This is a genomic window from Dickeya chrysanthemi NCPPB 402, from assembly GCF_000406105.1.
GTDB classification, from domain to species: domain Bacteria; phylum Pseudomonadota; class Gammaproteobacteria; order Enterobacterales; family Enterobacteriaceae; genus Dickeya; species Dickeya chrysanthemi.
This window is the reverse complement of sequence record NZ_CM001974.1, coordinates 325453-380948: the sequence shown is the minus strand read 5'-3', so window position 1 is coordinate 380948 and position 55496 is coordinate 325453. Positions and strand designations below refer to the sequence as shown.

55 protein-coding genes are annotated in these 55496 nt (G+C 54.5%); 17 read left to right on the top strand and 38 right to left on the bottom strand.

The annotated features are described in order from the left end of the window. Positions 1-90 precede the first annotated feature (90 nt). From fusA to DCH402_RS01770, 7 genes are all read right to left on the bottom strand, one after another. Positions 91-2205, bottom strand: coding sequence for an elongation factor G (fusA, locus tag DCH402_RS01800; RefSeq protein WP_039999316.1), 2115 nt, complete (start codon positions 2203-2205; stop codon positions 91-93). A gap of 91 nt (positions 2206-2296) precedes the next feature. Further along, positions 2297-2767, bottom strand: a complete 471-nt coding sequence (rpsG, locus tag DCH402_RS01795) for a 30S ribosomal protein S7 (protein WP_013319707.1) — start codon at positions 2765-2767, stop codon at positions 2297-2299. Positions 2768-2863: 96 nt separating this feature from the next. Continuing rightward, complete coding sequence (gene rpsL / locus DCH402_RS01790; protein WP_012768095.1) at positions 2864-3238, bottom strand: 30S ribosomal protein S12; 375 nt, start codon at positions 3236-3238, stop codon at positions 2864-2866. A gap of 132 nt (positions 3239-3370) precedes the next feature. After that, positions 3371-3658: a sulfurtransferase complex subunit TusB gene (gene tusB / locus DCH402_RS01785; RefSeq protein ID WP_039999315.1), complete on the bottom strand. Its 288-nt coding sequence runs from the start codon at positions 3656-3658 to the stop codon at positions 3371-3373. An 11-nt stretch (positions 3659-3669) separates the two neighbouring features. Then, entirely contained in the window at positions 3670-4029 is a 360-nt protein-coding gene (gene tusC / locus DCH402_RS01780; protein WP_039999313.1) for a sulfurtransferase complex subunit TusC, read from the bottom strand. A 16-nt stretch (positions 4030-4045) separates the two neighbouring features. After that, positions 4046-4435, bottom strand: a complete 390-nt coding sequence (gene tusD / locus DCH402_RS01775; protein WP_039999312.1) for a sulfurtransferase complex subunit TusD — start codon at positions 4433-4435, stop codon at positions 4046-4048. Beyond that, the gene (locus DCH402_RS01770; RefSeq protein ID WP_012768091.1) at positions 4435-5157 is read right to left on the bottom strand and encodes a helix-turn-helix transcriptional regulator; all 723 of its coding nucleotides are present in this window, start codon (positions 5155-5157) and stop codon (positions 4435-4437) included. The genes tusD and DCH402_RS01770 overlap by 1 nt, the downstream gene beginning before the upstream one ends. Positions 5158-5340: 183 nt before the next feature. Between DCH402_RS01770 and eptA the strand changes: the two genes are divergently transcribed. Genes eptA through pmrB form a run of 3 tightly spaced genes read left to right on the top strand, consistent with a single transcriptional unit; the run spans position 5341 to position 8773 of the window. Continuing rightward, entirely contained in the window at positions 5341-6981 is a 1641-nt protein-coding gene (eptA, locus tag DCH402_RS01765) for a phosphoethanolamine transferase EptA (protein ID WP_039999311.1), read from the top strand. Continuing rightward, positions 6981-7679, top strand: a complete 699-nt coding sequence (pmrA, locus tag DCH402_RS01760; RefSeq protein ID WP_039999309.1) for a two-component system response regulator PmrA — start codon at positions 6981-6983, stop codon at positions 7677-7679. The genes eptA and pmrA overlap by 1 nt, the downstream gene beginning before the upstream one ends. Further along, positions 7676-8773, top strand: coding sequence for a two-component system sensor histidine kinase PmrB (gene pmrB / locus DCH402_RS01755; protein WP_039999307.1), 1098 nt, complete (start codon positions 7676-7678; stop codon positions 8771-8773). The genes pmrA and pmrB overlap by 4 nt, the downstream gene beginning before the upstream one ends. Positions 8774-8923: 150 nt before the next feature. Here the strand turns inward: pmrB and DCH402_RS01750 are convergent, their stop codons facing one another. Genes DCH402_RS01750 through DCH402_RS01730 form a run of 5 tightly spaced genes read right to left on the bottom strand, consistent with a single transcriptional unit; the run spans position 8924 to position 13335 of the window. Next, the gene (locus DCH402_RS01750; RefSeq protein WP_039999305.1) at positions 8924-9694 is read right to left on the bottom strand and encodes an amino acid ABC transporter ATP-binding protein; all 771 of its coding nucleotides are present in this window, start codon (positions 9692-9694) and stop codon (positions 8924-8926) included. Next, complete coding sequence (locus DCH402_RS01745) at positions 9691-10671, bottom strand: amino acid ABC transporter permease (protein ID WP_039999303.1); 981 nt, start codon at positions 10669-10671, stop codon at positions 9691-9693. The genes DCH402_RS01750 and DCH402_RS01745 overlap by 4 nt, the downstream gene beginning before the upstream one ends. Continuing rightward, positions 10668-11555 (bottom strand): ABC transporter substrate-binding protein, encoded by an 888-nt coding sequence (locus DCH402_RS01740; RefSeq protein ID WP_040003300.1) that lies wholly within the window; start codon positions 11553-11555, stop codon positions 10668-10670. The genes DCH402_RS01745 and DCH402_RS01740 overlap by 4 nt, the downstream gene beginning before the upstream one ends. A 19-nt stretch (positions 11556-11574) precedes the next feature. Further along, on the bottom strand, positions 11575-12369 hold the full coding sequence (locus DCH402_RS01735; RefSeq protein ID WP_039999301.1) for a deaminated glutathione amidase: 795 nt from the start codon (positions 12367-12369) through the stop codon (positions 11575-11577). Between the two features lie 3 nt (positions 12370-12372). After that, on the bottom strand, positions 12373-13335 hold the full coding sequence (locus tag DCH402_RS01730; protein ID WP_039999300.1) for a substrate-binding domain-containing protein: 963 nt from the start codon (positions 13333-13335) through the stop codon (positions 12373-12375). A 146-nt stretch (positions 13336-13481) separates the two neighbouring features. Between DCH402_RS01730 and DCH402_RS01725 the strand changes: the two genes are divergently transcribed. Further along, the gene (locus tag DCH402_RS01725) at positions 13482-14840 is read left to right on the top strand and encodes an aminotransferase-like domain-containing protein (RefSeq protein WP_039999298.1); all 1359 of its coding nucleotides are present in this window, start codon (positions 13482-13484) and stop codon (positions 14838-14840) included. Positions 14841-14974: 134 nt separating this feature from the next. Here DCH402_RS01725 and fkpA read toward each other — a convergent pair whose 3' ends face one another. Then, a complete protein-coding gene (gene fkpA, locus DCH402_RS01720) occupies positions 14975-15826 on the bottom strand; it encodes an FKBP-type peptidyl-prolyl cis-trans isomerase (RefSeq protein ID WP_039999296.1) in 852 nt (283 codons plus the stop codon). A gap of 212 nt (positions 15827-16038) precedes the next feature. Here fkpA and DCH402_RS01715 point away from each other — a divergent pair, with 212 nt between their 5' ends. Next, entirely contained in the window at positions 16039-16257 is a 219-nt protein-coding gene (locus DCH402_RS01715; protein WP_039999295.1) for a protein SlyX, read from the top strand. Positions 16258-16275: 18 nt separating this feature from the next. On the opposite strand, the gene qhpR is transcribed toward DCH402_RS01715, so the two are convergent. After that, on the bottom strand, positions 16276-17319 hold the full coding sequence (gene qhpR / locus DCH402_RS01710) for an AraC-like transcriptional regulator QhpR (RefSeq protein ID WP_039999293.1): 1044 nt from the start codon (positions 17317-17319) through the stop codon (positions 16276-16278). Positions 17320-17469: 150 nt separating this feature from the next. Continuing rightward, the gene (locus DCH402_RS01705; RefSeq protein ID WP_039999291.1) at positions 17470-18486 is read right to left on the bottom strand and encodes a phosphotransferase enzyme family protein; all 1017 of its coding nucleotides are present in this window, start codon (positions 18484-18486) and stop codon (positions 17470-17472) included. 415 nt (positions 18487-18901) lie between these two features. Between DCH402_RS01705 and eat the strand changes: the two genes are divergently transcribed. Beyond that, positions 18902-20284, top strand: a complete 1383-nt coding sequence (gene eat / locus DCH402_RS01695; RefSeq protein ID WP_039999288.1) for an ethanolamine permease — start codon at positions 18902-18904, stop codon at positions 20282-20284. A gap of 91 nt (positions 20285-20375) precedes the next feature. Here the strand turns inward: eat and slyD are convergent, their stop codons facing one another. From slyD to kefG, 4 genes are all read right to left on the bottom strand, one after another. Beyond that, positions 20376-20954, bottom strand: coding sequence for a peptidylprolyl isomerase (slyD, locus tag DCH402_RS01690; RefSeq protein WP_012768082.1), 579 nt, complete (start codon positions 20952-20954; stop codon positions 20376-20378). Between the two features lie 149 nt (positions 20955-21103). After that, positions 21104-21298 carry a YheV family putative zinc ribbon protein gene (locus DCH402_RS01685; RefSeq protein ID WP_039999287.1) on the bottom strand — a complete coding sequence of 65 codons (195 nt, stop codon included), beginning with the start codon at positions 21296-21298 and terminating at the stop codon, positions 21104-21106. Positions 21299-21356: 58 nt separating this feature from the next. After that, positions 21357-23171, bottom strand: a complete 1815-nt coding sequence (kefB, locus tag DCH402_RS01680; protein ID WP_039999285.1) for a glutathione-regulated potassium-efflux system protein KefB — start codon at positions 23169-23171, stop codon at positions 21357-21359. Between the two features lie 2 nt (positions 23172-23173). Continuing rightward, entirely contained in the window at positions 23174-23725 is a 552-nt protein-coding gene (gene kefG / locus DCH402_RS01675) for a glutathione-regulated potassium-efflux system ancillary protein KefG (protein ID WP_039999284.1), read from the bottom strand. 123 nt (positions 23726-23848) lie between these two features. Here kefG and DCH402_RS01670 point away from each other — a divergent pair, with 123 nt between their 5' ends. Then, complete coding sequence (locus tag DCH402_RS01670; RefSeq protein WP_039999283.1) at positions 23849-25768, top strand: ABC transporter ATP-binding protein; 1920 nt, start codon at positions 23849-23851, stop codon at positions 25766-25768. Positions 25769-25833: 65 nt separating this feature from the next. Here the strand turns inward: DCH402_RS01670 and DCH402_RS01665 are convergent, their stop codons facing one another. After that, entirely contained in the window at positions 25834-26439 is a 606-nt protein-coding gene (locus DCH402_RS01665; RefSeq protein WP_039999282.1) for a LysE family translocator, read from the bottom strand. Positions 26440-26558: 119 nt separating this feature from the next. Here DCH402_RS01665 and DCH402_RS22710 point away from each other — a divergent pair, with 119 nt between their 5' ends. The 3 genes from DCH402_RS22710 (at position 26559) to DCH402_RS01655 (ending at position 27970) form a co-directional block, all read left to right on the top strand. Continuing rightward, positions 26559-26732, top strand: a complete 174-nt coding sequence (locus DCH402_RS22710) for a hypothetical protein (RefSeq protein WP_162531366.1) — start codon at positions 26559-26561, stop codon at positions 26730-26732. Then, positions 26729-26959: a YheU family protein gene (locus DCH402_RS01660; RefSeq protein ID WP_039999281.1), complete on the top strand. Its 231-nt coding sequence runs from the start codon at positions 26729-26731 to the stop codon at positions 26957-26959. Before DCH402_RS22710 ends, DCH402_RS01660 begins: the two co-directional genes overlap by 4 nt. Positions 26960-27100: 141 nt before the next feature. Then, entirely contained in the window at positions 27101-27970 is an 870-nt protein-coding gene (locus tag DCH402_RS01655) for a phosphoribulokinase (protein WP_039999280.1), read from the top strand. Positions 27971-28035: 65 nt separating this feature from the next. On the opposite strand, the gene DCH402_RS01650 is transcribed toward DCH402_RS01655, so the two are convergent. Continuing rightward, positions 28036-28443: an OsmC family protein gene (locus DCH402_RS01650; RefSeq protein WP_027710739.1), complete on the bottom strand. Its 408-nt coding sequence runs from the start codon at positions 28441-28443 to the stop codon at positions 28036-28038. Positions 28444-28819: 376 nt separating this feature from the next. Here DCH402_RS01650 and crp point away from each other — a divergent pair, with 376 nt between their 5' ends. Continuing rightward, positions 28820-29452 carry a cAMP-activated global transcriptional regulator CRP gene (gene crp / locus DCH402_RS01645; protein ID WP_012768072.1) on the top strand — a complete coding sequence of 211 codons (633 nt, stop codon included), beginning with the start codon at positions 28820-28822 and terminating at the stop codon, positions 29450-29452. A gap of 99 nt (positions 29453-29551) precedes the next feature. On the opposite strand, the gene DCH402_RS01640 is transcribed toward crp, so the two are convergent. The 4 genes from DCH402_RS01640 to DCH402_RS01625 all read right to left on the bottom strand — a co-directional run bounded on the left by DCH402_RS01640 (position 29552) and on the right by DCH402_RS01625 (position 33333). Then, positions 29552-30196, bottom strand: coding sequence for a 3-keto-L-gulonate-6-phosphate decarboxylase UlaD (locus DCH402_RS01640; RefSeq protein ID WP_012768071.1), 645 nt, complete (start codon positions 30194-30196; stop codon positions 29552-29554). 130 nt (positions 30197-30326) lie between these two features. Further along, positions 30327-31019 (bottom strand): L-ribulose-5-phosphate 4-epimerase, encoded by a 693-nt coding sequence (locus tag DCH402_RS01635; protein ID WP_039999278.1) that lies wholly within the window; start codon positions 31017-31019, stop codon positions 30327-30329. Between the two features lie 42 nt (positions 31020-31061). Next, positions 31062-31538, bottom strand: coding sequence for a PTS sugar transporter subunit IIA (locus DCH402_RS01630; protein ID WP_039999276.1), 477 nt, complete (start codon positions 31536-31538; stop codon positions 31062-31064). Positions 31539-31584: 46 nt separating this feature from the next. Next, positions 31585-33333, bottom strand: coding sequence for a PTS ascorbate-specific subunit IIBC (locus DCH402_RS01625; protein ID WP_039999274.1), 1749 nt, complete (start codon positions 33331-33333; stop codon positions 31585-31587). A gap of 542 nt (positions 33334-33875) precedes the next feature. Between DCH402_RS01625 and ulaG the strand changes: the two genes are divergently transcribed. The 3 genes from ulaG (at position 33876) to ulaR (ending at position 36769) form a co-directional block, all read left to right on the top strand. Beyond that, a complete protein-coding gene (gene ulaG, locus DCH402_RS01620) occupies positions 33876-34943 on the top strand; it encodes an L-ascorbate 6-phosphate lactonase (RefSeq protein ID WP_039999272.1) in 1068 nt (355 codons plus the stop codon). Between the two features lie 82 nt (positions 34944-35025). After that, on the top strand, positions 35026-35898 hold the full coding sequence (locus DCH402_RS01615) for an L-ribulose-5-phosphate 3-epimerase (RefSeq protein WP_039999265.1): 873 nt from the start codon (positions 35026-35028) through the stop codon (positions 35896-35898). Between the two features lie 97 nt (positions 35899-35995). Further along, a complete protein-coding gene (ulaR, locus tag DCH402_RS01610; protein WP_012768065.1) occupies positions 35996-36769 on the top strand; it encodes an HTH-type transcriptional regulator UlaR in 774 nt (257 codons plus the stop codon). 111 nt (positions 36770-36880) lie between these two features. Here ulaR and argD read toward each other — a convergent pair whose 3' ends face one another. The 11 genes from argD to DCH402_RS01565 all read right to left on the bottom strand — a co-directional run bounded on the left by argD (position 36881) and on the right by DCH402_RS01565 (position 49835). After that, positions 36881-38104: a bifunctional acetylornithine/succinyldiaminopimelate transaminase gene (argD, locus tag DCH402_RS01605; RefSeq protein WP_039999264.1), complete on the bottom strand. Its 1224-nt coding sequence runs from the start codon at positions 38102-38104 to the stop codon at positions 36881-36883. Between the two features lie 120 nt (positions 38105-38224). Next, the gene (locus tag DCH402_RS01600; protein ID WP_040003297.1) at positions 38225-38800 is read right to left on the bottom strand and encodes an aminodeoxychorismate synthase component II; all 576 of its coding nucleotides are present in this window, start codon (positions 38798-38800) and stop codon (positions 38225-38227) included. A gap of 222 nt (positions 38801-39022) precedes the next feature. Next, entirely contained in the window at positions 39023-40228 is a 1206-nt protein-coding gene (locus DCH402_RS01595) for a helix-turn-helix domain-containing protein (protein WP_039999263.1), read from the bottom strand. A 448-nt stretch (positions 40229-40676) separates the two neighbouring features. Continuing rightward, the gene (locus DCH402_RS20945; RefSeq protein WP_152486950.1) at positions 40677-40994 is read right to left on the bottom strand and encodes a helix-turn-helix domain-containing protein; all 318 of its coding nucleotides are present in this window, start codon (positions 40992-40994) and stop codon (positions 40677-40679) included. 342 nt (positions 40995-41336) lie between these two features. Then, positions 41337-41486 carry a hypothetical protein gene (locus tag DCH402_RS22750; protein ID WP_012768059.1) on the bottom strand — a complete coding sequence of 50 codons (150 nt, stop codon included), beginning with the start codon at positions 41484-41486 and terminating at the stop codon, positions 41337-41339. Positions 41487-41593: 107 nt separating this feature from the next. Further along, positions 41594-43558 carry a PatA/PatG family cyanobactin maturation protease gene (locus DCH402_RS01590; RefSeq protein WP_039999262.1) on the bottom strand — a complete coding sequence of 655 codons (1965 nt, stop codon included), beginning with the start codon at positions 43556-43558 and terminating at the stop codon, positions 41594-41596. 598 nt (positions 43559-44156) lie between these two features. Next, on the bottom strand, positions 44157-44783 hold the full coding sequence (locus DCH402_RS01585) for a glycoside hydrolase family 19 protein (RefSeq protein WP_039999260.1): 627 nt from the start codon (positions 44781-44783) through the stop codon (positions 44157-44159). A 223-nt stretch (positions 44784-45006) separates the two neighbouring features. Continuing rightward, entirely contained in the window at positions 45007-46149 is a 1143-nt protein-coding gene (locus DCH402_RS01580) for an MFS transporter (protein WP_039999258.1), read from the bottom strand. Then, positions 46146-47435: a PDC sensor domain-containing protein gene (locus DCH402_RS01575; RefSeq protein ID WP_039999256.1), complete on the bottom strand. Its 1290-nt coding sequence runs from the start codon at positions 47433-47435 to the stop codon at positions 46146-46148. Before DCH402_RS01575 ends, DCH402_RS01580 begins: the two co-directional genes overlap by 4 nt. Further along, positions 47432-48463: a ligand-gated ion channel gene (locus DCH402_RS01570; protein WP_039999254.1), complete on the bottom strand. Its 1032-nt coding sequence runs from the start codon at positions 48461-48463 to the stop codon at positions 47432-47434. Before DCH402_RS01570 ends, DCH402_RS01575 begins: the two co-directional genes overlap by 4 nt. Before the next feature lies 1 nt (position 48464). Beyond that, complete coding sequence (locus tag DCH402_RS01565) at positions 48465-49835, bottom strand: pyridoxal-dependent decarboxylase (protein WP_039999252.1); 1371 nt, start codon at positions 49833-49835, stop codon at positions 48465-48467. A gap of 458 nt (positions 49836-50293) precedes the next feature. Between DCH402_RS01565 and pelC the strand changes: the two genes are divergently transcribed. The 3 genes from pelC (at position 50294) to pelZ (ending at position 54453) form a co-directional block, all read left to right on the top strand. Beyond that, the gene (pelC, locus tag DCH402_RS01560; protein ID WP_039999250.1) at positions 50294-51421 is read left to right on the top strand and encodes a pectate lyase PelC; all 1128 of its coding nucleotides are present in this window, start codon (positions 50294-50296) and stop codon (positions 51419-51421) included. A 469-nt stretch (positions 51422-51890) separates the two neighbouring features. Beyond that, positions 51891-53018, top strand: a complete 1128-nt coding sequence (pelB, locus tag DCH402_RS01555; protein ID WP_039999247.1) for a pectate lyase PelB — start codon at positions 51891-51893, stop codon at positions 53016-53018. Between the two features lie 172 nt (positions 53019-53190). Next, a complete protein-coding gene (pelZ, locus tag DCH402_RS01550) occupies positions 53191-54453 on the top strand; it encodes a pectate lyase PelZ (RefSeq protein ID WP_040003296.1) in 1263 nt (420 codons plus the stop codon). A 207-nt stretch (positions 54454-54660) separates the two neighbouring features. Here the strand turns inward: pelZ and ppiA are convergent, their stop codons facing one another. Next, entirely contained in the window at positions 54661-55236 is a 576-nt protein-coding gene (gene ppiA / locus DCH402_RS01545) for a peptidylprolyl isomerase A (protein ID WP_039999244.1), read from the bottom strand. 43 nt (positions 55237-55279) lie between these two features. Then, positions 55280-55496, bottom strand: a 217-nt coding sequence (locus DCH402_RS22945) for a hypothetical protein (RefSeq protein WP_233276310.1), incomplete at its 5' end; no start/stop codon positions are given.

The window sequence follows — 55496 nt, the reverse complement described above, 5'->3', positions numbered from 1 at the left end:
CGGCTATATTCCTTACTCAAATGCTCTCCCCTGATGGAGAGAGCACGGGATCAATGTTTTGTTAAACCTAAGTGACTTACTATAGGTTTATTACTTACGACGGGCTTCGATAACGGCCTGGGCAACGTTGTTCGGCGCATCATCGTACTTCAGGAACTCCATGGAGTAAGAAGCACGACCTTTGGTCAGAGAGCGCAGCTGAGTTGCATATCCGAACATTTCAGACAGCGGAACTTCAGCGTGAATCACAACGCCAGTCACGTTGGATTCTTGACCACGCAGCATACCACGACGACGGCTTAAGTCACCGATGACGTCACCGGTGTTCTCTTCCGGCGTTTCTACTTCAACCTTCATGATCGGCTCAAGCAGAACAGGGTTCGCTTTACCGAACGCGGCTTTAAAGGCAATAGAAGCAGCCAGTTTAAACGCCAGCTCGGAGGAGTCAACGTCATGGTAAGAACCGAAGTGCAGACGCACGCCGAGATCAACGACCGGGAAGCCAGCCAGCGGACCCGCTTTCAGCTGTTCCTGGATGCCTTTATCAACAGCCGGGATGTATTCACCAGGAATCACGCCGCCTTTAATATCGTTGACGAACTCGTAACCTTTCGGATTTGAGCCCGGCTCCAGCGGGTACATGTCGATAACAACATGACCGTACTGACCACGACCACCAGACTGCTTGGCGTGTTTACCTTCAACGTCGGTAACTTTAGAACGAATCGCTTCACGGTAAGCAACCTGCGGTTTACCCACATTTGCTTCTACGTTGAATTCGCGCTTCATACGGTCAACGATGATGTCCAGGTGCAGTTCACCCATACCTGCAATGATGGTCTGGTTGGATTCTTCGTCAGTCCATACGCGGAAAGACGGGTCTTCTTTAGCCAGACGGCCCAGAGCCAGACCCATTTTTTCCTGGTCGGCTTTGGTTTTCGGTTCCACAGCGATGGAGATAACCGGTTCCGGGAATTCCATACGCTCCAGAATGATCGGATGATCCGGGTTACACAGGGTATCACCGGTGATCACGTCTTTCAGACCGATCGCAGCCGCGATATCGCCGGCGCGAACTTCTTTAATTTCTTCACGTTTGTTCGCGTGCATCTGAACGATACGGCCAAAACGCTCGCGCTCAGATTTTACTGAGTTCAGTACGGTGTCGCCGGAGTTAACTACGCCGGAATACACGCGGAAGAACGTCAGGTTGCCCACAAACGGGTCGGTTGCGATTTTGAACGCCAGAGCAGAGAACGGCTCGTCGTCGCTGGCATGACGCTCAGCAGGCGTATCTTTACCGTCATCCAGCATACCTTTGATTGCCGGAACATCGGTCGGCGCAGGCAGGTAATCGATAACGGCATCCAACATTGCCTGAACACCTTTGTTCTTGAACGCAGAACCACAGGTAACCAGAATAATTTCGTTGTTCAGTACACGCTGACGCAGCGCTTTTTTGATCTCTTCCTCGGTCAGATCTTCACCGCCCAGGTATTTTTCCATCAGCTCTTCAGAGGCTTCAGCTGCGGATTCGATCAGATTCTGGTGCCATTCAGCGGCCAGATCCTGCATGTCAGCCGGGATATCTTCATAAGTGAAGGTAACGCCCTGGTCTGCTTCATTCCAGTTGATGGCTTTCATTTTCACCAGGTCAACGACACCGGTGAATGCTTCTTCAGCACCGATAGCCAGTTGCAACGGAACCGGGTTCGCGCCCAGACGTGCTTTGATCTGATCAACGACTTTCAGGAAGTTCGCGCCCATACGGTCCATTTTGTTAACGAACGCAATACGCGGAACTTTATATTTGTTTGCCTGACGCCATACGGTTTCAGACTGCGGCTGAACACCACCTACCGCACAGTAAACCATGACTGCGCCATCCAGAACACGCATGGAACGTTCTACTTCGATGGTGAAGTCAACGTGTCCCGGGGTGTCGATGATGTTGATGCGATGCGGTTCATACTGCTTAGCCATACCAGACCAAAATGCAGTGGTCGCAGCGGAGGTAATAGTAATACCACGCTCCTGCTCCTGCTCCATCCAGTCCATAGTAGCGGCGCCATCATGAACTTCACCGATTTTGTGGTTCACACCGGTGTAGAACAGAATACGTTCAGTAGTGGTGGTCTTACCGGCGTCGATGTGTGCGCTGATACCGATATTACGATAGCGCGCAATGGGTGTTGTACGAGCCATTTGTTTCCTCTATTCCTAGGGCGTTCAAAGTAGTAAACCCGGGCGGGTCAGCCGTTGGGCGCCCGCCTGGGTATTAACGTCTACGCAGGGATTACCAGCGGTAGTGAGCGAACGCCTTGTTGGCTTCAGCCATACGGTGAACGTCTTCACGTTTCTTCACAGCAGTACCTTTGTTGTCTGCTGCATCAGAAAGTTCGTTCGCCAGGCGCAAAGCCATGGATTTATCACCGCGTTTACGAGCAGCTTCAACGATCCAACGCATAGCCAGAGCATTGCGACGAACCGGACGAACTTCAACTGGAACCTGATAAGTAGAACCACCAACACGACGCGACTTAACTTCGACAGTCGGGCGCACGTTGTCCAGTGCTGCTTCAAAGGCTTCCAGGTGGTCTTTACCAGAACGCTGAGCCAGGGTCTCCAGCGCGGTATAGACGATTGCTTCTGCAGTAGATTTTTTACCATCTACCATCAGGATATTGACGAATTTAGCCAGCAGTTCTGATCCGAACTTCGGATCCGGCAGAATTTTACGCTGACCAATGACGCGACGACGTGGCATGGAAATACTCCGTTGTTAATTCAGGATTGTCCAAAACTCTACGAGTTTAGTTTGACATTAAAGTTAAAACGTTTGGCCTTACTTAACGGAGAACCATTAAGCCTTCGGCTTCTTCACGCCGTATTTGGAGCGGGATTGCTTACGGTCTTTAACACCAGAGCAGTCCAGCGCGCCGCGGACGGTGTGGTAACGCACACCTGGCAGGTCTTTAACACGACCGCCACGGATCAGGATCACGGAGTGTTCCTGCAGGTTATGACCTTCACCGCCGATATAGGAGGTAACTTCAAAACCGTTGGTTAAACGAACACGGCAAACTTTACGCAGTGCGGAGTTCGGTTTTTTCGGGGTGGTGGTATATACACGGGTACATACGCCACGTTTCTGCGGGCAGGCTTCCAGCGCCGGAACGTTGCTTTTAGCAACCTTCAGGGAGCGCGGCTTGCGTACCAGCTGGTTAATTGTTGCCATTCAAAAAGCTCCTGGTTTTTGCTTCGTAAACACGTAATAAATCACCCCATACCAACACAGAGGCAAAGTATGAGGACGCAGAATTTTAGGGCTGGCCGGGTAAGGAGTCAAGAAATATACAAAAAGGCGAAATTACCAAGCCAGTTGCCGGGAATGCAGGGCAGTTAATTGCACAAATTCAGTATAGCCAATCAATACAATTGTGGTGGAAATTTGGTCAGCCAGCCCCCGCGCCGCAACATCCTCTTGCAAGGCATAAACCGGCACGCCGGAAGTCAGTATGCGTTCGTTGATGGAGGCACCGCTCAACGCAGCAATCACGCCATCCTGTAATAATAAAATGACGTCGCCCTCGCCGATATTACGCAGCAACGCATCCAGGTCGGTATGATAAGGCGAATGCGCCAGAGTATGCAGCATAGGGTCACCGGTCAAAAGGTCAGCACAGTATCGTAAGTATTGAGCATTGTGCGCAGCGCATCGGCCGCCAGCGGCTCTACATCCAGTACCCAGCAAGTTTCCACAGGCAATCCACGCTGGCGCAGCGACGCTTCGCAGACATAACAGCGCTCGATGTCGTACAACGGCAGCACCCCGAACGTCGCAATATAATTGCGCATCAGAATCAGGTCTGGTTGTTGGTTGGGGAGAAGCTGAAATACGCCGTCAGAGATAAAGAAAACCCCGATATCCTCGGTCAGTGCCGACATGGCCAGCAGCGCATCCAGCCCTTCCCGGCCAGAGGCCGAGCCATGAGGCGCCTGGGTAAATACAAAAGCAACGCGCTTCATCTTATTTTTCCCGCGACTAAAACTGGACGACGCGATCACAGCGCAGTATCGACTGCGACAGCTCGCCTAATCCACTCAAAGTAAACCCTGGCTGGAGGTTCGCCCCCGGCAGATGCAGTTGCTCCGCTTGCTGCGCATCCGTCACGCCGCGACGCAACGCGGCCGCCACACACACGTTCAGTGCTACCTGATGCGTCTGCGCCAGTTGCTGCCAGGCGCGCACCAGATCAAACTCGTCGTTGGCCGGCGCAGTGAACTGATTGGCGTTCAGCACCCCTTCACGGTAGAAGAAAACGCTCTGCAGGCGATGCCCTTGCGCCACTAAAGCCTGCGCAAACTGAAACGCGCTGCTGGCTTGCTGTGTCCCGTAGGCGGGGCCGGTCACCAACAGGCAATAACTCAGCATTAACGATCGTGCCCGCTGAAATCGCCGCTTTTAAACTGGCGGATATATAAATAGACGGTGTGCTTGGAAATATTCAGCCGATCGGCCACCTGATTGATGGCATCCTTGATATCAAAGATGCCTTTTTCATAAAGATTAAGCACTATCTGGCGGTTCTTGGCATTGTTGGAGACATTGCGATCGGCATTCACTTCTTCAATAGTGAACTCCAGCGTCTGCGCCACCAGCTCATCCACCGACGAGGCAAAGTTGACGGAAGACGCCACTTCCTTGATTTCAGGCGGCAGGAAGGTTTGCATGATCTGCGAGAAGGGGACGTCGAGATTCATATTGATACACAAGAGTCCGATAACGCGCTGCTCGCGATTACGAATGGCAATGGTTACCGACTTCATCAATACGCCGCTTTTGGCGCGGGTGAAATACGCTCGGGAAACACTGCTGTCTTCGCCTGCCATATCATGTAGCATGCGTAATGCCAGATCGGTAATGGGTGAGCCGATTTTGCGTCCGGTGTGCTCGCCGTTGGCGATGCGGACCGCTGAACATTTCAGGTCGTCCAGCGAGTGCAAGACTATCTCGCAATGATCGCCAATCAGCATCGCCAGGCCATCAACCACGGCTTCATACGATTTCAGGATTTCATAATCCGTCTGCATGAACGGACGTTGGTCCAGCAAATCAAGGTCATTGGATTCGCCATTAACAAGCGAAGTAGACATGGCAGGCACCACCCTCAACGTCATTTATCATCGTATTGACAAGATTGTCAGTTTACCAAATAACCCTTGTGTCGTCCTTTGTATTTCGAGACCGGCTGGATGCTTTCCTTCTTAAGGTTGAGTTAATTTATGGGGTTTAGAGTGCGACACATCATACTTTCCCGCATGGATGGCTTGCCTGCAATGTTCAAAATTCCCCTTATCTCCCGCCCGACCTGGAGCTGTTTTACTTATAATCTGGTATTCGCCGCGTTCATCACTCTGATACAGAATATCGCCTATTATCGTCAGGTCTCACACCTGGTCGCGGTCGAATCCTGGCGGGACGGGTTATTTCTCGCCACCATGCCTATCGTTATTTTCGCCGTACTGAATATCCTGTTCACACTACTGGTTATCCGCTGGTTGCGTCAGGGAGTGGTCGCTCTGCTGCTCATCGGCGGCGCGGCAGTACAGTATTTCATGATTAATTACGGCATCATTATTGACCGCACCATGATGCAAAACGTGTTCGAAACCAACATGGCGGAATCCATGGCGCTGGTGACGCCGCAATATCTGTTATGGCTGACGCTGCTGGGCATCGTTCCAGCGATTGGCGCGTTGTGGATTAAGATCCGGCCGACGCCGCTAAGCTGGATAGCGGTTGGCTCCCGCTTCTTCAGCATCATGATGTCGATTGTCGCCATTCTGCTGGTCGCCACGTTTTTCTATAAAGATTACGCCTCGCTGATGCGAAATAACAAAGAACTGGTGAAGTCGCTAACGCCCAGCAATATTATTCTCGCAGGCATCTCGTATTATCGTCATCACGCTCAGGCGAATTTGCCGTTGGTACAAATCGGGTTGGATGCGCATAAAAATTCACCGTCAGCCAGCGATGGCAAAAAGAATCTGGTGATTCTGGTGGTGGGAGAAACCTCCCGCGCCGAGAATTTTGCCCTCGGCGGCTACAGCAAACCCAATAACCCGCGCCTGACCAACGACAACGTTATCTATTTCAAACAGACGTCGTCTTGCGGCACCGCCACCGGCGTTTCGGTTCCCTGTATGTTTTCCGGTATGCCGCGTACCGGCTATGACGATCAGTTGGCCGCTCATCAGGAAGGATTGCTGGATATTCTGCAGCGCGCCGGCGTCAGCGTTCGCTGGCAAGATAACGACGGCGGCTGCAAAGACGTCTGCAACCGCGTGCCGACTCAGGACGTGACGACCCTGAACCTCCCCGGGCTGTGTATTGGCGGCGAGTGTCATGATGAAGCGCTGTTCCAGGGTGTGGATGACTATATCAACCAGTTGAACAATGATGGCATCATCGTACTGCATACCATGGGCAGCCACGGTCCAGCCTATTATCAGCGCTACCCGGAGGCGTTTAGAAAATTCACCCCGACCTGCGATACCAATCAGATCCAGACGTGCTCGCAAGAATCATTAATCAATACTTACGATAATACGATTCTCTACGTAGACTATATTGTTGATAAGGCGATTAATGTCTTGAAAGAGCATCAGGATAAATTTAACACCGCTTTGGTTTACCTCTCCGACCATGGCGAATCACTGGGCGAAGACGGGATTTACCTGCACAGCATGCCGTATGCCGTCGCGCCCACACAACAAACTCATATCCCGATGCTGATGTGGTTTTCCGGCGGCTACCAGCAACTGTTTGCCATCAATGACAGTTGCATGCGCAAACAAGCCGACCAGCAGCGTTTTTCTCAGGACAATCTTTTCCATACCGTTCTGGGCATGTTTAACATTGCGACAAAAGAATATCAGGCGCCGCTTGATATTCTTCAACCGTGTCGGGGCACTTGATGAAACTCTTGATTGTTGAAGATGATGCGTTGTTACAGGAAGGATTATTGCAGGCGATGCGCAACGAGGGTTATGTCTGCGATTGCGCGTCCACGGCCAAAGAAGCAGATGCCCTGATTGCCAGCGCCCACTACAGCCTGGTCGTACTGGATTTAGGCTTACCGGACGAAGACGGCCTCACCTTGCTCGGCCGTTGGCGCCGAAACCATTACCAGCAACCGGTGTTGATCCTCACTGCGCGGGATACGGTGGACGACCGCGTAACCGGGCTGGACATCGGCGCAGACGATTACATGATCAAACCCTTTGCGCTGAGCGAGTTTCAGGCGCGGGTTCGTGCGCTGATCCGCCGCCATCAGGGCTCCAGCGACAGTTGGATCCGGGTAGACAACATCACGCTCGATCTCAACAATCAGCAGGTCATGCTGGACGACAAACCGATCGTACTGACGCCGAAGGAGTTCGCCATTCTGTCCCGCCTTATCCTCAAGGCCGGTTCGCAGGTACACCGCGAAGTATTGCATCAGGATCTTTACAGCTGGGACGATGACCCGTCGTCGAATTCGCTGGAAGTACACATCCACAACCTGCGGCAAAAGATCGGCAAGAATCGCATTAAAACGCTGCGTGGTTTCGGTTACCTGCTGACCAAGGACGACCAATCCAAAGACGAACAATCCAGGGAGGAGCAGCCATGAGTCATATCCCTCATTCCGCCCCATTCGAGCACACGGCAAGCATTCGTACCCGGCTTATCCTGACGTTAGGCTGCATCCTTTTAGCCTGCCAGTTGATCAGCGTAATTTGGCTTTGGCATGAGAGCAAAGAGCAGATCGAACTGCTGGTAGAGCAGACGTTGACTGCCAAGTCACTAAGCCATGATATCGACTTCGAAATTAATGAAGCCATCGCCTCATTAAGTCTTCCCAGCCTGGTGATGATTATCGCGTCGCTGGTGATATGCACGCATGCGGTTAACCGTATCACGCGTCCGCTCATTAAACTGCAGGAAGAACTGCACAACCGCACGGCGGAAAATCTTGACCCGCTCCAGCAACGCAGCGATGTGACCGAAGTGGCGGCGGTCATCGCCAGCATGAATCAGTTATTCATACGTTTTAGCGAATCACTACGCCGCGATCGGCTTTTCGCCTCGAATGTCGCGCATGAGTTGCGTACCCCGCTGGCGGGCATCCGGCTCAGCCTGGAATTACATGAACAAACGCACCATATTGACTGCCAGCCATTAATCAAGCGCGTCGACCACCTGACCAAAACCATTGAACAGTTGCTGTTGCTGGCCCGTGTCGGCAACGAACTTGCCGCCGGCCACTACGAGTCGGTGTCATTGGTCGACGATGTGATTACGCCGAAGCAGGAAGAATTGGAGGAAATGGCGGCCACTCGTCACCAACGGCTCGACTGGCAGTCAGATTTTCAGGACGGCAACGTCCCCGGTAATGCCACACTACTACAGTTGCTGGTGCGCAATCTGGTAGAGAATGCCTACCGATACAGCCCGGAACACAGCACGATTAGCATCAAAGTCACCGATTTCCCTGACGGCGGTTGTGAATTGATCGTTGCAGACGAGGGCGTGGGCATCAACGAATCTCAGGTGGGGGAATTGACCAAAGCGTTTGTGCGTCTGGACACGCGCTATGGCGGCATCGGACTCGGGCTGAGCATCGTAACCCGCATCGTGCAGTTGCACCACGGCGAGTTCTTTCTGGAAAACCGGCGCGATCGTACCGGTACTCAGGCCCGCGTAGTGCTGCGAAGGCATATCTGATACTAAGCCGTGCCCCACAACAAGCCGCGCCCCACAACACGGCGGGCGCGGCCCTGCTTACGCTAAAAAACGCCCGACCCACGGGTTTCGTTGCGACCACCACCATCCACGGGCCGGAAGCGGATAACCAGAGTCAACCGCTATGCCGGTTCAGATAAAACGGCTGAGGAACGCCTGGGTCCGTGGATGGCGAGGATTACCTAACACCTCCTCGGCGCTGCCCTGCTCCACCACCACGCCGCCATCCATAAACACCACCCGGTCGGCCGCTTCACGGGCGAAACCTATTTCGTGGGTAACGACGATCATCGTCAGGCCTTGTTCCGCCAAGGTACGCATGGTGGCCAATACCTCCCCCACCAGTTCCGGATCAAGCGCCGAAGTGGGCTCGTCGAACAGCATCAACCGCGGTTTGATCGCCAGCGCACGGGCGATCGCCACCCGTTGCTGCTGCCCGCCGGATAAATGGCGCGGCCAGGCGTCGGCCTTATCGCTCAACCCGACCGTGGCCAGCAACTCTTTTGCATAGCGAATCGCTTCCTCTTTGGGCTGTTTGTGCACACCGATCGGCGCTTCGATAATATTCTGCAACACCGTCATATGGGGATACAGATTGAACTGCTGAAACACCATGCCGATCTCCTGGCGCTGCCGCGCGATGCAGCGGGGCGACAGACGATGTAAACGGCCGTGCTTCAGTTCGTAGCCAATCTGCTCCTTCCCCACCATGATCGAACCGGCATCCATATCCTCCAGGTGGTTGATACAACGCAAAAAAGTCGATTTTCCCGAACCGGAAGGCCCCAGAATCACCACCACTTCGCCTGGATAAACATTCAGGTCGATCCCCTTCAGGACTTCATTATCGCCATAGCTTTTCTGGACATTGCGGGCACGTACCAGCGGCGTCATGTCGTTCATGCCTCCTCCTTCTTCATCCAGGGCTGCCCGACGGTGGCAGATGTACGCGCCGGTTCCTCGCTCTGCGCCGGTCGGCGCTTGCCGACCGAAACCGTGCGGCGCGAACCGCGGGCGTAATAACGTTCAACAGCCGACTGGCCGACGTTCAGTATCGAGGTAATCAGCAGATACCAGATCACCGCCACCATCAGCATCGGGATAATTTCGAAGGTCCGGTTATAGATGGCCTGCACTGAGTACAACAGATCACTCATAGCAATCACGCTCACCAGCGACGTGGCCTTGATCATACTGATTAGCTGGTTGCCGGTCGGCGGAATAATGGCGCGCATGGCCTGAGGAATAATAATGCGGCGCAGCGCCCGCCCACGGCTCATACCGAACGCCTGCGTGGTTTCTATCTGCCCCTGGTCCACCGACAGTAGCCCGGCGCGGATAATCTCCGCCATATAGGCAGCTTCATTCAACGCCAGACCAGCGATAGCGGCGGTCAGCGGCGTAATCAGATCGTTGGTCTTCCACTCGGCCAGCGTCGGCCCGGTAAGCGGAATCGCCAGCGAAATGGTCGGAAACAACGTGGATAGGTTGTACCAGAAAATCAGTTGCACCAGCAGCGGCGTCCCCCGGAAAAACCAGATGTATAAACCGGACAGCCCGCTCAGCAAGCGATTGTCCGACAGGCGGGCAATCGCCAACAGCAGCCCCAGCGCGACGCCGAGCAGCATGGCGATAACCGTCAGCCCCAGCGTGACCTCCAGCCCTTTCATGACCGAGCCTTCGGTAAACCACAGCACCACCACTTTCCACTCAAAATTGGGGTTGGTCGCCACCAACCAGAAAAACTTGGCAGCGATCAGCAAGACCACAATCCAGGAAACCAGGCGCCCATAACGTGGCGTGCTGCGGGCAAATGCCACGTCACGCGCCTTTACATCAGCATTTTCACTGGTTCGAGAATCCGTGGCGTCGTTGTTCATTTCGCCGCCCCCTTCGCCAGGTTCACTCCCGGTTCAGCGATAGTGTTATTGTCCAGCTTCCACTTTTTCATGATGGCGGCGTAAGTCCCGTTCTTGAACAGTTCCTTATAGGCGTCCAGCACCACTTTGCCCAGTTGCGAATCCTTCGGCACCACCGACCCCTGGAAAATATCGCCGAAACCATTCTTCTTGCCGACGGCAGTCAACTCAAGCTGACCGTTGGCCTGCCCCACGAAATACACCAGCGGAGCCTGGGAAGAGAAAAAGGCGTCGGAACGCTTGGAACGCACGGCCAAAATAGACGAAGGCTGATCCGTAAACGATTGCACGGTGACCGCAGGTTTACCGGCATCGGTGCAGACCTGAGACTGCTTGCGGATAACCTGCTCAGCGGAACCGCCGGCCATCACCGCAATATTCTTGCCGCAGGTATCATCCAACCCATTGATATTTTGTGGATTGCCTTTCTGTACAGCAAATACCACGAACTCTTGCGCGTAATCGATGAAGTCATTATCTTTCTGGCGATCGGGGTAATCCCCCACCGGGCCAATCGCCATCTGATACCGGCCGGACTTGATGCCCGACAGTACCCCGGACAGGCCGCTCACCGTGGCATGTTCAATCTTGACGCCCAGCAATTGCCCCAGCGCTTCGGCCAGATCGGCACTGGCGCCATCCATCTCGGTCGGGCTTTTAACAATCTCGTACGGGGGGAAGGAGCCGTTATTGACGGCAACGATTTTCCCGGCTTTCTTGATATCGTCCGGCAAACGGTCGTGCAGCGCCTGATCCACCTTTTGGGCCGGAATACTCTCGGCGGCATAGCCGACGCCGGTGACCATTCCCAGAGCTAAAGCCAGTGCGTAGGCAGTCTTCTTCATCATAAATATCCCCTGTCTGTTATTGGGTTTTTAATTCAGGACGGGCAAAACGGCGATTTTTCAAAACCGGTAGCGCATCACGCACCGAGGCGATGCGTTCCGGGTCCAGACAGGCGACCACCAACGCCGGCCCCTCGGCAGCCTTGGCGATAGACACCCCCAACGGATCCACCACCATACTATTGCCGATATTGCGCGGACCGCATTCCCCAACCGCCACCACATAGCAGGTGTTTTCCAGCGCGCGGGCGGTCACCAGCACGTCCCAGTGCATCTCTTTAAGCGGCCCTTTCACCCAAGCCGCAGGCAGTACCAGCACATCGGCGCCATCCAGCACCAGCCGACGGGCCAGCTCGGGGAAACGCACGTCATAACAAGTCATCAACCCCACTTTCATACCGGCTACCTCCACCAACGGCGGAACCACATCGCCCGGGGTAACCCGCTGCGACTCCTGCATGGAGAAAGCGTCGTAAAGGTGCAACTTGTCGTAGCGCGCGACAATCTCACCATCGCGGATGGCAATCAGCACATTCAGCGCACGATGATTTTCCGTCGGCACATGAACGCTCATCATGGTTGTCAGCGCGTTGCCGCGGCTGGCCGCCAGCAGTTGACTGACAAACGGGCCATCCAACGGTTGCGCCGCTTTCAGCACCAAATCCGGATCGGCGATATCGCGCGCCAGCACGCCTTCCGGCATCACCAGCAGATCGGCGCCTGCCGCGCTCGCGCGGGCCATCAGCGACAAACAGATATCGGCGTTCTCCTGCCATTCGCGGCTGACGGCAAACTGCCCCATGGCTACTTTCATGTCTTACGCTCCCTGAGTGGCAAAGGCCGGAAATATCGCTTCCGGCGTCAGCAATGTGGCGGTGATCTCTTGTTCGTAGAGCTCACGGCCGAAATCGGCAATCATTTTACGGTTGACGTCAAAACCGTTGTCATTCCAACTGGCCGGCAAATCCTGCGCGGTGCGGCGCAGATCGTCCAACAGCCAGGGCGTGGTGTCCGCATACTTCTCGCGCTTCTGCTGCCAAACCTGGGCGGAGCGGTCGATAAGCCGACTCAGTTCCCCAGGCAACCATGGCAGCGACTCGACCAGCGCCGGTTTGATGCCCAGCATATGGATGCCTGGCACATAACCCACGCGACGAAAATACGCCAGTTCAGCCTGGCGGAAATCAGCCTGCACCTGGCGCAGCCCGGACCCCGGCAGGAAGAACCCCTGCGGCATAAACGGAGTAAAGACGGCATCCAGTTCTCCGGCCTGCAACAATTCAATCAGCGGGCGCTCGCCCGGTGCGGCTTCAATATGACCGGGACGGCCAAACCGGCCCAGACGATCGACGATGGGATGATCCGCCGTCAGCCGCCCGGCGAACCAGTGAATATCCTCAATGCCCACGCCGGCTTCCCGCAGCAAGGTGCGCGTCCAGGTATTGCCGGAATCCTGCCAACCGGTCACGCCGATGCGTCCGCCCTTCAACTGCTCCAACGATGTCACGCGATTATCCGCCGTGGTGATGATGCAGCGCTGCCGAAACCCCCGCATCAGAAAATGGGGCACACCCAACAATGAGGTATCGCCTTTAGCGCGCGCCTGCGCATAACGGCTGAAAGAAACTTCGCCCGCATCGTAACGCTCGCTGGTGGCCAGATCGTCTACCAGGGTATTCACACGGTGTACTTCAACATTGAATCTTTCTGACTGGACATCGCCGAGCGCCAGCGGCGTGAAATAGTCCCAATCCCGAACTGCCAGTCTGATGGTGATCATTATGCTTTTTTCCTTACGTTCCCGGTGTTGCGCACAATCCGAATGCACTTAGATCGTTTTACAACCAAATGCTGCTTGAATTTGATACTATGGCGATAATATTATCTGTACAATAATTTATTTGTTACTGAACAAAGTATTTTCTTATGACGGATACACTGGATTTCAACTGGCTGGTAGAGCAGATCAACGATACCTCGATCAAGGGGATCGCCCAGACGACTGCTACGTTAATTCGCGAAGGGCGCATACCTATCGGCACCCAGCTCCCCGCCGTGCGGGAATTGGCCGAGCGCCTGGGCGTCAGCCCGGCAACGGTTTCCGCCGCCTGGGGGCAGTTGAAGCGGCAAAAAGTGATTGCTGGTAAAGGACGCAGCGGCGTCTGGGTTTGTGGCGACCACGACACGCTAAAACCGGTGAGGTTTGAAAAAATCGGTAATTACGGCAACGGTATTCAGGCCGATCTGGTCATGGCATGTCCGGATCCGCGATTACTGCCGGACCTGCAGGAAGCCATGCTGCAAGGGATACGCTCCGACAAGCTGAACAGCTACCAACGCGACCTGATTACACCGACGCTGCGCCAGACGTTGGCGCCGGGCTGGCCGTTTCAGGCGCAGGCATTCATGGCTACCGACGGCGGCTTCGATGCCATGAACCTGATCATCCAGACACTGGTATCGCCGGGCGATAAAGTCATCATTGAAGATCCCACCGCGACCCGACTGCTGGATATGCTGGATAACGTCGGTGCCGAACTGCTGCCGCTGGCCTGCGATGAACAGGGGCCGCGACCCGACGTGCTGGAAATGCAATTGAAGAAATCGCCAGTCATGTTCATCTACCAGCCTCGTACCCACTCCGCCGCCGGGCATACCGTCAGCGAAAACCGCAGCGCCGAACTGGCGCGCCTGCTTGCGGATAGCGCCACGCTGGTGGTGGAAGACGACGGCATCGGCGAACTATCCGCCTGGCCGGTCTGGAGCCTCGGACGTTACTACCCGGAAAGAACGCTGTACGTACGTTCGTTCTCCAAAGCCTACGGTCCTGATTTGCGGCTGGCGGTTCTGTCCGGCCCGGAGTCGCTAGTCAAACGCCTGCAATCGTTTCGCAACTTCGGCGCCAGTTGGACCAGCCGCATTCTGCAGGATGCCGTGGCCTGGATGCTGACCGACCCGACGACTCAACGCAAATTGCAACAGGCCCGCGACTGCTATGCCGAGCGCCGCCGCCGACTGCTGAAAGCGCTAGCCCGCCGCGGCCTGCATCTGCCCGATCGCGACGGCTTGAGCATTTACCTTCCCGTCGAGTCCGAGCAGTTCGCCATGATTACCCTGGCTGCGCGCGGCATCGCCGTATTGCCAGGAGAGCGCTGCCGCTGCGGCAACGCGCAGTTTATTCGCGTCAGCACTTCAATGCTGAACGAGGATCAGGTGGAAAGCATTGCCGATGCGCTGGTACTCGCCGCTGGCATGGAGATCGGCGGGCATCACGCTGATCTCTGATGCCGCAGTTGCGCGCCGACGGTAGAAGCGGTATCAGAAAGAAAAACACCCTGTCAGCGTGCCGCTCACAGGGTGGGGGTGACCATCTGATTAACCGCAGGGGGAACCTACGGTTTTTCTCAAGCCCGGAATGATTACTGAGCGGCTTTCTTCGCCTTGTCGTCAGCCGGTTTTTCCGCTTTCGGCGCAGCGCCTTTCGCGTCGGCATCGGATTTGATGTCCAGCAGTTCAACGTCGAACACCAGCGTAGAATTAGCCGGGATACCCGGAACGCCGGCTTCGCCGTAAGCCAGTGCCGGCGGGATTACCAGCTTGATCTTACCGCCTTTCTTCACATGCTTGAGGCCTTCGGTCCAGCCTGGGATAACGCCATCCAGACGGAAAGACAGCGGCTCGCCGCGTTTGTAGGAATTATCGAACTCGGAACCGTCAACCAGCGCCCCTTTGTAGTTCACAACGACGGTATCGCTGTCTTTAGGCATCGCGCCGGTCCCTTCCTTCTCTACCTGGTAAAGCAGGCCGGATTCGGTTTTCTTCACGCCTTTTTCTTTGGCAAAAGCATCACGGAATTGGGTGCCTTTATCCGCGTTATCTTTGGCATCCTGCTGCATTTTCGCCTGAGCCGCTTCTTTAACACGGCCTTCAAACGACTGCAGGGTTTTTTCAATTTCTTCGTCAGACAATTTGCTCTTATCGGCAAACGCGTCCTGAACACCCAGGATCAACTGCTGCCTGTCCAGCTTGATGCCCAGTTTTTCCTGCTCTTTCAGGGAGTTGTCCATATAGCGACCCAGAGATGCGCCCAGTGCGTACGCTGCCGCTTCTTCATCGCTCTTAAATTTACCGGCCGCGGCTTTCGCTGCGTCTGCCGCGGCAGGGGCCGCCGCCGCATCAGTGGTCTTGGCCGCATCCGCCGCCATAACACCCGTACTCAGCGCCAGTCCCATGGCCGCCGTCAGCAGTGTGACTTTAAACAGTGATTTCATCCATCTCTCCAACATTCGGAGCACCATGCCCCGGCAACATTAACATTTCGCCAGCTACTATAACGTTGCGCGTAAAGACAATACAACGACGTGCCGCACCAGATAGCGAAAAATTCTGAATACCAGGGTTTACGCCCGACGGTGTGCGGTTTTACTACCAGAACTTTCCGCTTTCTGACACACTTTGCGCTCACTGCACGGGAGGAAAAACGATGTCACAGTCACCACTGGAACAACGGCTTGAGTTGCTGGAAAGTCGCCTGGCTTTTCAGGAGATCACGATTGAGGAATTGAACCACACCGTCGTGCAACACGAGCTGGAAATGACCCGGTTGCGCGAACAGTTACGGTTGTTAACCGAGAAACTTCGGGCGACATCGCCGTCGATGATTGCCTCGCAGGCGGAAGAAACACCGCCGCCGCATTATTGATGCAGGCCCGGAACCGCGTTATGCCTTGCGCCACTGCCGCGGGCTGATGCCAAACCAGCGGCGGAAGGCACGGGAAAACGCGCTGACTTCAGAGTAGCCCAGCAGGAATGCCATCTCGGAAATCGACAACTGGCGCTGCCGCAAATAATGGGTTGCCATCTCGCAACGCACTTTCTCCACCAACTGAGTGAAAGTAATGCCTTCTTCTTTCAGGCGACGTTGCAGCGACCAGCTCGACAAACCGATATTCTCCGCGACTTCTTCCAGCGCCGGTTCACCTTGCGGCAACACCTGGCGCAACCGGGCGCGCGCCAGATCCACCACGCTTTGCTGGGGGGCGTCGTTGTTAAGCCGGCGCAGGGCATCCTGCACCACCAGCAATAGCAACGGGTCATGATCCGGCATGGCGCGCATCAGGTCCCGTTTCGGGATCAGCAACGAATTGAACGGCTGGTCAAAATACACCGGCGCATCAAACGCTTTGCAGTGCTCATGCCACTGCTCGGGGCGCGGATGTTCAAAATGAACTTCCCGCGGCGCCCAGTTCTTTCCTGCCGCATGGCGAATCAGGTTTAACATCATCCCCAACGTCAGTTCCGCATCCTGACGGCAATGCAGGATAGCGCCGTGGCGCACCTGATAATCAAAACGCCAGCAGTCGCCTTTGTCCACCAGGCGAATCAGCGTATCGTGCTGGTGAAAGGGAAAGGCATTGACTACGTTATGCAATGCCTGCTCCAGAGTGGCACTGCATAACCCAACATAGCCTATCAACCCCAACGCCTGCGGTTTGAATTGCCGCCCATAGTGCAACCCGAAATTATCGCAGTCTGAATAACGGGCCGCCTCTTCCAGCACCCGGCAATAATTCACCAGTCCGACGCTGAGCGTCGGGCAGGCCAGCCTTTCCGGGTCAATACCGCTGATGCCAAGAATGCGATCCGCATCGCCGCCTTTTTCACCGATGAAGTCGGTCAGCCCCGATGCGGCGGCAGCCAGCACCCCCCGGTGCCCGATGGATAGCTCGGCGACCGGCGGCAACCGAAAAGACGTGGTTTCCATGATTTCTGCCTCACACAACCTACTCAATGCCGTAAACCTGCAAATTCCATACCATTCGCAAGTAACTGATTTAACGGTTGTCGTAAGGTAAAGCAGCACCATGGCGATCCCATGGTGCGCTGTCGTGGTGCAGTAAACGCACGGTGCCGCTCAGGCTCCCACCGGCAAAGCCTCTTTCTCCAGATAGCGACGACACAACCGCACGGTGTGATCGCTCCAGTCCACTCCCAGACTGACGGCCTGTTCCGTCTGGCTGTGCGATCCCGCCCACGCCATTAACTGAATACGACGCTGAATAAGCAACGATGGGATTACCGCACGGTCCGCCTCGCCGAGCGGGCAGACTTTCTGGTAGCCGCTGAGCCACCCCGCCACCCACGCAGGCGCACTGGGATGATGTTCCACAAAGCTGATCGCCGCCGCCAGATCGTGCAGATACCAGCTAAAACCACAATCATCAAAATCGATCACCCGGGTTTCGCCGTTTTGCAGCAGCAGGTTGGTCAGGCGCAAATCCGCATGAATCAAACCATAACGCTGGCGATCTTTACCGTAGTGCGCCAGCGCCTGACGCACCTGCGCCAGCGTTTCTTCGATAATGCCATGGTCATGCGCCTTCAGATTGGGGGCATCTTGCCAGCGCCCCCAGTGTCCTTGCGGGCCGACCATAGTGTCATGGTCCCAGACCAGCCGACGAAAACCGGCCGGTCGTTCCCAGCGGCGGCTGTGCTGGTGCAAACGCGCGGTGATCATACCCAGTTGTTCAAAAGCGGCGGCATCGACGGCGGTGGTCGGCATTTCCCCTTCAATCCAGTGGAACAGCACTACATTGCGCGTAGTACCATCCGCCATCGTCACCGTTTGCACCGCTTCGCCATCCAGCCCATGGAGCGCCTGCGGTACGGTAATCCCTTCTTCGCGCAGCGCGTCCAGCCAGGCCAGCTCACCGGCGATGTCTTCACGCTGATGGTAACCGGGACGGTGAATACGCATCGCATAACGTTTACCGCCGGCAATCAGCCGATAGGTGGCGTTTTCCGATCGGCACAGTAGGGTAAGTTCGCCCTGTTGCGCCGACGGGTAACGTTGCATCGCCAATGCGGCCAAATGGTCCAGCGTGGTGTTATCAAGGGTATCGTACTGTTCAGCCATAACCTGTTCTGCCATAGGTCTTATCTCATCCTGGGGGTTATCTCGGTAGCGGGGGATATCTGGATAAAAGAACCCGCTCAGCCTTCAGGATGTGATCACTCCCGTTACGATGCTTGACGCCGCAATGCCGCAAATTGACCTTACGCGGCACCTGCCCGCCGAATCCTCCCGGTTTGACCGCAGAGCGCAAAAATCTCCATGCGGCTGTCAAGTCGCCGGTGAACCGTCAGCGGCATTATCGAACCCTACAGACCTGCCGGCCGCCGGATGACCATGCTGTTTCGGGTAACAATGCTGTTCCGGATAACAATGCTGCTCCGGATAACAATGCTGTTTTCGGTACCGGCAATTCTTATAACCACATGATTTTCATAAATAGAGGTGATGAAAAGCAGCCGTTTTCATCCCACATCTTGTAGGGGAGACCGTCATGACAATGCAGTTAAAACCCACGCAGTTAAAACCCACCCTGGGTACGCTTCATCTGTGGGGAATTGCCGTCGGCCTGGTGATTTCCGGCGAGTACTTTGGCTGGAGTTACGGCTGGGGCGTGGCGGGAACGCTGGGCTTTCTCGTTACCACGCTGATTATCGCCGCCATGTATACCTGCTTCATTTTTAGCTTTACCGAGCTGACCACCGCCATTCCTCATGCCGGCGGCCCATTCGCGTATAGCCGTCGCGCCTTTGGCGAAACCGGTGGTCTAATTGCCGGTATGGCGACCTTGATTGAGTTCGTGTTCGCTCCGCCGTCGATCGCCATGGCTATCGGCGCTTATCTCAACGTGCAGTACCCGTCGTTGGATCCGCGCTATGCCGCCACCGGCGCTTACCTCATCTTCATGGCCCTGAACATTTTGGGCGTCAAGCTGGCGGCGATGTTTGAGCTGTTTGTTACCGTGTTGGCGGTCATCGAATTGCTGGTGTTCATGGGCGTCGTCGCGCCGGGTTTCAGCATCAGCCATTTCGTTGCCAACGGCTGGGCCGGCAGCAATGATTTCGGCGGCCCGGCGATTTCCGGTATCTTCGCGGCCATTCCTTTCGCCATCTGGTTCTTTCTGGCAATAGAAGGCGCCGCCATGGCGGCCGAAGAAGCCAAAGACCCACAGCGCACCATCCCCAAAGCTTACATCAGCGGTATTATCACGCTGGTAGTGTTGGCGCTCGGGGTGATGATCATGGCCGGCGGCGTCGGCGACTGGCGGACCCTATCCAACATCAACGACCCGCTGCCGCAGGCGATGAAAGCGGTGGTAGGCGAAAACTCCGGCTGGATGCACATGCTGGTGTGGATCGGTCTGTTCGGGCTCATCGCCAGTTTCCACGGCATCATCCTTGGCTATTCGCGTCAGTTCTTCGCACTGGCTCGTGCCGGCTACCTGCCTGCCGGTCTGGCGAAATTGTCGCGTTTCCAGACACCGCACCGCGCTATTTTGACCGGCGGCGTGATCGGCATCGCCACCATCTTCAGCGACAGTTGGATCAACCTGCAGGGGATGAGCCTGACCGCTGCGATGATCACCATGGCGGTATTCGGCGCCAACGTGATGTACATGATGAGTATGCTGAGCCTGTTCCGTTTACGTCGTACCGAACCTGAGTTGCATCGTACTTTCCACGCACCGGGTTATCCGTTCATTCCGGCTATCGCGCTGGTGCTGTCGGTGGTGTGTCTGATCGCGATGCTGTGGTTCAACCCGGTGATCGGCGGTTTGTTTATTGTGCTGATGCTGGCGGGTTACAGCTATTTTCTGATGACCCGAACCCAGCGCGACAACGCCCCACAGGACGCCATGCTGGTACGGAAGGAGTAGCCGACGTTTAACCATTACCACCTCCCAAGGAGGTGGTAATGGGCTGACAAGAAAAAAGGCCGCAATCGCGGCCTTTTCAGGGAAGGGCAAATCAGTGGTGGCAACCGCAACCACCGTTACCGCCGCAACCACCTTTACCGTGTTCATGGTCGTGATCATGGCCGTGGCCGCCGCAGCAACCGTCATGATCGTGGTCATGATCATGCGCACCGTGTACATGACCGTGCGCCAACTCTTCTTCCGTGGCTTCACGGATAGCGACCACTTCTACGTTGAATTTCAGGTTCTGGCCTGCCAGCATGTGGTTACCATCAACCACTACGTGGTCATCCTGTACTTCGGTGATTTCTACCGGCACCGGACCCTGATCGGTATCAGCCAGGAAACGCATGCCGACCTGCAGCTCGTCCACACCGACGAACACGTCTTTCGGCACACGCTGAACCAAATTGTCGTCGTATTCGCCGTAGGCATCGTTAGCGCCGACGCTGACGTCAAAACGCTCACCTACATCACGGCCTTCCAGCGCTTTTTCCAGACCGGAAATCAGCGAACCATGACCATGCAGATAGTCCAACGGCGCACTCACCGGAGACTCATCAACCAATACACCATCTTCCGTACGTACCTGATAGGCCAGGCTGACCACCAGGTCTTTTGCTACTTTCATGATATCTCCTAGCGTTGGAAATCAATTTTGCGCAAATTGTAGCGGAAAAACATCCCCATGTATTGCCCGGGATAAAAAACTGTCTGGAAGACCTTTTCCATCTGCATACCGTTCGCGGTCAACCGCCATCGCAGCCGTCTTAAGCCAGATTATTCTGGGCGAAACAGGCCGATGATTTCACCGGCGGGTGGCGTGGCAGCCTTGGGCGGTGCCTCCGACTGGCTTTGCTGATAGCCGCAGTGCACACACACCACCACTTCATCGTCGCCTTCGCGCCCCACCGCCAGCGTATCCTGCGTATGGCACTTCGGGCACACGGCTCCGGCAATAAAACGTTTGCGCATGGTTATTCTCTGTTAGCCTGTTGCATTCGCGGCATACCACGGTACGCCGCACATTCGCCTAGTGTTCTTCGTGTTCGTCCCAGTCATCCGGCCGACGCCGTTCGCGCTGCATTTCTCGCTCAAAGATCTCCTCAAGCTCGCGGCGAGCCTCCTTGACGCGGGAAATCTGCGCCACATCGCCTTTATGCTGAGGCATCAGCTCACGCAGCATACGCATGTCGAGCCGCCGAAAATGCTGTTGCGCCCGGTAAGCCTGATGAGGATGCATCCCTAATGAAACCAGGGTTTTACGTCCCAACTCCAGCGCACTCGAGAATGTTTCGCGCGTGAATTGCGTCACGCCGGCCTTCAGCAACTCATGGGCTTCCACACGGCCGCGGGCTCGCACCAGAATCTCCAGATGAGGAAAATGCTGTTGGCACAAGTGCACAATCGTCATCGAGTGTTCAGGGTTCACACAGGTAATCACGATGGACTGCGCCTGATCCGCGCCGGCGGCGCGCAGGAGTTCGAGCTGGGTCGCATCACCGTAATACACTTTATAGCCATAGGTGCGCATCAAACGCACCGCGCTGATGTCGCGGTCCAACACCGTGATACGCATTTTATTCGCCATCAACAAACGGGCGACAACCTGCCCAAACCGGCCGAATCCCACCACTATCACCTGAGGGCGATCATTCTCGACATAATGCGTTTCATCCTCTTCTTCCTGATGGTTGAAGCGACGCGATAACAGTTTGTCGATAAGCGTCATCAGTAACGGCGTGACCATCATCGACAGCGTGACCGTCACCAGCAACAACGGCAATTGCGAGCCTTTCAATACCTTGTATGTCGCCGCGGAGGAAAACAGCACAAAGGCAAACTCGCCGCCCTGACTAAGCACCCCGGCAAATTGCAGACGCTCAGAGGAGCGCAGCCCATACAACCACGCCAGCAGATACAGGATTATCCCTTTCACGACGACCAGGATCGCCACACCCGCCAACACCATCAGAATATTGGCGTACAGCACGCCGAGATTGAGCGACATACCGACCGAGATGAAAAACAGCCCCAGCAGCAAGCCCTTGAACGGTTCAATGGCGATTTCCAGCTCGTGGCGGTATTCGCTTTCCGCCAGCAGTACGCCCGCAATAAACGTGCCGAGCGCCATCGACAGACCCAGCGCATCCATGAACAACGCCGACCCCAGCACCAGCAATAGCGAGGCGGCGGTAAACACTTCGCGCACGCCCGACGCGGCGATAAAACGGAACAACGGACGCACCAGATAACGCCCGCCAATCAGCATCCCGCCGAACGCCACGACCTTCAGCCCCACCTGATTCCAGTCATCCAGTTCACCCTGAACCCCTGCCAGCACCGGAATCAGCGCCAACGCCGGGATCACCGCCAGGTCCTGAAACAGCAGCACCGAAAAACCAAGCTGGCCGGACTCGTTGCGGTTCATGCCTTTTTCACGCATCAGTTGCAGCGCGATGGCGGTGGAAGACATCGCCAACCCAATGCCGCCAATCAGCGCCGCCTGCCAGGAGAACCGGCTTAGATATAACACCCCGCCCAGCGCCGCCGCACTCAGCAACACCTGCGCCGCACCGGTGCCGAAAATAGACCGCCGTAATCGCCACAATTTGGCCGGATCCAGCTCCAGACCGATGATAAACATCAGGAATACCACGCCCAATTCGGAAAAATGCAGGATGGCTTCCACGTCACGGATAAATCCCAGCCCCCACGGGCCGATGGCGATCCCCGCCAGCAAATACCCCAGCACCGCGCCAATCCCCAGTCGCGCCGCAATCGGCACCATCAGCACGGCGACAAACAGGAACAGCACCCCGGCGTTCAAGAGAGAAGAGGTTTCCATGTTTAGGGTTCCCCATGCGGAAACGGCGACGTCAGCCAGTTGCTATAGGCTTTAGCATGCTCCCGTAACACATCAGGCGGCAATCGCCGCGCCCAATAGATAATCAGCGGCGGCAGCCAGTGCATGTGACACATGGCGGCCGTCATTTCAAATGGCCTTAATACTTCATCCATCGTGTAACGATTCACACCTGACGCACGGTACACGTCTTGTTGCTCGCCGGTCGTCACCACCGAACGCCAGTACTTTCCGGTCAGCGCATTGCCGCCTACCCCGTTGGCAAAGCCACGCGTCAACACCCTGTCCAGCCACTCTTTCAGTAATGCCGGGCAACTGTAGGTATAAAGCGGATGCTGAAACACGATCAACTGATGCTCGCGCAGCAACTGCTGCTCATGATGAATATCGATAAAAAAATCAGGGTAGTGAGCGTAAAGATCGTGCACAGTGACATGCCCAAGCTGCCGGGCGGAGTGTAATAACAGCTTATTCGCGACAGAATCCTGAGATTCCGGATGGGCAAACAGCAGCAAAATCTTTGGTGGCTGCGACATCATTCCCCTCCAGGGCGTCGTCATTGCAGGTATTTTCGGCTACCATGCGATACAGCAATAGACAGGACACGGCAGTCCTGATACCCGATCGTTAATTTAACATATTTGAACATTTGGCGCGTTATGATTGTTTTCTCCTCCTTGCAAATTCGACGCGGTACACGGGTACTGCTGGACAACGCCACCGCTACCGTCAATCCAGGTCAAAAAGTCGGTCTGGTGGGTAAAAACGGCTGTGGCAAATCAACCCTGTTGTCACTGTTAAAAGGGGAAATCAGCGCCGACGGCGGCAGCGTCACCTTTCCGCAAAACTGGGCACTGGCATGGGTCAATCAGGAAACCCCGGCGCTGGCGCGTTCGGCTATTGATTACGTGATAGACGGAGACCGCGAATTCCGCCAGTTGGAAGCCGATCTGGACGCGGCGAATGCCCGCAACGACGGCCACGCCATCGCCACACTGCACGGTAAACTGGACGCGATTCAGGCCTGGTCGATACAGTCCCGCGCCGCCAGCCTGCTCAACGGGCTGGGCTTCCAGCAAGAGCAGTTGCAACGTTCCGTCAGCGATTTCTCCGGCGGCTGGCGTATGCGCCTCAACCTGGCGCAGGCGCTGATTTGCCGTTCCGACCTGCTGCTGCTCGACGAACCCACCAACCATCTGGATCTGGATGCAGTGATCTGGCTGGAGAAATGGCTGAAGAATTACCCCGGTACGCTGGTGCTGATCTCCCACGATCGGGATTTCCTTGATCCCATCGCCAACCGGATCCTGCATATCGAGCAGGAAACGCTGTTCGAGTACACCGGCAACTACACCTCGTTTGAACAGCAACGCGCTACCCGTCTGGCCCAGCAACAGGCCATGTATCAGCATCAGCAGGAGCGGGTCACCCATCTGCAACACTACATCGACCGTTTTCGCGCCAAAGCCAGTAAAGCCAAACAGGCGCAGAGCCGCATCAAGATGCTGGAGCGCATGGAGCTTATCGCCCCGGCGCATGTCGATAACCCGTTCCGCTTTAGTTTTCGTGAGCCACAAGCGTTGCCGAATCCGCTGTTGCGGATGGAAAAAGTCAGCGCCGGCTACGGCGACCGCCTGATTCTGGACTCCATCAAGCTGAATCTGGTGCCCGGTTCACGCATCGGGTTATTGGGTCACAATGGCGCCGGCAAATCGACGCTCATCAAACTGCTGGCGGGCGAACTTCAACCGTTCAACGGCGACATCGGGCTGGCCAAAGGCGTGCGCCTCGGTTACTTCGCCCAGCATCAACTGGAGTTTCTGCGTCCCGACGAATCGCCGTTGCAGCACCTAACCCGGCTGGCGGAACGGGAGACCGAACAACAGTTGCGCGACTATCTCGGCGGTTTCGGCTTCCGGGGCGACAAGGTGACCGAATCCACCGAGCGCTTTTCCGGCGGCGAGAAAGCGCGTCTGGTGCTGGCGCTGATCGTCTGGCAGCGCCCTAACCTGTTGCTGCTTGACGAACCGACCAACCATTTGGATCTCGACATGCGTCAGGCGCTGACCGAAGCGTTGATCGACTTCGAAGGCGCGCTGGTGGTGGTGTCTCACGATCGTCACCTGATCCGATCCACCACCGACGATCTCTATCTGGTGCACGACGGCAAGGTCGAGCCGTTCGACGGCGATCTGGAGGATTATCAGCAATGGTTGCTGGATGCGCAGAAGCAGGATAATGCCGCGGATTCCGCCCCCAAAGAAAACGCCGCCAACAGTGCGCAATCAAGAAAAGATCAAAAGCGGCGCGATGCCGAGCTACGCGCGTTGACTCAGCCGGTGCGCAAACAGATTACCCAACTGGAACAACAGATGGAGAAACTGCAGGCCGCGCTGACGACAGTAGAAGAACGCCTTGCCGACGGCGCGCTCTATGACGTCAGCCGTAAAAATGAACTGACCGACTGTTTGCAAAAACAAAGCGCGACCAAGACGGAGCTGGAAAATGCCGAAATGGCCTGGCTGGATGCGCAGGAACAACTGGAACAGTTGCTGCGCGACGCCGAAGCCCAAGGGTAAGCACCATTCTGATTGAACGGCGGGCGCAATACGGTGGCCCGCTGTTCAGACGCTCTTCACGATGATTAATGCCAGATCATCAGTACGCAGGTCGCCGTCAGTAACCCCATGGCGAGATTGAATATCTTCCAGGCGCGCGGGCTTTGCAACAAACGGCCGATCATCGCGCCGAACCCCAGCCAGATAATCCCGGCCACGAGATTAACGCACACCATCGCCACGCTGATGGCCACCACCGACCCGACATAACCGTCGCCAGACAGGCTGAACCCCGCGACGGCGCCCAGCGACATCAACCAGGCTTTGGGATTGAGAAATTGCAGCAAACCGCCCTGATACAGCGGAATCGGCTTCGGCGGCGCGCTATCCGTGTCGAGTTTTTCATAAGCCGCCGTAGCAATTTTCCACGACAACCACAGCAGATAGGCGCTGCCCAACACCTTCAACGCCAGATGCAGCGAGGGATAAAGCAGGATCAGGCTGCCCAGCCCTAACGCCACCAGCAGCAGCATGATCTGCATCCCGATCATGATGCCCAGCATCAACGACATAGAGCGTAATACGCCAAAGTTGGCGGCGGAGGCGGTTAGTAGCATATTATTGGGGCCCGGCGTAATGGCGGCGACCCACAAGAAACCGAGCATTGAAAGAAACAGGCTGACGTGCTCCATGAAACGGCGGTCCTTATAACTGAAGGGACGTTCAACCTAGCAGCGAGACAGGATGCAGACAAGTATTTCGCCATGCGGCAACAGGTATCGCGGCCTCTTTTCATCGTGGCGCTCTTTTTATGAATCATTCTTCTTATCGTAATACGTGTTTTCAGCCCCTGCCGGACGGGGATTTTATCGATCTCGCTTGGAGTGAAGCGCCGGTGCAGGCGGCACATGGCACCAGCCTGAGTTGTGGCTGGAACAGCGGATCCCCAAGCTGGTTCACCCCTTATCTGGAGCAGAACGCATGATCATTCCCTGGCAAGAACTGGCACCGGAAACACTGCAAAATCTGATTGAATCGTTCGTCCTGCGCGAAGGCACCGACTACGGCGAGCAGGAGCGCACGCTCGACGAAAAAGTCGCGGACGTACGCCAACAATTGGCACACGGCGAGGTCGTGCTGGTATGGTCGGAACTGCATGAAACCGTCAATATCATGCCCCGCCGCCAGCTCAGCAGCGGTGAGCGGTATTAGCCCTGAATCAATCGGTTAAAAACGTAAATTGGCGTGTCACCGCGGTATAAACATGCTAACAATGCTCAGATATCTCTGACCGGGGTTGCCCCTATTTACCGGATTACCGGAGATTGCCCCATTCACCGGAGGTTACACACCATGTCGCACCAGCATCCGATTATCGCGGTCACCGGCTCCAGCGGCGCGGGGACTACCACCACCAGCCTGGCGTTTCGCAAAATTTTCCAGCAACTGAATCTGCGCGCCGCACTGGTGGATGGCGACAGCTATCACCGCTATACCCGGCCGGAAATGGACATGGCGATCCGCAAGGCGCGGGATCTGGGGCGCCACATCAGCTATTTCGGGCCGGAAGCGAACGATTTCAGCCAACTGGAACACACGTTTATTGAATACGGCCGCAGCGGCACCGGCCAGACCCGCAAATACCTGCACACCTACGACGAAGCCATTCCCTACAATCAAGTGCCGGGCACCTTCACGCCCTGGGAACCGATGCCGGAACCGACCGACCTGCTGTTCTACGAAGGGTTGCACGGCGGCGTGGTCACCGACCAGCATGATGTGGCGCAGCATGTCGACCTGCTGGTGGGCGTGGTGCCGATCGTCAACCTGGAGTGGATCCAAAAACTGGTGCGCGATATCAACGAGCGCGGTCACTCCCGCGAGGCGGTGATGGATTCCGTCGTGCGCTCAATGGAAGATTACATCACCTACATCACGCCGCAGTTTTCCCGTACCCACATCAACTTCCAGCGCGTGCCGACGGTAGACACCTCTAATCCGTTCGCCGCCAAAGCCATTCCCTCGATGGACGAAAGTTTCGTGGTGATCCACTTTCAGGGTCTGGACCATATTGATTACCCTTACCTGCTGGCGATGTTGCAAGGCTCATTCATTTCCCACATCAATACGCTGGTGGTGCCGGGCGGCAAAATGGGGCTGGCGATGGAGTTAATCATGATGCCGCTGGTGCAGCGGTTGATCGAAGGCAATAAAATTGATTAATAGCCGACGGTAGCGGCTTTGCAGGATGCGGCGGCAACAGGAGCAAACCGCCGTAGTCAGACGCATTAGTCCAGCGCGATCACTTCATGGCTGTGGGTCACGTTAACCGCTTTTTCCAGCATCAGCGCCACCGAGCAGTACTTTTCCGCCGACAGCGATACCGCGCGCTCCACGGCTTTATCGCTCAACCCTTTGCCGGTCACAATAAAATGCAGGTTAATGGCGGTGAACAGGCGCGGCGCCTCTTCACGGCGTTCCGACGTCAGGCGAACCTCGCAATCCACCACATCGTGACGGCCTTTTTGCAGAATAGACACCACATCGATGGCGCTGCATCCGCCTGCTGCCATCAGCACCATTTCCATCGGGCTGGGCGCTTTGTCGCCGGCGTTGCCGTCCATCAGCAGTTGATGCCCGGACGCGGATTCACCCAGAAACGTCAACCCTTCAACCCATTTCACCCGAGCCTGCATAAATTTGTCCTCAATCAATTATTTTTGAAATTTTGCACCGCTTATGTACAAAAAAGCCTGATAATCAGAGCTTAATCATGCTGAAGCGAGACAACACGAGACACTACACTCAACCTGTGTTACAAACAAAAGCGTAACCGCGTGTGTTGAGTCTTCGTCAGGCCCGCCACCGGCTTACTGGCGTCATCCGATATGCGCTGAATGATTCAGACCAACGCATCCGCAATCTGAATATGACGTGTATAGACAGCCTCAGTATATTCCCTGACGTCATTCCGCCAGAACGGAATTGAATTATAACTATGTTATCACGCCGTACAGGGAACTCTGAGCCCTGTGATTTGCGCAGTGAATTACAAACAGAGGATAACAGCGAATGGTTCTCGGCAAACCGCAAACAGACCCGACTCTCGAATGGTTCCTTTCTCATTGCCACATTCACAAGTACCCATCGAAGAGCACCCTTATTCATCAGGGTGAAAAAGCAGAGACGCTTTACTACATCGTGAAAGGCTCGGTTGCCGTGCTAATCAAGGATGAAGAAGGCAAGGAAATGATTCTGTCTTATCTGAATCAGGGCGATTTTATTGGCGAACTTGGCTTATTTGAAGATGGGCAGGAACGCAGTGCGTGGGTGCGGGCGAAAACCGCCTGTGAAGTCGCTGAGATTTCCTATAAGAAATTCCGCCAGCTAATTCAAGTCAACCCGGATATTCTGATGCGGTTGTCATCGCAGATGGCGCGTCGCCTGCAAGTTACATCGCAGAAAGTCGGTAATCTGGCGTTCCTCGACGTAACCGGTCGTATCGCGCAGACCTTGCTGAACCTGGCTAAACAGCCGGATGCCATGACGCACCCGGACGGTATGCAAATCAAGATCACTCGTCAGGAAATCGGCCAGATCGTCGGCTGTTCCCGCGAAACCGTCGGCCGTATCCTGAAGATGCTGGAAGATCAAAACCTGATCTCCGCCCACGGTAAAACCATCGTGGTGTACGGTACGCGCTGATCCCCATCCCTCATCCGACAGGGCGGCCATCTGGCCGCCCTCCTTGTTTCAGACCGTTGTACCATCCTAACGCACCTGTCTGGCATCCACGTTCGCGTCTTACCAGTACTTGTTGATCTCGGTACGCAACGCCTCTGCGGTGGCTTTGCCGCTCTCAGACGCGAGGGCGCGACCGGCGATAAACGCCTTGGCGCTGATGCCGTCAAACAGGTGGATATCCTCCGGCACGATGCCGCCGGTAATCGACAGCTCAAGCCCCAGCTCAGACAGCGCACGCATTCTGCCAAGATCGGCGGAAGTCCAATTGACGCCGGCCAGCTCCGCATCGCGGGAACGGTGGTAAATGGCCTGGGTAATCCCCATCGCAACCCACTGTCTGGCGTCATCCAGATTCCAGTTGCCGTACAGTTCAATCTGGATCTCCCCGCCGAATTCATCAGCCACTTTCTTACAGGCGGCGATAGTGGCCACGTGCGCGGCGGCGGACACCGTGATCCAGTTAGCACCGGCGGAAAACGCCATGCGCGCCAAAATTGCGCCGCCGTCGGTGGTTTTCATGTCGCAAACGATAATGTGGTTCGGATGACGCTCACGCAGGGTACGCACCGCCGCCATCCCTTCGGCAAAAGCCAGAATCGTCCCGACTTCGATAATATCGACAAAGCCGCCGACACGTTCGGCAATCTCTACAGCGGTACTCAAATCCGTCGAATCAAGGGCAATTTGCAGCATAGGTTTGGTCATAATGCGATTTCCTTTCCAATCGTGAAAATATCGGGATCTCTGACTTGAGGGCGAGCGCAGCCCGTGGCCGATTGCCACTGTTTATTTCAAGCCGTTATTGCAATGACATCATGTTACGTGTGCGGGCTATTCAGCGCTGGCCGTAATAGGCATTGGCACCGTGTTTCCTGAAATAGTGTTTATCAGAAAGCGCCTGATCAATATGAATGTCCGCATTAAGCAGCCGGGTCGAAAACGCCATGGCGGCGACTTCTTCAAGCACCAGTGCATTATGCACCGCATCCAGCGCATTTTTCCCCCAACAGAACGGCGCATGGCCGGTAATCACCGCGCCGGGCACCGCCAGCGGGTCAAGACCGCGGCGCTGAAATTCTTCCACGATCACCAGGCCGGTATTTTTTTCATAATCATCGGCTATCTCGCCCTCGCTCAACGGGCGGGTACAGGGAATATCACCGTAGAAATAATCGGCATGGGTGGTGCCGAGCGCCGGAATATCCCGACCGGCCTGTGCCCAGATGGTGCCGTGGCGCGAATGGGTGTGCACAATACCGCCGATATTGCCGAACGCGCTGTAAAGTGCCAGATGGGTGGCAGTATCGCTGGAGGGATTAAGGTGCCCTTCCACCACTCGCCCATTCATATCCACCACCACGATATCGTCGATGGTCATCTGCTCGTAGGAAACCCCCGAGGGTTTGATGGCGATAACCCCCAGCTCGCGGTCAATCTGCGACACATTGCCCCAGGTCAGCGTCACTAAACCGTGACGCGGCAGCAGCAGGTTGGCGTCCAGTACGATAGCTTTCAGTTGCTGATACATCGTTGTTTCTCCTGCGCCCCTTACAGAGCGCCTTGTTACCGCTTATGCCGTTTGGGCCAGCGCCTTATCGATGACGCTGAACACCTCTTCCCGGCTGGTGCAAGCCCGCAGCTTGTCGAGGTTGATTCCGCTGTCGCTGTGCTCGTCTTCAAGTACCTGAGTCACTTCCATCAGCCCTTCCATATGCTCATCGGAGGTACTGCCCGCCAGCGTGATCAGCACATCCACCGGCTCGTCTTCTCCCTCGAATTTAACCGGTGCGGTGAGCGTCACCAGCGCAAACGCCGTACGGTTGACGCCGTTTTCCGGCCGCGCATGGGGCATGGCGAATTGCGGAGCGATCACGATATAAGGCCCCATTTTCTCGATACTGCTGATAATCGCTTCGTGATAGCGGGGCTCGACGGCGCCGGACGCAATCAGCATATCGGTGCCAAGCTTGATGGCCTCGCGCCAGTCCGCCGCACTGGCGTGAAGCAGCACGGAGTCATTGTCGATTAACGATTGTTTGAATTTCATATGCGTCTCCTTGCCTGTCCCCTCGCAGAGGGGAAGGCGTGATTGGTTAACCGGCAAAATTTTTCTTGATAAGCCCCAGCAACTCGTCGCCAAACGACTGCGGATTAAGCATGTTTTGTACTCCCAATACGAACTTACCTTCACCGGGGTGCATTTCTCCGGCCAGATGTTTGGACGAGACGATGATGTCGGTGGTCGAGAGTTTGGATTTGTAATCTGCCACGGCGCAGGAGTCCATGATGTGCGGTACTCCCCGTTGTTCGAGAAACTTGCCGATCTTCATTTTCATCATCATGGAAGAGCCCTGCCCGTTGCCGCACACGGCCAGAATGCGCACGGCGCGTCCGTCGGCCGGCATGGCCGGTTGTGATTCGACCGGCTCGGCATCAGCAGCGGCGGCGGCGGCAGGTTGTGCGCGGTCTTCTTCCTGACGCAGGGTGCGTGACGCGAAGTACATATAAACGCCGGCGCCGGCCAGCAACACAAAGAAGAACAGGGATGAGAACGACAGCCCCTGCATAATGGCCGGGAACACCAACGCCCAGTCCGCCATACCCATCCAGCCGTTAAAACTGGTGCCGTTATGGGTAAACAACTGAATCGCCCAGGCGGAACCCAATACTTCAATGATCCCCATAACGAAACAGATCTTCATTACCGCCCGCCAGCCGCCGAAGTGGTTGGCAAATACCCCGATGGTGGCGTTAGAGAAGAACATCGGAATAAAGCCGGGGATGATCATGATGGATGCGTTAAACAACAGCAGGCCGATCACCGCCAGGAACTGTCCCAGCGTGCCCCAAATGAAGCCGAACACCATCGCGTTGGGGGAATAGGCATAAATAGCGGCGCAATCAATCGCCAATACGGCATTGGGGATGACGCGCTCGGAGATCCCTTTGAACGCTTCGGACAGCTCGGCCACGAACATACGCACCCCGGCCACAATCACCTGAATCGCCACCGCAAACCGAAGGCCGGTTTCCAGAATATAAATGGTCCAGTGGGTCGAGCCCGCCATTTTCTGCAGGTTATCAAGACCGAACGACAACAGAATGATGCCGAAGAAAACCGTCATCACAATGGCGGTAGCGGTAATGCTGTCGTGGAAAATGTGTAGCCATTTCGGCAGTTTGAGCTGATCAACGCTGTCTTCTTTGTCGCCCAGTTTGGGTGCCAGTTTGGTTGCTACCCAGGAAGCCACCTGCTGCTGGTGACCGATAGAAAACCCCGCCCCGCCGGTCACAGCCTGGGTCGGCTTGAACATGATGTTGGACGAGATCCCCCAATAAAGCGCCATGATCACCGCGGTATAGAGGATGGTTTCCCACATGGAAGCCCCCATCACCACGTAGAACACCGCCACCAGCCCCACCTGCTGAAACATGATGTGGCCGGTCAGCATGATGGTGCGAATGCCGGTGATGCGCCGGAATACCACCAGCAGGATATTCAGGCCGAGCGCCAGCAACACCGCATACCCCACCCAGGAGTAACGGCTCCCCATGGTTTCCATGGTCGCCATCATGGTGGTGTAAGGGTCGATAACCGAACCGGTCAGGTGGTGATACTCGGAGATTTTGTCGATCACCGGCTTGAAACCGGATACCAGTGTGGTCGACCCGACTTGCACCAGCATAAAGCCGACGATGGTTTTGACCGTTCCTTTAATCACCGTCGTACCGTCACGCCGGAGCAGCAGATAACCGATGCACGTTACCAGCCCCAGCAATAACGGGGCTTTAGTCATCACCTGGCTGTAGAAAATGTAAAAAATGCTGTAGAGGGTTTCCATAACGTTGCTCCGTCCAAAATGAGGACAATGACACTGCTATTGGATTGCTATTGGAGTAGTGGACTACGTCCCCACCCGTCCAGATATGGCTTGCTTTCATTCCGTGGACGGTGGACAACATTGGCCCCCGCCCTGATAAACTCAAAAACAATCATATTTCATCAAAAAATGATTTTTTGTGATGAATGTCTTGCGCATAAAAATCTCTTCATTGCGGTATTCAGATTGAAAAAAGCTCACATTTGCGAATGATTTCTCCTGTCATCCAGCGATATCGCACGCTTTTTTCTGCTTACCCAATAAATAAAAAATCAAATAAAACAAAATAATAAATAAAAACCCGCGGGTTTCGCACAGGAAAAGTTTTGTCCATATCACAAAATAATCACGACAATCATTGATAATCAAAAAAGCCGTTGATATAGTCACAAAAAATCACGACCAATCATAGACGCGCAGTCATGTGCGCCATGTCATTATCCGATGACCCGCTGTCGGGTTCGCCAGCGCAGTGCGGCATCCAAACCAGAAAGGTACGTCCGATGAGCAAGATTGATGAGATCACCCGTGAATCCTGGATACTGAGCACCTTCCCTGAATGGGGCTCGTGGTTAAACGAAGAGATTGAGCAGGAAGAAGTTAAGCAGGATACCTTTGCCATGTGGTGGTTGGGGTGCACCGGCATTTGGCTGAAATCAGCCGGCAATACCCATATCTCCATCGATTTCTGGTGCGGCACCGGCAAGAAAACGCACGCCAATCCCTATATGAACAAACAGCACCAGATGATGCGCATGGGCGGGGTTCGCAAGCTGCAACCCAACCTGAGAACCTCGCCGTTCGTACTCGATCCCTTCGGCATCAAACAGCTCGACGCGGTACTGGCGACTCACGACCATGCCGATCACATCGATGTCAATGTAGCGGCCGCCGTATTGAAAAACTGCGGTTCCCACGTGAAATTCATCGGCCCCAAAGCCTGCGTAGAACTCTGGCAACGCTGGGGCGTCCCGGCTGAACGCTGCATCGTGGCGCGAGTCGGCGATGAGATTCCGGTCGGCGACATCGTGATTCAGGTTCTGGATGCGTTTGACCGCACCGCGCTGGTGACGCTGCCGGCCGGCGTATCGTCAAAAGACAAGAGCATTCTTGATGGCATGGACGATCGGGCCGTCAACTATCTGGTCAAAACCTCCGGCGGTAACCTGTATCACTCCGGCGATTCTCACTACTCCAACTACTACGCCAAACACGGCAACGACTATCAGATCGACGTCGCCTTGCTTTCCTACGGCGAGAACCCGCGTGGCGTGACCGACAAAATGACCTCATCGGACATTCTGCGCGCCGGCGAATCGCTCAACGCCCAGGTGGTCATCCCGTTCCATCACGATATTTGGGCCAACTTCCAGAGCGACCCGCGTGAAATCGAAGTGTTGTGGAATATGAAGAAAGACCGGCTTGGTTACGGCTTCCGCCCGTTCTTCTGGCAGGTTGGCGGCAAATACACCTTCCCGACCGATAAAAACAAGCTGCACTACCAGCACCCACGCGGCTTTGACGACATCTTCGTCGATGAACCGGAGTTGCCCTACAAGTCTTTCCTGTAAAGCACATCCCTGCCGCAGGCCATGTGGACATTCATGGCCTTGCGGCACGTACAGTCGGGCATAACAGCAAGAAGCGAGCATCATGCATAACTTTGACAAGCCCTTTCGCCTCGGGCTCTACGAAAAGGCGTTACCCGCCGCACTGACGTGGGAAAAGAAGATTCTGGTCGCCAAAGAACTGGGTTTTGACTTCATCGAAATTTCAGTCGATGAATCAGACGAAAAATTGCAGCGGCTGGCGTGGAGTGATAGCGAAACTTACCAGCTCCGTCACCTGTGCGAGCAAAACAATTTCCCGCTCCAGTCCATGTGCCTGAGCGCACACCGCCGTTTTCCATTCGGCTCACACGACCCGGCTATCCGTAAAAAAGCCCATGAGATCATGGAACAAGCGATCAACCTCGCCTACAAACTGGGTATTCGCTGCATCCAACTGGCGGGCTATGACGTCTACTACGAGTCGCCATCCGCCGAGACGCACCAGCATTTTATCGACGGAATGAAAACCGCCACCCGCATGGCCGAACGCGCCGGCGTCATGCTGGGGGTTGAAATCATGGATACGCCGTACCTCAATTCTCTGAGCAAATTTGAGGTGCTGAAAAAAGCCATCCCTTCGCCTTACTTTATGGCTTATCCGGACGTGGGCAACATCACCGGCTGGAACTACGACATCTGTACCGAACTGAAACTGAGTTGCGATCACATCGTGCAGATCCACCTCAAAGACACCCGCAAGGTCTCCACGCACAGTCAGGGGCAATTCCGTGATTTAGTGATTGGCGAAGGCGAGGTCGATTTTGCCGCCATCTTCCGGACGCTGGCCGAAATGGGCTACAACGGCCCGCTGGTACTGGAGATGTGGGCCAAAGACGAACTGTGGGCCGATAACCTGAAACTGGCACGTTCGCGTCTGGCCGAAATAGGTCGTGAAGCCGGTCTGGCGTTGGCGTAATTCGATGTCGTCAAAAGAATCTCAGGAACGGCTGTCATTCATGCGCATGCAGGATATAATCATAAAAAAATCAGATTCAATCACTATCAGGCACGATATGACAGAAGCTCAGCGCCACAGCGCCATCCTGGAATTGCTCAATCAAAAACGCCATCTGTCGATCACAGGTATCATGCAGGCCTTTGATATTTCGCCGGCTACCGCTCGCCGTGATGTCAATAAACTCAACGATTCCGGCAAGCTGCGTAAGGTGCGCAACGGTGCAGAAGCGCTTACGCAAACCAAAGCCCACTGGTCGCCGCTCAACAGCCATGAGAGTGTGAATCGCGGTGAGTTTTCCAATCACAGTGAAAAAGTACGTATCGCTCAGGCGGCTGCCGCCCTGATCAAACCGGGCGAAAGCGCGGTTATCAATTGCGGCTCGACCGCCTTCGTGTTGGGCCAGGAAATTTGCGGGCAGGATGTGCAAGTCATCACCAACTATTTTCCGCTGGCGAACTACCTGATTGAACACGACCACGACGGCGTGGTGATTATCGGCGGCCAGTACAATAAATCCCAGTCCATTACCCTTGCGCCACAGGACGAAATCTCTTCCCTTTACGCCGGGCACTGGATGTTCACCAGCGGTAAAGGAATCACCGCAGACGGCCTGTACAAAATGGACATGCTGACGGCCATGGCCGAGCAAAAAATGCTTAATCACATCGGCCAACTGGTGGTGCTGGCCGACAGCAGCAAGATAGGGCAACGCGCCGGTATGCTGTTTTGCGCGTCCGACCGGATCAATATTCTCATCACCGGTAAAGACGCCGACCAACACGTCATCGCCCAACTGCGTGACAAAGGGGTCAAGGTCATGTTGGTGTGACCCGTTCCCCACCAGCGCAGGGCAGCATAAAACAAAGAGGGTGACCGTCGGCCACCCTCTTTTGCTTCATACTCTTCGCAGGACGTGCTGGCGTACGAGGAAAAACGCCGTTTACGCGCCCTTCACTACCTGCGCCACCGCTTTTTCAAACAGTGCCATCCCCTGGTCGATCTCTTCCGGGGTAATCACCAGCGACGGCACAAAGCGGATCACATCCGGCCCCGCCACCAAAATCATCAACCCCAGATCCGCCGAGGCCGCCAGAAAATCCCGGGCGCGGCCATGCCAGGCCGGTTTCAGCTGTGCGCCCAGCAGCAGGCCCATGCCACGAATTTCATCAAAAATGCCGTACTGGGCGTTGATGCGCTCCAGCGCAGACACGAAGCGCGCATGGCGATCGACCACGCCCGACAATACTTCCGGCGTATTGATCACATCCAACGCCGCTTCCGCCACCGCACAAGCCAACGGATTGCCGCCGTAAGTCGTACCATGCGTACCGACCGCCATCACCGAGGCTATCTCTTCCGTGGTCAGCATGGCGCTTATCGGGAAACCGCCGCCCAGCGCTTTGGCGGTGGTCAGAATATCCGGCGTGATGCCGTAGTGCATATAAGAGAACAGCTTGCCGCTGCGGCCCATGCCGCACTGCACTTCATCAAACACCAGCAGTGCCTGATACTGATCACACAGCTCGCGCACGCCGTTGAGGAAGGCCGGCGTTGCCGGCGTAATGCCGCCTTCGCCCTGAATCGGCTCCAGCACCACTGCGCAGGTGTGGTCGTCCATCACCGCTTTTACCGCCGCCAGATCATTGAACGGCACATGCACGATATCCGCCGGTTTCGGGCCGAAACCATCGGCGTATTTCGGCTGACCGCCGACCGATACGGTAAACAGCGTACGACCGTGGAACGACTGGTAAAACGAGATTATCTTGGTTTTGTACGGGCTATGACGGGTAATAGCGTAATGGCGCGCCAGTTTGAACGCGGCTTCGTTGGCTTCCGCGCCAGAGTTGGCGAAAAATACGCGGTCGGCAAAGGTGGCGTTGATCAGTTTAGTGGCGAGACGCAGCGCCGGTTCATTGGTGAATACGTTGCTGGTGTGCCACAAGGTTTCACCCTGCTCTTTCAACGCCGCCACCAGCGCCGGATGGCAATGGCCCAGCGCCGTTACCGCGATGCCGCCGGAAAAATCAATATACTCTTTGCCCTGTTGATCCCAGACACGGCTCCCTTTGCCTTTTACCGGCACAAACTGCGCGGGTGCATAAACCGGAAGAATTACCTTATCGTAAGTATCCCGAGTTACTGCTGCTTTCTCTGTCGCCATTTGCTGCCCCGTTGTCATATCCCGTTGTCACGAATGAAAATATAGTCAATAAATATGCATAAAAAATCAAAAATAGGCAATCATTAATCCGATGCCTGCGAACTTACCTTAGCTATCCACCTATAAATCAAGGAAATTTTTCAGCAACGCGTGCCCTTGCTGACTAAGGATGCTTTCCGGATGAAACTGAACGCCTTCCAGCGGCAATGTACGATGCCGCACCCCCATGATCTCATCGATATCGCCGCCGTTCTCGGTCCAGGCCGTCACCTCAAGACAGTCGGGCAAGGTATCTTTTTCCAGAATCAGCGAATGATAGCGGGTAACGGTGAGCGGGTTTGCCAGCCCGGCGAATACGCCGCGATCGGTATGCCGTACCGGCGACGTCTTACCGTGCATCACCTGACGCGCACGCACCACCCGTGCACCAAAGGCTTGTCCCAGCGCCTGATGCCCGAGGCACACGCCCAGAATCGGCAATTTACCGGCAAAATGGCGAATAGCCGCCAGTGAAATTCCGGCGTCGTCCGGCGTGCAGGGGCCCGGAGAAATCACCAGTTGCTGCGGCGAGAGTTGCTCTATGTCGGCCAGCGTCAGCGTATCGTTACGCCTGACCTGCACCTGAACACCCAGCTCACAAAAATACTGATACAGGTTGTAGGTAAAGGAGTCGTAGTTATCGATAAGTAGCAGCATATCTTTATTGATCAGCAGGAGAATGACGCGATACGCGTCGCTGACATCACACCAATGGCGGCTGATGCCGAATGAATGTGCCGAGTCTGCAGAGTTGAGAGGCGCTTGTCCAGATGTGGGGCGGAAACAACCGAAAAAGAACGTAAATAAAGAAACCCGCCGCATAATGAGAAAAACCCGGCCATACCATGGCCGGGAAAGTGAAAACGACACGCCAGGCGATCACCCGGTTTCATTACGCAGCACCACCGGGTTGAATTGCTTTCGAAACTCGATGGGCGTAACACCGGTATAGCGCTTAAACATCTTTTCAAAATGGCTGAGATCGCCATAACCACAATCCAGATAGAGATTGGTAATCCGGCTCATGGGATGGCATTCCAGCCGCTGGCAGGCATAGAAAATGCGGGCCTGATTCAGAACCTGTTTAAACGATAGCCCAAGGCTGTGCTTGAGCAAATACGAGAGATGCGACGGGCTAATATGAGAATTTTCCGCCAGTTCAATCAGCGTGACTTCACGCTGAAAATGTTCGCCCAGATACAACAGCGCCTTGATTACCGACGGATGAAACTGTTGTAACGCGTCCTGATCACGGCCCAATACCGCATCACACAGTGAGCGGTTAATCCGCCGATGTTCACGCGCCAGCGCCACTGCCTCCTGGGGCACGATATGCGGCAGAATACGGCCGGCCTGCGCCAGGCTAATTTCCTCGTCATCGCTGAGCATCAACAACCGGGCGACACTGTGCCATAACTGCCGCACATTGCCGGGCCAGTCGTAATGGTGCAGATGGAACAGCACGTCGGGATGCAACGTCTGCCGGACCGACTGGCGATACGCCTGCCAGGCGGCATGCACCAACTCGGCAATATCCGGTGTTCGGCCTTTCAGGGCCGGCACCGGCAGCAACTGGCATCCAAACGTCGATACCCATTGCGCACCGGGTTGTGTCGGCATTGTCCCGCGTTCAGCTTGGGGGGAGAGAAACCCGAACACCAAACGCAGCTCATTGCGCCCGGCATACTCGTTTTGTAATTGCGCCAGCAGCTTCTGCTGTTGCTGCTCAGTCAGCGTATCAAAACCGGGGATACACAGCGTCAGCCGACGATCGTCAGGAATAGCGCCAAGCATATCCGCCAGCCGTTGTATCGGGTCACCCTCGCCGCTCAGCTCGATATAACGCCCCTGAGAGGCCTGGAGTCTGGCGCGAATATAGCCCGTGATATCGGACAGGTCAGCACCAGGCTCGCCATAAAGTAAAATCGGCCTGCCGGATAGCATTAACCGATCGATCTGCTCACGCAGCGCCGAGGGTAAAAAGATGAATTCTGGAATATGCCGTCCAACCGAATAACCCGTGAGGGGTATTTTTTCGGCAGGAATATTTTTCAGTTTACCAGGTAGTATATTCTCTGTTTTCACGGGAAAATCCTTTCGTTAACTCCTGCCAGCGCACATTGCATCATGTGCTCCTTCATAAGAAATGACGCTGTTTGCCACAACTCATCGAATAGTTTCTCAGTTAAGGCGAACAAGCCAACGATCCTGTACAGGAAATAGGTGCAGGCATAACATCGTCATTTCATTTCAACCGCTATTACGACAATAAAACCAAGAATGCTGTTGGAAGGCGTGTTGAATAAACCCCTGGTAAAATAAAGTAAATCCCTTTACTCATTTTTATTTATTATCACCGTATTTATTGGGATAAAAAATAAATGCATTCCCTGCAAAATCAATATGCCGTTAAAAAATGTTAATATTATTACATTACCAGCACAGACAATTTTTTATTTCATAATATCACACCATATCAGAAATATTTCGAGATAAAAGCCAGGCTATTAAAGTATTATTTCTATATCCACAATCAGGTCTTGCTCGCCTCATTGATTATTAACATCTTATATAAACCAGCAAAGATAAAAGCGAGACATTGGTATTCGTCATAATCCGCGTCACGGGAACCCCGTTCATGTGATTGCAATACCAGGTTTTCCACAGCGACGTCAAAGAATCTTGCCAATTTACACAGTGTTTGTCTGGAAATCGGTTTACCCAACTCCGCTCTTTTTATTGTAGAGATAGAGATATAACACTTCGATTCAAGACTCTGTTCCGATAACTCCTCCTGACTTAATTTTTTTTTAACCTGAGATCTTTGATTACTGCGGTGTTCACCAGAAATCCATTATTAGACATACATTACCCTCTGTAATAAACATCAATACGCTTTTTCATGGTTTTATTTCTATACCCTAAATGATTCGAGTTGCGGGACAGAACGCTTTGTGTATTGAACCACATATCTCAAGCATGGCGGGCATTATTATCTATCGTACTCACAGTACACCGCTACCGATGCACTTCAATCATGCCAAACCACAATAAAACCTATTAATGCGTTATAATTTACATTTATCGAACGTAATATCCCCTGATTTTGACAACACAATTAACGCTAAAAGACATCTCAGTATTTTTATTATGAAGAATGGTGCATGACCATAAGGTCATGCACCATTGCCGATTAACTCAGTACGCCGCTCAGTGCGCCCTGGCCTGCTTTTTTCAGCAGTTTCAGCGCTTCACCCCAGAAAGCCGGGTTAACGCCGGAAGCTTTGGCTTCAGCAACACGGTTGGCGCGGTTGACATTCTGTGCTTGAGTTGGAAGTTTCATGGTTAATTCTCCTTGAGTATATTTGCATTGTATTTTGGGGATATCCCCAGGTTAATGCCCCCAATCGGCGGCAAATCTAAAAATAAACGGTTATCGGCCAGCTGATATTAATAAGCGTGCCAGCTGCGCAGCGTGCCGATGGTGACCGGCATAACGTCGCTCACGTCAATGGTATAGCGATAGAGTTTACGCGCCGCGGTGAGACGTTCTTTCGGGTTGAAGAATTCCAGCACCACGTCCCAGCAATCCGACTCCGGACGGCTGACCGGGCTGCGTTCCGCGCTGATCTTGTTCAGGAATAATCCTTCGGCAAACGCATCATCAAAAATTTCTTTCATCTGATAGGCGTTGGTCGCCGCATAGTTAATCGCGCGTTCATTCGACTCATAACCACGATTACGCAGTTCGTAATAAATACGGTTGATGAAGTTGATCAACTCTTTGGATTTCGACGTGCCCATGGCGCTTTCCCCCATCAGCATCTTCGAAATATCCTGAGACTCCCAGTTGAACATGCCTCGCAGTACCGGGCTTATCGTTGGAATCACCTGGCCGTTGAACAAGCGGGTTTCACCACTGATAATGCCGGCAATAGAAACACGCTCCACACCTTTGGTTTCCTGTTCATACAGGAATTCCACCAAACGGGCATATTCCAGCACGGCGAATTGCGCATCGGGCTTAATGGCATAAACCGGAATGCCATCGATTTTTAATGTCCAGATTAACGCGTTGGATTGCTCCGCATTGTCGCCGGTATTCAGGTGCTCGGCCATTTGCACCGGATCAAACGGATAACCGCTTTTATTCCCCATCACCTGGGTGAAATAATCCAGCCGGGCTTCAGTACCGAAGTCATAACCGACCTGACCGATAACAAAGATCTTTTCCTGATCACGTATCGTGCGCGCATCCAATGACGAAGACTGCGGCATAATCCGGCGAACCGGGGCATGCACATAATGATTGGCCGCCGGATCATGGATTTTGGGTAATGACAAACCGGCATCGCGCGATGGAATGCTCACTTCAGTATTCAGGCTGGAAGGTGCCAGTACGGTATCATCGTCAGACTCAACATCCTGAATATCCTGCTGGGCATCGATAATAGAGGGAACCAGCAGCTCCACGGCGGCAGGCTCAATATTTTTTTCTTCAGTTGACATGGTCATGATCCTTTTGGGTGGTTGGTGATAAAATTCCTGTGCTATTTGCCGGAATAATTTCTGAATATTTAATCGGTATATAACCGACTCCCGATTAGCTGCCGTTGACAACACAAGTGGGGTCGCGGTATTAAACAGCCGCTCCCGAATCATTTTTGACGCACGACGATCGTTTACTATATTCATCGCCCTCATGATTAATGCCGATATTGCCGACACCACCGGGGCGGAAAAACTGCTGCCAGAAACAACAGACAGATCATAATTCGGCGTAGCAACAGGAATAGAGACACCGGATGCCAGCAACATTTTCTTTCTCAGTTTTAATCCGTAGTTATTAAATGAGGCCGGCAATCCTGCTTTATCACAAGCGCCAACAGCCAGGACAAAATCCATCGACGCAGGTAATGATTCACTATTACGGCCTTCATTACCGACAGCCGCAACGATCAATACCCCTTCTTTTTCGCAATCATCGATAGCCTTGCGTAATTCATCGGTGCCCTTGCCATTAACGGATAATGATGCACCGCTGACATTAATAATACGGCACCCCTTCAAACGTGCATCACGGATCGCTTTGGCAAGCGTGCGCTCAGAACAGCCATGAATATTTCCCTGTTCATCCTCATGAAAGACAGGAATACTCAGCAGGGTTACCGCCGGTGCAATACCCACACCGTTTCCACCGATAATACTGCTTACCGCCGTTCCGTGAGAGGTGCCTTTATCTTTCTGAGCAGACAGGCCTTCAATGGTTAAATGGTTTAATATCGGATGATGATTTTCAATAGCGCCATCAATAATACCGATTTTTATTCCCTCGCCATTTATCCCCAATTGCTGTAAACCAGAAAGCGGGTCATCAATCAATAATTCATGAGTGTTCGACGAGTGCATCATCATTCTCTTTCCTGAATGTGGAATTTAAAATCCCCGGTGTTTTTAGACCACTCCGCTCGCAAGAGAATAACAACCGTGATTATCGCATAAGTGAGCAACAATCTTTTCCGGCTATATTTTCTTTCACTTTGGAACTGGCATAGAACATTCACACAGCCAACACGACATATCTTAATAAACGTCATTACCTTAAATAGGTGACAACGAACCGTTTATTTGTCTTGCTCGAATAAATCTATAGTAACCTTACTTAAAAAATATTTTGGTATCACTTTAGTATCAGTTTTATCAGTTCTATACCCAAAATAATTCGAGTTGCAGGAAGGCGGCAACGCAGCGAATCCCCAGGAGCTTACACAAGTAAGTGACTGGGGTGAGCGAGGAAAGCCAACGCACCTGCAACTTGAAGTATGACGGGTATATATCACTCAATCAGTTGCAGCGAACCACAAAATGCAATACTTAATAATCATTAAATTACGGTTTGCTTTTTATACAGAGCAGTATTCGCCCGTTATGGCGGATATCTCCCCCAGATAAAACCGGAGTCCTCTGCAACCCCGGTATTTTTCGCTGGTCGGGATCAACCGACGGCGATGACTCAGCCAAAAGCACGTTTCGCTTTCGCCAGATAGTTTTTACGATCCGCCAGACCATTCAGACCACCATTAATTCGGCGGGTAATGGTATTGATATCGTCCTGATCCGCGAACTCGCTTAGCCCATTCTTTTTCCAGAACCAAATCGCCGCCGCCACGGAAACCTCCGGGTTCTGGCTAATCAGATCCGGGTTGGTGACCAAATCCTGACCGATGGCGCTTCCGCAGGTACGGTAGTTATCCCGCCCGGTCAGTTGAATCAGACCACGGCCTCGATACTTCCAGCCATCGCCGGTTTCCGTCGCCCCATTGCCCAGCCGGTTGGCATAAACAATATTGGCGATCGACTCCGGTTTGCGTTCGCACTGCGCGGCCATCTCCTCGGTGGTGAAATAACGCCCGAACACCGATCGCAAACCTTTGGCGCTGTAATTCAAATTCTCTACCCGTGCGCGCAGTTCATTACTCTCGTGCGCAACCTGAGCGATGAAGTGTGCGAAACGCAACGGGGTATTAATCCCCGCGGTATTACACTCCTGCTGTAGTGCCGGCTGGAACAGCGCGAGATCGTCGGCACTGGCTGCCGTCATTACCTTTTTTAATTTTTCCTGGCTAATTTCAAGAGTCATTTGGTTTCCTCCTCAATGGCTTGACGCAGTCAGTTTGCAGAGGAAGTACGTTCCCTCTCTTGGGCAAACATCGGCAAAAAACAGGGAAACATGCAGCAAAATCGGAAGAAATATGGATATGATGATCCCACGGCAATAAACCGGAGGATCACAGAAGGCAAAAAGAAGGCAAGAGGCGGGCCTCAGGCGGCCCCCATCAGGCGGCGGCATTGAGAAGCCGCGTTTATTGAAACGGCGTTTGGTGCTCAACCAATTCCCACACCAGGTAACACAGGAACGCACAGCCGACCACCACCAGCACCATGGTCATGCCTTCCGGCCCCATGCGGTCCATCATGAAACCGATGCCAATCAAACCGGCAATGCCGCCAAGGGAATCCATCATGGTGTAGCTCATGTTGGCGGACATCTGCTGCTGTGGGTGGAAACGATCGCCAATCAACGATAACCCGATGCTGTAAACGCCCCCCATGCTACCGCCCCAGATATACAGCAACACCAACGTAGCGCCGTAATCGGCATACACCGCCAGCGCCAGAAATACCGCGCACACTACTGAGCAGAAAATACAGAACGCGACGATCCACTGCCGGTTCACCCAGTCCGATAGCAAGCTGACCGCCATCCCAAGCGTGACGCTGCCCAGCATGAACATGGTCATCAGCAGCGATGCCCGCTCGTCCGTCAATCCGTCGCTGATGCCATACAACGTCAGAAAGTTGGGTAAACCATAAAAACTGACGCCGCCAACCAGCGCAGACACCAAAATGGCACGGGCATGACGGCAGACAAAACGAAAGCGCACCGCGGATACCGTTCCCGACTGCGGGTTGATGTGGGCAATCCACACCAGCAGCAGCGCGCTCAGGCTCAGCAACGCGGTCAGCCAGAACCGTTGCGTCATCGACACCTGCGTCAGTTGCAACAACACCGGCCCCAACGCCACCCCCAGCGATAGCGCTGCGGAAAACAACCCCATGACCACGCCGCGCCGCCGTAACGGCAATTGATTAAGCCAGGTCTGCAACAGGATCAACTGCATCCCGGTACACAGGCCATACCCCAGAATGCTGACCAGCCAGCCGGGATAAAATTGCTGCCACGCCATGCTGATACAGAGACCCGAGCGTAGCAATACCAGCAGCAGAGTCGACCACGTCAGCCCGATCCATTGAATGATCCGGCTTAGTCGCTGGTGAAATAGCAACACCCCAATGATTTCGCAGGCCATGGCGACGCCAATCCACAAATTGTTGTGGCCCTGCAAATTCATCAACACCGGGATGGTGACGTAATTGATACCGGAGACTGACTGGATCAGAAAGGTCTGCATGATCAATAAGATCGGTAATAAACGCCGCATCATTGCGCCTCCGGATATTTCTGCACCCGCCAGCTCAGCCACAACTGTCCTTTCTCCACCTGGCGGACCGTCACCTGCGCGGATACCGCTTCCGCCTGCCAGTGCAGAAAGCGCAGCCACCAGTCCGGGTCTTCATCCGCCACACTGTCCGGGTTGCCGCTTCGCGTCAGGCGGACTTCCAGCATCCAGTACAGCAGCCCTTCTTCCTCCAGGCTGACCTCAATCGTCAGCGGTTGTTGTGCCAGTTGCCGCCACAGTTGGAAGCTCTGCAACCAGAAGCGGTGGTGATACTCCGGTGAGAAATGGGCCTCCAGTACCTCGTGCGAGGTGATCGTCAACGTGGAATCCGGGCAAGGCAGCAGCGATGGCGCGGCGTTTTGCCACCATTCACCCAGGTTTGCCTGCAATGCGTCATCCTTTTCCGGCGCCACCGGGTCAACGGTGGTGAGCATCATTCCCGTCGGCGGCCGGGTATGCGTGCCGCCGCGTAGAAACAGCAGCGGTAGCGCCCAGTCATACAAGCGTTCCAGTTGCAAAGGCGATGTGGCCTGCAACAGCGCGTAATAAGCCTGTTCGCGGCTGGTCAGTTGCACACGCACCTGCTGGCTACTGCGCCGCATCCACCATACCGCCAGCCCCACGACTAAACCGAGAAACAAAATGGTAATAATGGCCTTACGAAATACCTGATTGAGCGCTTCCAGCCGCTGATAAAAGCTCGATAACTCCAGATCCATCGCCAGGATGCCGCGAAATACGCCTTGCCGATCGTAAAAAGGCGCATAAGCGCTGATAAAAACCCCCCATTCATCCCGATAGGGCTGTACCGACACGCCGGTTTTGTGCTCCCGCAAGGCATCAACCAGTTCCGACGGCGCATTGTCATAGACTTGCATTAATGCCGGAGGCAGGTCCGGCAGGCCGTCGCCATCGTTATCATTCTGTGGACTGGGATTGACGACGAACCGCACCTTGTCCTGATCCAGCACCGTGGTATAGATGTAGCGCACGTCCTGCGATGCCTGACGAATACGCTCCAGTTGCACCGCGAGCTGCTGGTAAACCGGGTCATCTCGCCCGGTACGCGCCGTGATGTTCTGGTGGTCATCGCCGGACAGCGTGGTCGCCGCTGATCGCACGTTCGACAGCAACCCGATTTTGATTTCCTGTTCCAGCGCATTGATGGATTTGTGGTAGACCATGTAAGTCGAGAATCCCAGCAATCCGATAAAAATCAGGCTGGCGAACAGCGCTTGTGCCAGCGCCGCGCGTGAAGGTGAAGCGTTCATAGCGTGAGCCCTCGTATAATCAGCCAGCCGCCAATCGTCAGAAATCCGAGCGGGAAAGCCAGCCGGCAACGACGTATCAACCGCTCGTCTTCCAGCCCGCTCGCCCGGCGATGATGTGCAAAGATAATCAGTAGAATTGCAGCGAAAATGCTGCCATAACCGGCGATAATCATCTGGTCTATGACGGTGGTGTAAGGCAGGCGCGGCAGAATGTTGCTGGTGTAAAACGCGTAGGCCACCACCGTTAACATCAACGTAAAAGAGGTTTGCAACCGCTCGGAGAACGACTCCAGCCAGAACACACTCCAGGAAGCGGCGATAATCAGCCCCAGCGGCAGAATGAAGCTCCACAGGTAGTACGACGGATTACGCACCGCGTCTATCTGCACCGTAATGCGAGAAAACTCATTCTGGTTGGGCTGTACACTGCTCAGATGGTCGTAACGAATATCGCTAATGTGGGTTGACGCTTTACCGCGGATCCACCATTCATCGATCTCTTCGTTATCAATATTCTCGGTGTAGACCTGGATGCTGCTGAACCGCAACTGCTGGTTGTTATAGGAAAATGGCTCCAGTTCCAATACGAACTGTTGATGATCAAACGGGAACAGCCGAAAATCCATGTCATTGCTGAACGCCCCCAAAAAGCGGGCGTTATAAATCACCCGCCCATCGGGAAACAGCATCAGGCGTTTATTACCGGTGTCCGGGCTGCCGACCACGTTGATGAACTCCAGCGCCGGCACCCATAGACCGCCGGTGATCCAGCGCTCGATCTGATTATTTTCAATAATTAAGGGCTTATCGCCGGGTGTTTTACGCGGTTTACCGGTCCATTGCGCGACGATATACCCATCGACCTTATAGGTCTGTTCCAGCGTGTTCACGCCGTAGATTTTATTGATGAAAATACTCACGCTCACATCGACCGGCCGGACGTCCGCAGTATTATCTCCTCCTGCCGCCCTCGTCTGCATCGCACACAGCAACCCGCCAAGCCCGAGCAATATCCACAGTATTCGCATATCACGCCTCCTTCTCTGTGGGAAAAGCGCCGGGCTGCGCAAGCGTCCACAACAGGTTATCCACCAGCGCCCGATGGCAATGCGGCAACACCACCAGATGGCAGAAAAGCATGGGCTTTCCCTGCACCCTCAGTTGGTCGCTGGATAATGAGAAACGATCGATAATCGATTGATGCGGCGCGCTGAACTGCACTATCAGCGAACCGCTGAGTAGCGGTTGCAGAAACAATCGCTCCCGTTCGGGGTCAAGCCGCTCAAACAGATAGCGGAGCCGCTGGTAAGCGTAACGCTGTATCTCGTGACAGCGGCGGAGCATGTCCTGCTGCCCCTGCTCGCCGAAGCGGCACAGTTGGTTCCACAACACCACCGCAGACAAACCGGGACGCGACCCGGATAAGGTGGCATCCCCGCTGCCGATATAAGTCGGCCGGCTGAGCGCCACCGTGCGGTAAGGCTCGGACAGCATCACCACGCCGCACGGCCACGGCATACTCAGCCATTTATACGGACTGGCGCAAATGGAATGCAGCGATGCCGCCTGTGCATCAATCGCCAGTCGGCACCCTTCCGGTTCCGGCCAAAACGGCAGATAGTTGGACGACAACGCACCATCGACATGCAGCCAATAGCTACGTTGTTGCGGCGTATTCGGCGGCAACCGCCGCTGCAATTGCGCCGTAATCTGCCGCCAGTCGTCACAGGCGCCGCTAAACGTGGTCCCGCTGGTGAGGCAAATAATCACCGGCCGTCGGTAGCGATAAAAAAACGTCGCCAGTTGCAGCAAGCTCTCCACATCCACACGACCGGCATCATCGCAAGGCAACGCCCGCGGCCATACCCCGGCGTTGATCGGGCAACGCCCCAGCGAGGGGCCCGCCTCGGCGGGGGTTGCCAATTGCAATACCCGGCACGCCTTGGCCAGCGAATAGTGGCTGCGTTCGGAATACAGTACCACCGGCGCGTAGCGTACGCCTGCGGCGGCCGGCCACTGCGTGGTGGGCGCTCCGCACAGAAAATCGCGCGCATTCCACAGCGCAAACAGATTGCCTTCGGTCGACCCCATCGCCGTCAGGTATCCCCAGTATGGCGACGGCAGGCGCCACAACCTGGCGTAATAATCCAGCACTGCTCGTTCAAAACGCTTGCTGTTCACCTGATAAGCGCCGGGTTCCATGCTGTCTCCTAGGTTTAACAGGTTCATCCCCAGCAGCGGGCGCAGCCCGGCGTCGAACTCCCCCTGCTGATTGGTTTGAAAACCGGCAAAATGCCGCCGTTGTTCCTCCATGTGTGCGATATAAGTGCGCAAGATTCGCCTTCGTACCACATCGTGCAGCCCTTCGGCCAAAATCGTCAGCTCATCAACCGGTTGCATATCTTCACCCTCTGCTCATTTCAGTGATAACAGCAGGGTAGGGAATCACTCGATTAACGAGCGCGGCTATTCAGCGTGGAAATACGGCGAAATGCGGGAGAGAAAGGAAAGCACGCACCGCACATTCCCCATCAACGGGCTCGTCGTCATGTAAGTGAGCGGCTTCACAATTCATACCAAACCAAAACAATGAAGATTTACTAAATAATTTCATCCGGTGTCATTAGCGGAATCCGTTAGCGTGAGCTCGCTCAAAACTATTAGAAAATCTATTCGATCAAGATAATGAAATGGTATTTCAATTATTGAATTGTTTGATTTTTACACTAAGACTGACGTGGGTTACCGGAATAGATTGGCAAGCCTTACCAATGCATCCCGGTCAACACCCACTACGGGCGCAGGGAATAACTCATGCCCACAACATATTTATGGTTTAGAGAAAAGGAATACTGGCTATGAAATCACTCATTACCCCAATTACCGCTGGACTGTTACTGGCGCTCAGCCAACCTTTGCTGGCCGCTACCGATACCGGTGGCTACGCCGCTACTGCAGGGGGCAACGTGACGGGTGCCGTCAGCAAGACCGCAACCTCGATGCAGGATATCGTCAATATCATCGACGCCGCACGTCTGGATGCCAACGGCAAAAAAGTGAAAGGCGGCGCCTATCCGCTGGTAATCACCTATACCGGTAACGAAGACTCGTTGATCAACGCCGCTGCCGCCAATATCTGCGGCCAGTGGAGCAAAGACCCGCGTGGCGTAGAAATCAAAGAGTTCACCAAAGGCATCACCATCATTGGCGCCAACGGTTCTTCCGCCAACTTCGGCATCTGGATTAAGAAATCCTCCGATGTGGTGGTACAGAACATGCGTATCGGCTACCTGCCGGGCGGCGCTAAAGATGGCGACATGATCCGCGTCGACGATTCGCCGAATGTCTGGGTTGACCATAACGAATTGTTCGCCGCCAACCATGAGTGCGACGGCACACCGGACAACGACACCACCTTTGAATCCGCCGTTGATATCAAGGGCGCGTCGAACACCGTCACCGTCTCCTACAACTACATCCACGGTGTGAAAAAAGTGGGTCTGGATGGTTCCAGCAGCAGTGATACCGGCCGCAATATTACCTATCACCATAACTACTACAACGACGTTAACGCCCGTCTGCCGTTGCAACGTGGTGGTCTGGTTCACGCTTACAACAACCTGTACACCAACATCACCGGTTCCGGCCTGAACGTGCGCCAGAACGGCCAGGCACTGATCGAAAACAACTGGTTCGAGAAGGCGATAAACCCGGTAACGTCCCGTTATGACGGCAAAAACTTCGGTACCTGGGTGCTGAAAGGCAACAACATCACCAAACCGGCCGACTTCTCTACCTACAGCATCACCTGGACGGCCGACACCAAGCCTTATGTGAATGCCGACAGCTGGACCTCCACCGGCACCTTCCCGACCGTGGCCTACAACTACAGCCCGGTCAGCGCACAATGCGTGAAGGACAAACTGCCTGGCTATGCCGGCGTGGGTAAAAATCTGGCCACGCTGACCAGCACAGCCTGTAAATAATCTCACGCAGAGGCAGGCGCATCCGCCTGACTCACCGGGTTATCCCACCCTCGAGCGGGCTCAATGCCCGCTCTTTTTTTGCTACCGATCCACTGAGAACCCGGCAAGATGCACAAGCCTGACGTCGCTTTTCAGACAAATTTAATAATCAATAGCTTTTTAATTATTAACGGTTATAAGCGACAGGTCGGAACTCCGTCCACAAAAAGTGACGCCTGTCATAATTCGAAAAAACATAATAGATACTAATAATGAACCGGCGTTCCAACTATTGAAATGTATCCTTTTTGAGCTAAAACTGAGCACAGGTTGATGCGTGTGATTCGGTTTTACTTATCTATACCCGACGTGATTCATGCGACTAACAGAAAACATGGCGGGAATATCCCTACCGCATCAACCATAAGTAAGGGCATGTGGAACGATAAATGCCCATCTCATATTTTTTTAAAAAACAGGAACTCGACTCATGAAATCACTCATTACTCCGATTGCCGCCGGCCTGCTGTTGGCATTCAGTCAATACAGCCTGGCCGCGGATACCGGCGGTTATACCAAAACGGACGGTGGTGACGTCTCCGGCGCCGTGAAGAAAACGGCCAGCTCAATGCAGGACATCGTCAATATCATTGAAGCCGCTAAAGTCGACGCTAACGGCAAAAAAGTGAAAGGCGGGGCTTATCCGCTGGTGATCACCTATACCGGCAACGAAGACAGCCTGATTAATGCCGCCGCCGCCAATATCTGCGGCCAGTGGAGCAAAGATGCCCGTGGCGTGGAAATCAAAGATTTCACCAAAGGGCTCACCATTATCGGTGCCAACGGTTCTTCCGCTAACTTCGGTATCTGGATCGTCAACTCTTCCGACATCGTGGTACGCAACATGCGTATCGGCTACCTGCCGGGCGGGGCTCAGGACGGCGATATGTTCCGTATCGACAACTCGCCGAACGTCTGGCTGGATCATAACGAACTGTTTGCCGCTAACCACGAGTGCGACGGTACTAAAGATGGCGACACCACCTTCGAATCCGCGATCGATATCAAAAAAGGCGCGACTTACGTCACCATCTCTTACAACTACATCCACGGCGTGAAGAAAGTCGGCCTGTCTGGTTTCAGCTCCTCCGACACGGCTGAACGCAACATCACCTATCACCACAACATCTACAGCGACGTCAATGCTCGTCTGCCGTTGCAGCGCGGTGGTAACGTCCATGCCTACAACAACCTGTACACCGGTATCACCAGTTCCGGCCTGAACGTCCGTCAGAACGGCAAGGCGCTGATCGAAAACAACTGGTTCGAAAACGCGGTGAGCCCGGTCACCTCCCGCTATGACGGCAGCAACTTCGGCACCTGGGTGCTGAAAGGCAACAACATCACCAAACCGGCTGATTTCGCCACCTACAACATCACCTGGACGCCGGATACAAAAGAGTACCGCAACGCTGACACCTGGACCTCCACTGGCACCTACCCGACCGTGCCTTATAGCTACAGCCCGGTTAGCGCACAGTGCGTGAAAGACAAACTGGCCAACTACGCCGGTGTAGGCAAAAACCTGGCCACGCTGGCCAGCTCAGCCTGTAAATAATCCGTTCCCGTCGGCATCGCTGATGCCTGGAACGCCCTCCGCCCGGCTCTGCCGGGCGGTTATCGCAAGATTCATTCTGGACGGGAGAGCACGCTTTACTCGCCCGTTTTTTATTTAGCCGCTCCTCGCCATCAGGCAGGACAAGCCCCCCCGGCATAGGGATCAAGCCATGATGAAACACACCCTGTTATTCACATTATTATTCAGTACCAGCGTCCTGACCGCTCAGGCCGCCAGTACTGCCGCCCCTGACCTGAAAGGATTCGGCACCGAAACGGTGGCCGGCAGCGGCGGCAAAGTTATTCGCGTCACCACACTGGCATCCAGCGGCGCCGGCTCGCTGCGCGAAGCGCTGGCTACCAAAGGCCCGCGTATTATCGTGTTTGAAGTGGGCGGTATTATTGACCTCAACGAGCAAGACATCCGGCTCGCCGAACCCTACGTCACCATTGCCGGGCAAACAGCGCCATCGCCAGGTATCACCCTGGTTAAGGGCGGTATGTCGATCTCCACCCATGACGTCCTGATGCAGCATATCCGTTTCCGCATCGGCGATAACGGCCACGCCAAAAAGAGCGGCTTTGAAAAAGACGTGTCGCTCACCGGGCCGAATGCCTACAACGTGGTGGTGGACCATTGCAGCTTTGCCTGGGGCACCGATGAAAACCTGTCGGTTTCCGGCCCGCGTTACGACGGCCAGTCCGGCACCGCGCATAACGTCACCTTCTCCAACAACATCATTGCAGAAGGTCTGTACGACTCCAGCCACTCTAAAGGCATTCACTCGATGGGCACGCTGGTCCACGATAACGTGACCAACGCGGCAATCATCGGCAACCTGTACGCCCACAACAACGAACGCAACCCATGGTTCAAGGGCGCGACCACCGGCGTTGTCGTCAACAACCTGATCTACAACCCAGGTATTTGGGGCATTCGTATTGGCGCAATTCAGAGCGAATGGGAAGGTCGTTCTCTGCCGGTTAACGCCAAAGTGGCGATCGCCGGTAACGTGATGTATCACGGTGCCAACACCAAATCCGGCCTGTCGCTGGTTGGCAGCAATACCACCGGCGGCGATGTCTGGATGAGCGATAACCTGGCCTTCGACAAAGCAGGCAAAGCCGTGGCTCAAACCTCCGGCACGGGCATTAACCTGCTGAAATCGGCGCCGGTGTGGCCCACCGGGTTGACTGCGATCAGCGCCTCGTCGGTAGCCAATCAGGTAACACAACATGCCGGCGCTCGTCCGAAAGACCGCGACACGGTGGATAAACGCATCGTTAACGACTTCCAGAAACGCAGCGGCACATTCGTCAACAGCCAGAGCGAAGTGGGAGGGTATCCGACCGCCACCGCCACCAAACGCGCGCTGACGATCCCGAGCACGAATGTGGATACCTGGTTGCAGCAAATGGCTAAAGAGCTGGAATAAATCACTCCGGTATTATCTGCCATTGAAAATGCCAGTCATGCCCAGTGGCTGGCATGACCTATTTGATTAGCCGATACAGGCGCAATAACCGGGCAAAGAAAGGCGCAAGCGGACGCATAGCGTCGATTGAAATGAAAAGTCCCCTTGCCGTTTAACGGCAAAGGGACAGGTTAACCTCTCATCAGGACATGTCGGGTCAGCAGGTGGTTATTTCTTAATAATCTTCACTGACTGAATCACAATCGGTTTAGAAGGCACATTCTGGTACGGCCCCACATTTTCTGTCTGAACCTGAGAAATCTTGTCAGCCACTTCCATGCCTTTTACCACTTTACCGAAGACGGCGTAGCCAAAATCACGCTGGCCATGATCCAGAAAAGCGTTGTCCGCAACATTGATAAAGAACTGGCTGGTGGCGCTGTCTTTTTCGCTGGTGCGTGCCATGGATATGGTGCCACGCAGGTTACGCAGGCCATTGTCCGCTTCATTCTTGATAGGCGGATTGGTGGGTTTCTGTTTCATATCACTGCTGAAACCGCCACCCTGAACCATGAACCCAGGGATCACCCGGTGGAAGATAGTGCCGTTGTAAAAACCACTGTTGACGTAATCAACAAAGTTTTTCACAGAAACCGGCGCTTTTTGATCATCCAGAGCCAGTTCGATGTTGCCCGCAGAGGTTGTCAGCAGCACATGGGTGGACGTGGTAGTAGCGGCAAAAGCCGGTGAAAAAGCGGTCAGAGAAAATACAGTGACTACCGCTGCCAGTATACGTTTTGACATGAAGAATTCCTTTTGAGGATCAACGACAGAAAGCGTACCGATTTTAAATAGCCGTCCCTTTCTGCGCTACCCATTTACCTTTTTTTACGCGATCCCGACCACCCATTGGCGAAAAAAAGAGCACTATTTGCTCTGTTGCCCGCCTGAATAACAATACGATGGTCACGATCCGACTTCCCCGGCACCCATATTGCGTTACCGGGGAAGGAAAACGGTCAAAAGGAAGATACGCCGCAAGCCTTATTAGTGCTGGATCAACA

What these genes read in the sequence shown, in the direction of transcription:
- fusA (WP_039999316.1), bottom strand. Translation starts at nt 2,205, where the DNA reads ATGGCTCGTACAACACCCATTGCGCGCTATCGTAATATCGGTATCAGC.
- rpsG (WP_013319707.1), bottom strand. Translation starts at nt 2,767, where the DNA reads ATGCCACGTCGTCGCGTCATTGGTCAGCGTAAAATTCTGCCGGATCCG.
- rpsL (WP_012768095.1), bottom strand. Translation starts at nt 3,238, where the DNA reads ATGGCAACAATTAACCAGCTGGTACGCAAGCCGCGCTCCCTGAAGGTT.
- tusB (WP_039999315.1), bottom strand. Translation starts at nt 3,658, where the DNA reads ATGCTGCATACTCTGGCGCATTCGCCTTATCATACCGACCTGGATGCG.
- tusC (WP_039999313.1), bottom strand. Translation starts at nt 4,029, where the DNA reads ATGAAGCGCGTTGCTTTTGTATTTACCCAGGCGCCTCATGGCTCGGCC.
- tusD (WP_039999312.1), bottom strand. Translation starts at nt 4,435, where the DNA reads ATGCTGAGTTATTGCCTGTTGGTGACCGGCCCCGCCTACGGGACACAG.
- DCH402_RS01770 (WP_012768091.1), bottom strand. Translation starts at nt 5,157, where the DNA reads ATGTCTACTTCGCTTGTTAATGGCGAATCCAATGACCTTGATTTGCTG.
- eptA (WP_039999311.1), top strand. Translation starts at nt 5,341, where the DNA reads ATGTTCAAAATTCCCCTTATCTCCCGCCCGACCTGGAGCTGTTTTACT.
- pmrA (WP_039999309.1), top strand. Translation starts at nt 6,981, where the DNA reads ATGAAACTCTTGATTGTTGAAGATGATGCGTTGTTACAGGAAGGATTA.
- pmrB (WP_039999307.1), top strand. Translation starts at nt 7,676, where the DNA reads ATGAGTCATATCCCTCATTCCGCCCCATTCGAGCACACGGCAAGCATT.
- DCH402_RS01750 (WP_039999305.1), bottom strand. Translation starts at nt 9,694, where the DNA reads ATGAACGACATGACGCCGCTGGTACGTGCCCGCAATGTCCAGAAAAGC.
- DCH402_RS01745 (WP_039999303.1), bottom strand. Translation starts at nt 10,671, where the DNA reads ATGAACAACGACGCCACGGATTCTCGAACCAGTGAAAATGCTGATGTA.
- DCH402_RS01740 (WP_040003300.1), bottom strand. Translation starts at nt 11,555, where the DNA reads ATGAAGAAGACTGCCTACGCACTGGCTTTAGCTCTGGGAATGGTCACC.
- DCH402_RS01735 (WP_039999301.1), bottom strand. Translation starts at nt 12,369, where the DNA reads ATGAAAGTAGCCATGGGGCAGTTTGCCGTCAGCCGCGAATGGCAGGAG.
- DCH402_RS01730 (WP_039999300.1), bottom strand. Translation starts at nt 13,335, where the DNA reads ATGATCACCATCAGACTGGCAGTTCGGGATTGGGACTATTTCACGCCG.
- DCH402_RS01725 (WP_039999298.1), top strand. Translation starts at nt 13,482, where the DNA reads ATGACGGATACACTGGATTTCAACTGGCTGGTAGAGCAGATCAACGAT.
- fkpA (WP_039999296.1), bottom strand. Translation starts at nt 15,826, where the DNA reads ATGAAATCACTGTTTAAAGTCACACTGCTGACGGCGGCCATGGGACTG.
- DCH402_RS01715 (WP_039999295.1), top strand. Translation starts at nt 16,039, where the DNA reads ATGTCACAGTCACCACTGGAACAACGGCTTGAGTTGCTGGAAAGTCGC.
- qhpR (WP_039999293.1), bottom strand. Translation starts at nt 17,319, where the DNA reads ATGGAAACCACGTCTTTTCGGTTGCCGCCGGTCGCCGAGCTATCCATC.
- DCH402_RS01705 (WP_039999291.1), bottom strand. Translation starts at nt 18,486, where the DNA reads ATGGCAGAACAGGTTATGGCTGAACAGTACGATACCCTTGATAACACC.
- eat (WP_039999288.1), top strand. Translation starts at nt 18,902, where the DNA reads ATGACAATGCAGTTAAAACCCACGCAGTTAAAACCCACCCTGGGTACG.
- slyD (WP_012768082.1), bottom strand. Translation starts at nt 20,954, where the DNA reads ATGAAAGTAGCAAAAGACCTGGTGGTCAGCCTGGCCTATCAGGTACGT.
- DCH402_RS01685 (WP_039999287.1), bottom strand. Translation starts at nt 21,298, where the DNA reads ATGCGCAAACGTTTTATTGCCGGAGCCGTGTGCCCGAAGTGCCATACG.
- kefB (WP_039999285.1), bottom strand. Translation starts at nt 23,171, where the DNA reads ATGGAAACCTCTTCTCTCTTGAACGCCGGGGTGCTGTTCCTGTTTGTC.
- kefG (WP_039999284.1), bottom strand. Translation starts at nt 23,725, where the DNA reads ATGTCGCAGCCACCAAAGATTTTGCTGCTGTTTGCCCATCCGGAATCT.
- DCH402_RS01670 (WP_039999283.1), top strand. Translation starts at nt 23,849, where the DNA reads ATGATTGTTTTCTCCTCCTTGCAAATTCGACGCGGTACACGGGTACTG.
- DCH402_RS01665 (WP_039999282.1), bottom strand. Translation starts at nt 26,439, where the DNA reads ATGGAGCACGTCAGCCTGTTTCTTTCAATGCTCGGTTTCTTGTGGGTC.
- DCH402_RS22710 (WP_162531366.1), top strand. Translation starts at nt 26,559, where the DNA reads ATGAATCATTCTTCTTATCGTAATACGTGTTTTCAGCCCCTGCCGGAC.
- DCH402_RS01660 (WP_039999281.1), top strand. Translation starts at nt 26,729, where the DNA reads ATGATCATTCCCTGGCAAGAACTGGCACCGGAAACACTGCAAAATCTG.
- DCH402_RS01655 (WP_039999280.1), top strand. Translation starts at nt 27,101, where the DNA reads ATGTCGCACCAGCATCCGATTATCGCGGTCACCGGCTCCAGCGGCGCG.
- DCH402_RS01650 (WP_027710739.1), bottom strand. Translation starts at nt 28,443, where the DNA reads ATGCAGGCTCGGGTGAAATGGGTTGAAGGGTTGACGTTTCTGGGTGAA.
- crp (WP_012768072.1), top strand. Translation starts at nt 28,820, where the DNA reads ATGGTTCTCGGCAAACCGCAAACAGACCCGACTCTCGAATGGTTCCTT.
- DCH402_RS01640 (WP_012768071.1), bottom strand. Translation starts at nt 30,196, where the DNA reads ATGACCAAACCTATGCTGCAAATTGCCCTTGATTCGACGGATTTGAGT.
- DCH402_RS01635 (WP_039999278.1), bottom strand. Translation starts at nt 31,019, where the DNA reads ATGTATCAGCAACTGAAAGCTATCGTACTGGACGCCAACCTGCTGCTG.
- DCH402_RS01630 (WP_039999276.1), bottom strand. Translation starts at nt 31,538, where the DNA reads ATGAAATTCAAACAATCGTTAATCGACAATGACTCCGTGCTGCTTCAC.
- DCH402_RS01625 (WP_039999274.1), bottom strand. Translation starts at nt 33,333, where the DNA reads ATGGAAACCCTCTACAGCATTTTTTACATTTTCTACAGCCAGGTGATG.
- ulaG (WP_039999272.1), top strand. Translation starts at nt 33,876, where the DNA reads ATGAGCAAGATTGATGAGATCACCCGTGAATCCTGGATACTGAGCACC.
- DCH402_RS01615 (WP_039999265.1), top strand. Translation starts at nt 35,026, where the DNA reads ATGCATAACTTTGACAAGCCCTTTCGCCTCGGGCTCTACGAAAAGGCG.
- ulaR (WP_012768065.1), top strand. Translation starts at nt 35,996, where the DNA reads ATGACAGAAGCTCAGCGCCACAGCGCCATCCTGGAATTGCTCAATCAA.
- argD (WP_039999264.1), bottom strand. Translation starts at nt 38,104, where the DNA reads ATGGCGACAGAGAAAGCAGCAGTAACTCGGGATACTTACGATAAGGTA.
- DCH402_RS01600 (WP_040003297.1), bottom strand. Translation starts at nt 38,800, where the DNA reads ATGCTGCTACTTATCGATAACTACGACTCCTTTACCTACAACCTGTAT.
- DCH402_RS22750 (WP_012768059.1), bottom strand. Translation starts at nt 41,486, where the DNA reads ATGAAACTTCCAACTCAAGCACAGAATGTCAACCGCGCCAACCGTGTT.
- DCH402_RS01590 (WP_039999262.1), bottom strand. Translation starts at nt 43,558, where the DNA reads ATGATGATGCACTCGTCGAACACTCATGAATTATTGATTGATGACCCG.
- DCH402_RS01585 (WP_039999260.1), bottom strand. Translation starts at nt 44,783, where the DNA reads ATGACTCTTGAAATTAGCCAGGAAAAATTAAAAAAGGTAATGACGGCA.
- DCH402_RS01580 (WP_039999258.1), bottom strand. Translation starts at nt 46,149, where the DNA reads ATGATGCGGCGTTTATTACCGATCTTATTGATCATGCAGACCTTTCTG.
- DCH402_RS01575 (WP_039999256.1), bottom strand. Translation starts at nt 47,435, where the DNA reads ATGAACGCTTCACCTTCACGCGCGGCGCTGGCACAAGCGCTGTTCGCC.
- DCH402_RS01570 (WP_039999254.1), bottom strand. Translation starts at nt 48,463, where the DNA reads ATGCGAATACTGTGGATATTGCTCGGGCTTGGCGGGTTGCTGTGTGCG.
- DCH402_RS01565 (WP_039999252.1), bottom strand. Translation starts at nt 49,835, where the DNA reads ATGCAACCGGTTGATGAGCTGACGATTTTGGCCGAAGGGCTGCACGAT.
- pelC (WP_039999250.1), top strand. Translation starts at nt 50,294, where the DNA reads ATGAAATCACTCATTACCCCAATTACCGCTGGACTGTTACTGGCGCTC.
- pelB (WP_039999247.1), top strand. Translation starts at nt 51,891, where the DNA reads ATGAAATCACTCATTACTCCGATTGCCGCCGGCCTGCTGTTGGCATTC.
- pelZ (WP_040003296.1), top strand. Translation starts at nt 53,191, where the DNA reads ATGAAACACACCCTGTTATTCACATTATTATTCAGTACCAGCGTCCTG.
- ppiA (WP_039999244.1), bottom strand. Translation starts at nt 55,236, where the DNA reads ATGTCAAAACGTATACTGGCAGCGGTAGTCACTGTATTTTCTCTGACC.